At 74.7% G+C, this 57,003-nt stretch carries 52 protein-coding genes and 1 pseudogene; 30 read left to right on the top strand and 23 right to left on the bottom strand.

Annotated features, from left to right (window positions below; translation table 11 throughout):
• The first annotated feature begins 65 nt into the window (after positions 1 to 65).
• The gene (locus tag INN71_RS17055; RefSeq protein WP_277500020.1) at positions 66 to 521 is read left to right on the top strand and encodes a low molecular weight phosphatase family protein; all 456 of its coding nucleotides are present in this window, start codon (positions 66 to 68) and stop codon (positions 519 to 521) included.
• Positions 522 to 545: 24 nt separating this feature from the next.
• Here INN71_RS17055 and INN71_RS17050 read toward each other — a convergent pair whose 3' ends face one another.
• Entirely contained in the window at positions 546 to 1,340 is a 795-nt protein-coding gene (locus INN71_RS17050) for a hypothetical protein (RefSeq protein ID WP_277500021.1), read from the bottom strand.
• Positions 1,341 to 1,574: 234 nt separating this feature from the next.
• On the opposite strand from INN71_RS17050, the gene INN71_RS17045 reads away from it, so the two are divergent.
• Positions 1,575 to 3,293: an endo-1,4-beta-xylanase gene (locus INN71_RS17045; protein ID WP_277500022.1), complete on the top strand. Its 1,719-nt coding sequence runs from the start codon at positions 1,575 to 1,577 to the stop codon at positions 3,291 to 3,293.
• 43 nt (positions 3,294 to 3,336) lie between these two features.
• Here the strand turns inward: INN71_RS17045 and INN71_RS17040 are convergent, their stop codons facing one another.
• Positions 3,337 to 5,427, bottom strand: coding sequence for an MMPL family transporter (locus INN71_RS17040; protein ID WP_277500023.1), 2,091 nt, complete (start codon positions 5,425 to 5,427; stop codon positions 3,337 to 3,339).
• A 68-nt stretch (positions 5,428 to 5,495) separates the two neighbouring features.
• Here INN71_RS17040 and INN71_RS17035 point away from each other — a divergent pair, with 68 nt between their 5' ends.
• Positions 5,496 to 5,966, top strand: coding sequence for a MarR family winged helix-turn-helix transcriptional regulator (locus INN71_RS17035; protein ID WP_277500024.1), 471 nt, complete (start codon positions 5,496 to 5,498; stop codon positions 5,964 to 5,966).
• A 37-nt stretch (positions 5,967 to 6,003) separates the two neighbouring features.
• Here the strand turns inward: INN71_RS17035 and ppgK are convergent, their stop codons facing one another.
• The 4 genes from ppgK to INN71_RS17015 form a co-directional block, all read right to left on the bottom strand.
• Positions 6,004 to 6,768 carry a polyphosphate--glucose phosphotransferase gene (gene ppgK, locus INN71_RS17030; protein ID WP_277500025.1) on the bottom strand — a complete coding sequence of 255 codons (765 nt, stop codon included), beginning with the start codon at positions 6,766 to 6,768 and terminating at the stop codon, positions 6,004 to 6,006.
• A 9-nt stretch (positions 6,769 to 6,777) separates the two neighbouring features.
• Positions 6,778 to 7,713 (bottom strand): asparaginase domain-containing protein, encoded by a 936-nt coding sequence (locus INN71_RS17025; RefSeq protein ID WP_277500026.1) that lies wholly within the window; start codon positions 7,711 to 7,713, stop codon positions 6,778 to 6,780.
• A gap of 65 nt (positions 7,714 to 7,778) precedes the next feature.
• Positions 7,779 to 8,546 (bottom strand): crotonase/enoyl-CoA hydratase family protein, encoded by a 768-nt coding sequence (locus INN71_RS17020; protein WP_277500027.1) that lies wholly within the window; start codon positions 8,544 to 8,546, stop codon positions 7,779 to 7,781.
• The gene (locus tag INN71_RS17015; protein ID WP_277500028.1) at positions 8,543 to 10,177 is read right to left on the bottom strand and encodes an acyl-CoA dehydrogenase family protein; all 1,635 of its coding nucleotides are present in this window, start codon (positions 10,175 to 10,177) and stop codon (positions 8,543 to 8,545) included. The genes INN71_RS17020 and INN71_RS17015 overlap by 4 nt, the downstream gene beginning before the upstream one ends.
• A 128-nt stretch (positions 10,178 to 10,305) precedes the next feature.
• On the opposite strand from INN71_RS17015, the gene INN71_RS17010 reads away from it, so the two are divergent.
• The 8 genes from INN71_RS17010 to INN71_RS16975 all read left to right on the top strand — a co-directional run bounded on the left by INN71_RS17010 (position 10,306) and on the right by INN71_RS16975 (position 17,675).
• Positions 10,306 to 11,022, top strand: coding sequence for a PaaX family transcriptional regulator C-terminal domain-containing protein (locus tag INN71_RS17010; protein WP_277500029.1), 717 nt, complete (start codon positions 10,306 to 10,308; stop codon positions 11,020 to 11,022).
• A gap of 148 nt (positions 11,023 to 11,170) precedes the next feature.
• Positions 11,171 to 12,646, top strand: coding sequence for a fatty acid desaturase (locus INN71_RS17005; protein ID WP_277500030.1), 1,476 nt, complete (start codon positions 11,171 to 11,173; stop codon positions 12,644 to 12,646).
• A 74-nt stretch (positions 12,647 to 12,720) separates the two neighbouring features.
• Entirely contained in the window at positions 12,721 to 12,927 is a 207-nt protein-coding gene (locus INN71_RS17000; protein WP_277500031.1) for a ferredoxin, read from the top strand.
• Between the two features lie 30 nt (positions 12,928 to 12,957).
• The gene (locus INN71_RS16995; protein WP_277500032.1) at positions 12,958 to 14,247 is read left to right on the top strand and encodes an NAD(P)/FAD-dependent oxidoreductase; all 1,290 of its coding nucleotides are present in this window, start codon (positions 12,958 to 12,960) and stop codon (positions 14,245 to 14,247) included.
• A 1-nt stretch (position 14,248) separates the two neighbouring features.
• Entirely contained in the window at positions 14,249 to 14,986 is a 738-nt protein-coding gene (locus INN71_RS16990; RefSeq protein ID WP_277500033.1) for a DUF4184 family protein, read from the top strand.
• Positions 14,987 to 14,995: 9 nt separating this feature from the next.
• Positions 14,996 to 15,622, top strand: a complete 627-nt coding sequence (locus INN71_RS16985; protein WP_277500034.1) for a TetR/AcrR family transcriptional regulator — start codon at positions 14,996 to 14,998, stop codon at positions 15,620 to 15,622.
• A 20-nt stretch (positions 15,623 to 15,642) separates the two neighbouring features.
• Positions 15,643 to 16,335: a pyroglutamyl-peptidase I gene (locus INN71_RS16980; protein ID WP_277500035.1), complete on the top strand. Its 693-nt coding sequence runs from the start codon at positions 15,643 to 15,645 to the stop codon at positions 16,333 to 16,335.
• 74 nt (positions 16,336 to 16,409) lie between these two features.
• Positions 16,410 to 17,675, top strand: a complete 1,266-nt coding sequence (locus tag INN71_RS16975; protein ID WP_277500036.1) for a M15 family metallopeptidase — start codon at positions 16,410 to 16,412, stop codon at positions 17,673 to 17,675.
• Positions 17,676 to 17,703: 28 nt separating this feature from the next.
• On the opposite strand, the gene INN71_RS16970 is transcribed toward INN71_RS16975, so the two are convergent.
• Positions 17,704 to 18,681, bottom strand: a complete 978-nt coding sequence (locus INN71_RS16970; RefSeq protein WP_277500037.1) for a hypothetical protein — start codon at positions 18,679 to 18,681, stop codon at positions 17,704 to 17,706.
• Positions 18,682 to 18,725: 44 nt separating this feature from the next.
• On the opposite strand from INN71_RS16970, the gene INN71_RS16965 reads away from it, so the two are divergent.
• Together INN71_RS16965 and INN71_RS16960 are read left to right on the top strand one after the other, a co-directional pair.
• Positions 18,726 to 19,697 (top strand): NADPH:quinone oxidoreductase family protein, encoded by a 972-nt coding sequence (locus INN71_RS16965; protein WP_277500038.1) that lies wholly within the window; start codon positions 18,726 to 18,728, stop codon positions 19,695 to 19,697.
• Positions 19,698 to 19,740: 43 nt separating this feature from the next.
• Positions 19,741 to 21,723, top strand: a complete 1,983-nt coding sequence (locus INN71_RS16960) for a M13 family metallopeptidase (protein ID WP_277500061.1) — start codon at positions 19,741 to 19,743, stop codon at positions 21,721 to 21,723.
• 181 nt (positions 21,724 to 21,904) lie between these two features.
• Here the strand turns inward: INN71_RS16960 and INN71_RS16955 are convergent, their stop codons facing one another.
• Entirely contained in the window at positions 21,905 to 22,783 is an 879-nt protein-coding gene (locus tag INN71_RS16955) for an alpha/beta hydrolase (protein ID WP_277500039.1), read from the bottom strand.
• Positions 22,784 to 22,982: 199 nt separating this feature from the next.
• Between INN71_RS16955 and INN71_RS16950 the strand changes: the two genes are divergently transcribed.
• The 7 genes from INN71_RS16950 to INN71_RS16920 all read left to right on the top strand — a co-directional run bounded on the left by INN71_RS16950 (position 22,983) and on the right by INN71_RS16920 (position 28,867).
• Complete coding sequence (locus INN71_RS16950; protein WP_277500040.1) at positions 22,983 to 23,534, top strand: Dps family protein; 552 nt, start codon at positions 22,983 to 22,985, stop codon at positions 23,532 to 23,534.
• A gap of 7 nt (positions 23,535 to 23,541) precedes the next feature.
• On the top strand, positions 23,542 to 23,976 hold the full coding sequence (locus tag INN71_RS16945; protein ID WP_277500041.1) for an SRPBCC family protein: 435 nt from the start codon (positions 23,542 to 23,544) through the stop codon (positions 23,974 to 23,976).
• 212 nt (positions 23,977 to 24,188) lie between these two features.
• Complete coding sequence (locus INN71_RS16940) at positions 24,189 to 24,581, top strand: hypothetical protein (RefSeq protein WP_301801278.1); 393 nt, start codon at positions 24,189 to 24,191, stop codon at positions 24,579 to 24,581.
• 26 nt (positions 24,582 to 24,607) lie between these two features.
• Positions 24,608 to 24,946: a cupin domain-containing protein gene (locus tag INN71_RS16935; RefSeq protein ID WP_277500043.1), complete on the top strand. Its 339-nt coding sequence runs from the start codon at positions 24,608 to 24,610 to the stop codon at positions 24,944 to 24,946.
• Between the two features lie 89 nt (positions 24,947 to 25,035).
• Positions 25,036 to 26,583, top strand: coding sequence for a DUF4132 domain-containing protein (locus INN71_RS16930; protein WP_277500044.1), 1,548 nt, complete (start codon positions 25,036 to 25,038; stop codon positions 26,581 to 26,583).
• A gap of 155 nt (positions 26,584 to 26,738) precedes the next feature.
• Positions 26,739 to 27,695 carry a hypothetical protein gene (locus tag INN71_RS16925; protein ID WP_277500045.1) on the top strand — a complete coding sequence of 319 codons (957 nt, stop codon included), beginning with the start codon at positions 26,739 to 26,741 and terminating at the stop codon, positions 27,693 to 27,695.
• 191 nt (positions 27,696 to 27,886) lie between these two features.
• On the top strand, positions 27,887 to 28,867 hold the full coding sequence (locus tag INN71_RS16920; protein ID WP_277500046.1) for a hypothetical protein: 981 nt from the start codon (positions 27,887 to 27,889) through the stop codon (positions 28,865 to 28,867).
• On the opposite strand, the gene INN71_RS16915 is transcribed toward INN71_RS16920, so the two are convergent.
• From INN71_RS16915 to INN71_RS16895, 5 genes are all read right to left on the bottom strand, one after another.
• On the bottom strand, positions 28,819 to 30,885 hold the full coding sequence (locus INN71_RS16915) for a bifunctional copper resistance protein CopD/cytochrome c oxidase assembly protein (protein WP_277500047.1): 2,067 nt from the start codon (positions 30,883 to 30,885) through the stop codon (positions 28,819 to 28,821). The two genes, INN71_RS16920 and INN71_RS16915, sit on opposite strands and share 49 nt — an antisense overlap.
• Positions 30,882 to 31,469 (bottom strand): copper resistance CopC family protein, encoded by a 588-nt coding sequence (locus INN71_RS16910; RefSeq protein WP_277500048.1) that lies wholly within the window; start codon positions 31,467 to 31,469, stop codon positions 30,882 to 30,884. Before INN71_RS16910 ends, INN71_RS16915 begins: the two co-directional genes overlap by 4 nt.
• Positions 31,466 to 32,773, bottom strand: a complete 1,308-nt coding sequence (locus INN71_RS16905; protein WP_277500049.1) for a Dyp-type peroxidase — start codon at positions 32,771 to 32,773, stop codon at positions 31,466 to 31,468. The genes INN71_RS16910 and INN71_RS16905 overlap by 4 nt, the downstream gene beginning before the upstream one ends.
• The gene (locus INN71_RS16900) at positions 32,770 to 33,408 is read right to left on the bottom strand and encodes a copper chaperone PCu(A)C (protein ID WP_277500050.1); all 639 of its coding nucleotides are present in this window, start codon (positions 33,406 to 33,408) and stop codon (positions 32,770 to 32,772) included. The genes INN71_RS16905 and INN71_RS16900 overlap by 4 nt, the downstream gene beginning before the upstream one ends.
• Positions 33,409 to 33,477: 69 nt before the next feature.
• Positions 33,478 to 34,008: a hypothetical protein gene (locus INN71_RS16895; protein ID WP_277500051.1), complete on the bottom strand. Its 531-nt coding sequence runs from the start codon at positions 34,006 to 34,008 to the stop codon at positions 33,478 to 33,480.
• A gap of 80 nt (positions 34,009 to 34,088) precedes the next feature.
• Here INN71_RS16895 and INN71_RS16890 point away from each other — a divergent pair, with 80 nt between their 5' ends.
• Positions 34,089 to 34,559, top strand: a complete 471-nt coding sequence (locus tag INN71_RS16890; protein WP_277500052.1) for a hypothetical protein — start codon at positions 34,089 to 34,091, stop codon at positions 34,557 to 34,559.
• A 180-nt stretch (positions 34,560 to 34,739) separates the two neighbouring features.
• On the top strand, positions 34,740 to 36,884 hold the full coding sequence (locus INN71_RS16885; protein WP_277500053.1) for an ATP-dependent DNA helicase RecQ: 2,145 nt from the start codon (positions 34,740 to 34,742) through the stop codon (positions 36,882 to 36,884).
• 55 nt (positions 36,885 to 36,939) lie between these two features.
• On the opposite strand, the gene INN71_RS16880 is transcribed toward INN71_RS16885, so the two are convergent.
• The 4 genes from INN71_RS16880 to INN71_RS16865 all read right to left on the bottom strand — a co-directional run bounded on the left by INN71_RS16880 (position 36,940) and on the right by INN71_RS16865 (position 42,869).
• Positions 36,940 to 38,331 (bottom strand): acyltransferase, encoded by a 1,392-nt coding sequence (locus INN71_RS16880; protein WP_277500054.1) that lies wholly within the window; start codon positions 38,329 to 38,331, stop codon positions 36,940 to 36,942.
• Complete coding sequence (locus INN71_RS16875) at positions 38,328 to 40,301, bottom strand: glycosyltransferase family 2 protein (RefSeq protein WP_277500055.1); 1,974 nt, start codon at positions 40,299 to 40,301, stop codon at positions 38,328 to 38,330. Before INN71_RS16875 ends, INN71_RS16880 begins: the two co-directional genes overlap by 4 nt.
• 376 nt (positions 40,302 to 40,677) lie before the next feature.
• A complete protein-coding gene (locus tag INN71_RS16870) occupies positions 40,678 to 42,267 on the bottom strand; it encodes a DHA2 family efflux MFS transporter permease subunit (protein WP_277500056.1) in 1,590 nt (529 codons plus the stop codon).
• Between the two features lie 95 nt (positions 42,268 to 42,362).
• A complete protein-coding gene (locus INN71_RS16865; protein WP_277500057.1) occupies positions 42,363 to 42,869 on the bottom strand; it encodes a glutathione peroxidase in 507 nt (168 codons plus the stop codon).
• Positions 42,870 to 42,951: 82 nt separating this feature from the next.
• Here INN71_RS16865 and INN71_RS16860 point away from each other — a divergent pair, with 82 nt between their 5' ends.
• The gene (locus tag INN71_RS16860; RefSeq protein WP_301801275.1) at positions 42,952 to 45,792 is read left to right on the top strand and encodes a DEAD/DEAH box helicase; all 2,841 of its coding nucleotides are present in this window, start codon (positions 42,952 to 42,954) and stop codon (positions 45,790 to 45,792) included.
• Positions 45,789 to 46,484 (top strand): SWIM zinc finger family protein, encoded by a 696-nt coding sequence (locus tag INN71_RS16855; protein WP_301801273.1) that lies wholly within the window; start codon positions 45,789 to 45,791, stop codon positions 46,482 to 46,484. The genes INN71_RS16860 and INN71_RS16855 overlap by 4 nt, the downstream gene beginning before the upstream one ends.
• A gap of 55 nt (positions 46,485 to 46,539) precedes the next feature.
• Here INN71_RS16855 and INN71_RS16850 read toward each other — a convergent pair whose 3' ends face one another.
• The 3 genes from INN71_RS16850 to INN71_RS16840 all read right to left on the bottom strand — a co-directional run bounded on the left by INN71_RS16850 (position 46,540) and on the right by INN71_RS16840 (position 48,703).
• Positions 46,540 to 47,190, bottom strand: coding sequence for a LysE family translocator (locus INN71_RS16850; protein ID WP_277500060.1), 651 nt, complete (start codon positions 47,188 to 47,190; stop codon positions 46,540 to 46,542).
• A 134-nt stretch (positions 47,191 to 47,324) separates the two neighbouring features.
• The gene (locus INN71_RS16845; RefSeq protein ID WP_277501563.1) at positions 47,325 to 47,894 is read right to left on the bottom strand and encodes a TetR/AcrR family transcriptional regulator; all 570 of its coding nucleotides are present in this window, start codon (positions 47,892 to 47,894) and stop codon (positions 47,325 to 47,327) included.
• Between the two features lie 110 nt (positions 47,895 to 48,004).
• Positions 48,005 to 48,703 (bottom strand): EcsC family protein, encoded by a 699-nt coding sequence (locus tag INN71_RS16840; protein ID WP_277501562.1) that lies wholly within the window; start codon positions 48,701 to 48,703, stop codon positions 48,005 to 48,007.
• 33 nt (positions 48,704 to 48,736) lie between these two features.
• Between INN71_RS16840 and aat the strand changes: the two genes are divergently transcribed.
• The 3 genes from aat (at position 48,737) to INN71_RS16825 (ending at position 50,589) form a co-directional block, all read left to right on the top strand.
• A complete protein-coding gene (gene aat / locus INN71_RS16835) occupies positions 48,737 to 49,411 on the top strand; it encodes a leucyl/phenylalanyl-tRNA--protein transferase (protein WP_277501561.1) in 675 nt (224 codons plus the stop codon).
• A gap of 177 nt (positions 49,412 to 49,588) precedes the next feature.
• Positions 49,589 to 49,987, top strand: coding sequence for a hypothetical protein (locus tag INN71_RS16830; protein WP_277501560.1), 399 nt, complete (start codon positions 49,589 to 49,591; stop codon positions 49,985 to 49,987).
• A 92-nt stretch (positions 49,988 to 50,079) separates the two neighbouring features.
• Positions 50,080 to 50,589, top strand: coding sequence for a hypothetical protein (locus INN71_RS16825; RefSeq protein ID WP_277501559.1), 510 nt, complete (start codon positions 50,080 to 50,082; stop codon positions 50,587 to 50,589).
• 13 nt (positions 50,590 to 50,602) lie between these two features.
• On the opposite strand, the gene INN71_RS16820 is transcribed toward INN71_RS16825, so the two are convergent.
• Entirely contained in the window at positions 50,603 to 51,460 is an 858-nt protein-coding gene (locus INN71_RS16820; RefSeq protein WP_277501558.1) for an SDR family oxidoreductase, read from the bottom strand.
• A gap of 102 nt (positions 51,461 to 51,562) precedes the next feature.
• Positions 51,563 to 52,594, bottom strand: coding sequence for an AraC family transcriptional regulator (locus INN71_RS16815; protein WP_277501557.1), 1,032 nt, complete (start codon positions 52,592 to 52,594; stop codon positions 51,563 to 51,565).
• Between the two features lie 108 nt (positions 52,595 to 52,702).
• Between INN71_RS16815 and INN71_RS16810 the strand changes: the two genes are divergently transcribed.
• Positions 52,703 to 54,244 (top strand): NAD(P)/FAD-dependent oxidoreductase, encoded by a 1,542-nt coding sequence (locus INN71_RS16810; RefSeq protein WP_301801265.1) that lies wholly within the window; start codon positions 52,703 to 52,705, stop codon positions 54,242 to 54,244.
• Entirely contained in the window at positions 54,241 to 55,242 is a 1,002-nt protein-coding gene (locus tag INN71_RS16805; protein ID WP_277501555.1) for an alpha/beta hydrolase, read from the top strand. Before INN71_RS16810 ends, INN71_RS16805 begins: the two co-directional genes overlap by 4 nt.
• Positions 55,243 to 55,374: 132 nt before the next feature.
• Here INN71_RS16805 and INN71_RS16800 read toward each other — a convergent pair whose 3' ends face one another.
• Complete coding sequence (locus tag INN71_RS16800) at positions 55,375 to 56,649, bottom strand: HNH endonuclease signature motif containing protein (RefSeq protein ID WP_301801263.1); 1,275 nt, start codon at positions 56,647 to 56,649, stop codon at positions 55,375 to 55,377.
• Positions 56,650 to 56,901: 252 nt separating this feature from the next.
• Between INN71_RS16800 and INN71_RS16795 the strand changes: the two are divergent.
• Positions 56,902 to 57,003: pseudogene (locus INN71_RS16795) on the top strand (IS481 family transposase); the annotation flags it as partial.

Genomic DNA, 57,003 nt, shown 5'->3' with positions numbered 1-57,003 from the left:
GGCCGCCCTGCGCCGGGCCGGCAGCGTCCCCCTCACCTCGACCCCACATCTAGGAGCCCCTCCGCATGACCGCATCGACGTCCGACTCGACCGTGCCCACCGTGGTGTTCGCCTGCCGCGCCAACGGCGGCCGTTCGGTCGCCTCCCGCCTGCTGACGGAGCACTACGCCGGGGGCCGCGTGGTCGCGATCTCCGCCGGCACCGAGCCCGGTGAGCACGTCCACCCCGAGGTCGCCCGCGTGCTGGAGTCCCTCGGACTGGACACGTCACGGGAGTCCCCGAAGCTGCTGACCACCGAGATGATCGCCGGGAGCGACCTGGCCATCACGCAGGGCTGCGGCGAGAACTGCCCCTACGTCCCCGGCGCCCGCTACCGCGACTGGCCCCTCGACGACCCCAAGGGGCAGGACGAGACCGAGGTACGACGGATCATCGCCGACATCGACGGCCGCGTCCGTGAGCTCCTCGTCGAGCTCGTGTCGGACATCGACCTCCCGCCGAGCCTCCTCGCCACCGACTGAGGATCCCGGCTCGAGCGGGCCTGGTCAGCGCGTGGCGGCCCTCAGCTCCTCCACCAGCACCTGGTAGCTCCCGGGGGTCCCGGGGGTGGTCGCGTCGCTCCCGGCGAGCTCGGCGGCGTGCCGGGCCCAGTGCTCGAGGTCCGCGACCTCGACCACCATCGAGTCGAACCCGCCGCTCGTCGTCTCGACGAGGAAGCCCTGGAGGGCGGGCCTGACCAGGGGCGCTCCGGCGGGCGGACCGGAACCGGGGCACGGACCTGCGTCGGCCGGTGGGGTGGGCTCGGGCACTGCGTCGTCGGGGGGACTGCCGATGACCAGCACGCGGGCACCGGCGGGGGTGGCGCGCTCGTACTCCTCGACCGTGGGCACGGGCGTCGGCGTGGAACGGCCGGTGTGCTGGACGGGCGCCCCGTCTGCGTCCACCGGCTCCATGCCCCGCTCGACCACCACGTGGGCGACCTCGCGCTGCGTGGGGTCGAGCGTCTTGGTCGCGTGCTCGACGTCGACGGTCAGGACGGCGAAGTAGCGGCGGTAGCGGCCGTGGCGGACCGACCCGCCGTCCGACCAGCCCCGCACGCGGCCGCTGACGGCGACGTCGTGCTCCTCGACCGCGGCGGTCAGGGTGGGGAAGGGTTCGTAGTCGTAGCCCGCGAGGCCGCGGACGACGGACGCGTCCACCTCGGGCGGTCGGCTCGGGACCGGAGCGCTCACCGGGGGGCAGGGGTCCGCGGACCGCGCGGGCTCCTCGTCCGCGGTGCAGCCGCCGAGCACCAGCCCGACAGCCGCGACGACGACGGTCACCGACCTCCACCCGGCCATGGCGGGCACCTCCCTCGGAACGCGAGCCGACAGGTGGTCGGACGCGGTGGTGCTCCGATCGGTTCCCGGTCCCCGTCGCTCGCGCGGCGGCTCGCCCACCTCGTGCGTCCACCCGCGCCATCTCCCAGGTTCCTCGTCGCCCACCCGCCGAACCTGGCCGCACCCGAGGACGCGACAGCACGATTCGCGGCGCCAGGTCGGACGAAGGCCCCACCACACGGGAGGATGCGAGCCGTGGCAGCACCGAGAACCCATCCCGTGGAGCCCTGGCTGGTGGGCGTGACCGTCGGACTCCTCCTCGCCCTCGCGGGCTGCACATCGACCGACGCGCCGACCGAGCGGGGCACCGTCGTCGACCTGCTGCAGCAGGACTGGGGGCACGTGCCCGGGGTCGTGCCGGAGGGTGGTGCGGACGGTGGCGCACTGCGGGTGTCCGCCACGGGGAGGAGCATCGTCGAGCAGGACGGCGGGGGAGGCCAGCCGGACCCGCCGGTCAACCTCGCGGGAACGCACCTGGTGGCCGCGGACGACTTCTCCCTCAGCGCGTCGTTCACGGACGTGACCGCCGACGCCACCCTGGCTGTCCACGACAGCCCGCCGGTGATCGCCGACGAGTTCCGCATCGAGCCGGCAGGTCTGCAGCTCACGCTCGACGGGGAGGACCTCCGGATCGCCGTCTTCGACGGCTCCCCCCAGCAGGACGTGACCGACCCGCAGCCGGCGTACGACGAGCACGTGACGGTCCCCGACCCCGAGGCGGAGCTCTCCGTGCACCGTTCCGGCGACGACCTCGCCGTCGCGAGCGGCAGCGAGACGCTGTCGTCGGTGCCCCTCGGCGACGTGTTCGGCTCGGGCGAGCTCTGGCTGGGGTTGTCGAGCGAGGAAGGGTCCTTCTCGGTCAGGTCGTTCACCGCCGCTGCGCCGGGTGGTGCGCATCTGGCGACCGCCGGTCCCGCCGCGACGGACGCCGGGTCGTCGCCGCGCGGTCTGCAGGCTCTCGCCGCCCGCTCGCGCCCGGACTTCCTGGTGGGGGCGGCGGTGGCCCTCGGCCCGCTCGTCTCGGACGCGGACTACGCGGACAGCTTCGTGGGCGAGTTCGGCGCCCTCACCCCGGAGAACGCGATGAAGCCGCAGGCCCTCTCCCCGCGGCCGGGCGAGTACACCTTCGAGGAGGCCGACGCCCTCCTGGACCTCGCGGAGAGCGGGGGGATCGCCGTGCACGGCCACACCATCGCGTTCTCCGAGGCCATGCCCCGCTGGATGCGGGAGCTCCCCGCCGACTCCGCGGAGGAGCGCCGGGCCAGCGCCGCGGTCCTGCTCGACTACGTGACCACCGTCGTCACCCACTTCCGGGGCCGTCTCGACTCGCTCGACGTCGTCAACGAACCGTTCGACGTCGACCAGGGCACCACCCTGCAGGAGAACGTCTGGCACCGTGTCTTCGGGCCGACGTACCCGGTCGTGGTCTCGCAGGCGGTCCACGACGCCGACCCGGCCGTCCGGCAGTTCATCAACGAGAACGGCGCCGACGTTCCGGGGCCCCGTCAGGACGCCCTGCTCCGGCTCGCTCTCGACACGAACGAGCAGGGTGGCCACATCGACGGCGTGGGCCTGCAGTCGCACGTCTACGACCTCGACACCGACGCCATCTCGGCCGACGACCTCGCGACGACGCTCGACGCCGTCGAGGACGTCGGGCTGGTCGCCCGGATCTCCGAGAACGACGTCACGGACGCCGAGGGCCGGGACGCACAGGCGGAGCAGTACGCCACCGTCCTCGCGACCTGCCTCCGCTCGCAGGCGTGCGTCTCCTGGACGACGTGGGGGGTGGACGACCGGTATGACTGGTTCGTCGACGACGACGGCGGCCTGCAGCAGGGCCACGACTTCCTGTTCTCCGACGGGAGGCCGACGCCGGCGTACGCCGCGCTGCGGGAGGTGCTCGCGGACTGACCGGCGCGTGCCTGCGGGGCTCCCGATCGCGAGGCGGCCCGTCTCAGGCGTGGACCTTCCGCGGCCACCAGAACCGCTCGCCGAGCACGAGCGCGATGGCGGGCACGACGACGGTGCGCACGAGCAGCGTGTCGAGCAGCACACCGAGGCAGATGACGACGCCGAGCTGCGCCAGCACCACGAGCGGGAGCACGCCGAGCACCGCGAAGACGGCCGCGAGCAGGATGCCGGCGCTCGTGATGACCCCACCGGTCGCCCCGAGCGCACGCAGCACGCCCTCGCGGGTGCCGTGCTCCGCCGCCTCCTCGCGGGCGCGGGTGACGAGGAAGATGTTGTAGTCCACGCCCAGCGCCACGAGGAACAGGAACGCGAAGAGCGGCACGTTGCCCGCCAGGTTGTCGAAGCCCAGCAGCCCGGTGAACACCCACCACGACGCGCCGAGCGCCGCGACGCACGTCGCCAGGACCGTGGCGACGAGCACCACCGGCGCGACGAGCGAGCGCAGCAGCACCACCAGCACGCCGAGCACCAGCAGCAGGATGAGCGGCAGGATGACGAGCCGGTCGCGGGCGTTGCCCTCGGCCTCGTCGAGGGAGTCGGCGGACGCGCCGCCGACGTGGGTGTCGTCGTACGACGCGAGCGCCGATCGCAGGTCGCGCACGGTCTGCTCCGCCTCGTCGCCGCCGGGGGTGGCGGCGAGCGTGACGTCGAGCTGGGTGATGCCGTCGCCCTGCGCCGACGGCACGACCTGCACCACGCCGTCGACCCCCTCGACCGCGGCGAGCACCTCGGCGGCGTCGGCCCGCGTGACGACCTGGGTGGGCTCGGCGGCGCCGGCGGGGAACGACTCGGCCAGGCGCTCGCTCGCCGTGATCGCCTCGGGCTGGTCGAGGAACTGCTCGGCCGTGTCGAGGCCGGTCGAGATGCGGAACGTGCCGACGGCCATGAGGGCGAGCACGGCGGTGGCGCCGGCGACGTACACCAGCGGGCGGCGGGCCACCGCGTCCCCGACGCGCCGCCAGGTCGAGCGGGTCTCGGCGAGCACGCGGTCGCCGTGGCGCGGCACCTGCGGCCAGAACACCCAGCGGCCGAAGCAGACGAGGGCCGCGGGCAGCACGAGCAGCACGAACCCGGCCGCCACCGCGATGCCGACCGCGCACGCGAGCCCGAGGCCGCGGGTGGTCGGGGTGAGCGACAGCAGCAGGGTCAGGACGCCCGCGACGACGGTGAACGCGCTGGTCAGCACGGCCTCGGCAGTACGGCGCAGCGCGAGCGCCATGGCCTCGCGGCGGTCCTCGTGGGTGCGCAGCTCGTCGCGGTAGCGGGAGATGAGCAGCAGCGCGTAGTTGGTGCCGGCCCCGAACACGAGCACCGACAGGATGCCGACCGTCGACTCGTCCCACGCGACGTCGAGGACCGCCATGACCTGGGTGGCGAGGATCGCGGCGAGCCGGTCGGCCGCGCCGACGACGACCAGCGGCACGATCCACAGCACGGGGCTGCGGTAGGTCGCGACGAGCAGCACCGCGACCACCAGGGCCGTGACGAGCAGCAGGCGCGTGTCGGCCCCGGCGAAGACCGCGGCCAGGTCGGCCTGGATGCCCGCCGGCCCGGTCACCTGGGCCTCCACGCCGTCGGGCACGAGCTCGTCGAGGTCGGCGCGCAGGTCCTCCACCGCGTCGGCCACCTCGGTCGAGGTCGACGCGTCGAGCGGCACGATGCCGATCGCCGCCGTGCCGTCCTCGGCGGGCACGACACCGGGACCACCGCCCCCGCCCTGCTCCTGGCCGCCCTGCTCCTGGCCGCCGCTCCCGCCGTACGTCGCGACCAGCTCACCCACCGCGGCCTCGAGGTCGGGCAGGTACGGCGCGAGGTCGGCGTCGGAGCCCGCCTCGCCTGCCGTGAACACGACGATGGCGGTCGACCCGTCCTGCTCCGGGAGCTCCTCGGCGAGCTCGAGCGCGGCGGTGCTGTCCGCCCCGGCTGGTACGGCGTCGAGCGGCGTCCGCTCGCGCTCGCCCTCGCCGACGAGACCGATCACGGTCCCGGCGAGGAGCAGCGGCAGGAGGGCGACGACCCACGCCGTGCGGCGGCCGACGATGAGGGTCCGGAGGCGCTCGAGGGTGGTGGACAAGGAACACTCCTGTGCCAAGATCGGGGGACGAACGTTCGTCACCTTAACCATTAAGCAGGTGAAACAAAATGAGCGAGTCCGGGCCGGAGCTGCGGCAGGGGTGGGCGGAGACCGAGACGCTCCTGCTCCTGCGTCGCCTCCTCGACCGGGGGGCGGCGGTGCACCGCCTGGTCTCGCGGAACGCGGGCCTGGGGGACCACGAGATGTCGGCGCTGGAGGCCATCTCCCGCACGCCGATGGGTCCGGCCGAGCTGGCCCGGCGCCTCGACGTCACGGCGCCGGCCGCGACCGGCATCGTCGACCGGCTCGTCGCCCGCGGCCACGCCGAGCGGCGCCCGCACGCGGCCGACCGCCGGCGTACCGAGGTGCACGTGACCGACTCCGGGCGCGCCGAGGTGCGGGCCCACCTGCTGCCGATGTTCCTCACCCTCGCCCGGGTGGACGGCGAGTTCGACGACGCCGAGCGGGCCGTCGTCGCGCGCTACCTGCGGGGCGCGGTCGAGGCGTTCGAGGCCGTCGCGGGCCCGGCGCCGCACTGAGCAGGGCCAGGAGCGAGGCCGGGGAGCGCGCGGGCGCTCAGGCCCGGCTGGCCGCCAGGGCGGCGCCGACGATGCCGGCGGAGTTGCGCAGCGTCGCCGGCACGAGCGGGGTGTCGACGTCGACGTGCGACAGGAACTTGTCGGCCTTCTTGCTGACGCCGCCGCCGACCACGAACAGGTCGGGGGAGAAGAGCCGCTCGAGGGTGCGGTAGAAGACGGTGAGCCGCCCGGCCCACTCCTCCCACGACAGGTCCTCGCGCTCGCGGGCGCTGTTGGCGGTCCACGACTCGGCGTGCACGGCGCGCGGGTCGGAGCCCTCGCCGAGGTCGATCCACAGGTGGCCCAGCTCGGCGTTGGGCACCAGCACGCCGTCGTGCACGATCGCGGCGCCGATCCCGGTGCCGAGCGTCGTCACGAGCACGACGCCGTCGTGGCCCTTTGCCGCGCCGTACCGGACCTCGGCGAGGCCCGCCGCGTCCGCGTCGTTGAGCACGTGGACGGGACGGCCCAGCGCGTCCCCGAAGACCGCTGCGGCGTCGGTGCCGATCCAGCTCTGGTCGATGTTGGCCGCCGAGCCGATGACGCCGTGCCGCACGATGCCCGGCACCGTCACTCCGACGGGCGCGTCGCTCGCGGGGAAGGACTCGGCGAGCTGCTCCAGCACCGCGGTGACGTTCGCGGGGGTCGACGCCTCCGGGGTGGGGATGCGCACGCGCTCGGCGGCGAACTCGCCGGAGTCGAGGTCGACCGGGGCCGCCTTGATGCCGCTGCCGCCGAAGTCGATGCCCAGGGGGAGGTCCATGCGCCGATCCTAGGAGCCGGGCGGGCCGAACGCCGCCCGCACCTGCGCGTCCGGGGCGCCCGCGGCGATCAGCGCCGCCAGCAGCACGCGGGCCTGGCCGGGCCGCAGCACGTGCGCGTGCACGGCGCCGGCCGCGACGAGGTCGTGCCCGCCGCCCCCGCCGCCGTACCCCGGGGACAGGGGGCCCGTGGGCACGCGGGTGGAGACCGCGACGGGTACGCCGCGGGCGGTGCAGCGCGCGACGCCCGCCACGATCGCCGGTGTCGCGTTGCCCGACCCGAGCCCGGCGAGCACGACGCCGTGCGCGCCGGCCGCGAGGCTCGCGTCGAGGTGGGTGGCGTCGCCGCCGGGGTGCACCGCGACGAGGTCGACGCGCACGCCGGAGACGGGCGCGGTCAGGTGGGGCAGCGGCGCGCCGCCGGGCTCGTGGGCGAAGCCGTCGACGGCGACGGTGCTGCGCTTCGTCGTGCCGGCGGCCGGGAGCACGCGCCCGCCCATGGTGACGAGCACGCCGGGGGCGTCGGGGCGGCCATGGGTCCCCGCCGCGAGCGCGAGGGCGGTGCGGAGGTTGGCGGGCCCGTCGGCGTCGGGGTCGTCGGCGGTGCGCTGGGCCCCGGTGACGACGACGGGGCGCGGGTCGCGGTGCTGCAGGTCCAGCAGCAGCGCGGTCTCCTCCATCGCGTCGGTGCCGTGCACGACCACCACGCCGACCGTGTCGGGGCGCGCCAGCTCGGCGCCCACCGCGTCGCTGACGGCCTGCATGTCGGCGAGCGTCAGCACGGAGGAGTCCGCCGCCAGCAGGTCGACGACGCGCACCTCGGTGCCGGCGGGCACCGCGACCCCGGCCAGCAGCTCGGCGGCGGCGAGCGCCGGCGCGCTCGTGCCGTCGGCGTCCCGCACGCTCGCGATCGTGCCGCCCGTCGTGACCACCGCGACCGTGCCCACGGCCTGCTCCCTCCGTCGTACCTGCCCGTCATCCCACCACGGCCGACGGCGGGGAGCCGCCTCGTCTAGAAGGCGCCGTGGCGCCCGGCGCCGTCCCGGAAGCGCGTGGCACCCTCGAGGGCCTCGAGGAGCGCCTCGGTCCCGTGGTCCCACTCCGACCGGAGGGCGCGGTCGAGGGGCAGGCCGTGCTGGTCGTACACCGACAGCCGGTCCTGCTGCAGGCACACCTGCGGGAACCCGGCGATCTGCTCGGCCAGCTCGACGGCCTCGGCCAGCGCCTCGCCCGGGGCCGAGACGCGGTTGGCCAGGCCCATCTGCAGCGCTTCGTCGGCACCGACCGGACGTCCGGTCAGGATCAGGTCGAGGGCACGCGAGCGCCCGATGAGTGCCGGTAGCCGGATCGTGCCTCCGTCGATGAGCGGCACGCCCCACCGCCGGCAGAAGACGCCGAAGGTCGCCGCGGGGTCCGCGACGCGGAGGTCGCACCACAGCGCGAGCTCCAGGCCGCCGGCGACGGCGTACCCCTCGACCGCGGCGATCACCGGCTTGGAGAGCTGCAGTCGCGACGGGCCCATCGGCCCGATGTCGTCGGCAGCACCGGTCGGCGGCGCGATCTTCATGCGGGAGGCGCTGACCGCCTTCAGGTCGGCGCCCGCACAGAAGGTCCCGCCGGCGCCGGTGAGGACCGCCACCGACTGCGCGGGATCGGCGTCGAAGGCGACGAACGCCGCGTGCAGCGCCCGTGCCGTGGGGGTGTCGACGGCGTTGCGCACCTCGGGACGGTCGATGGTCACGACCGTGACGGGCCCGCGGCTCTCGACGTGGACGGTCATCCCGGGAAGTCCGTCGTCGTGCGCGCCAGGACCGGGCCGAGGTCGAGCCCGGGCGGCAGCGTGCCGAGGGCGCCGCCCCAGTCGCGGTCGAGCCGCGAGGCGCAGAACGCGTCGGCCACGGCCGCCGGCGCGTGGCGGACCAGCTGAGACCCCTGGAACACCAGGGCCATCTGCTCCACGATGCGCCGCGCGCGGAGCTGGACGTCGTCGAAGGAGGTGAGCTCCTTCCGCAGCCGGTCGACGGCCGCGTCGTAGCGGCGGTCGGCCCCGAGCGCCAGGTCGGCCTCGCCGAGGAAGGCGTCGAGCGTGTGCGGCTCCTTCGCCAGGGCCCGCAGCGCGTCGAGCGCAGCGACGTTGCCCGACCCCTCCCAGATCGAGAGGAGCGGCATCTCGCGGTAGGTCCTGGCCAGGTCGAAGTCCTCGATGTAACCGTTGCCGCCGAGACACTCGAGCGCCTCGCCGACCGCCATCGGCGCACGCTTGCAGACGTAGTACTTGGTGACGGCCAGCGCGATCCGGCGCAGGGACTGCTCACCCTCGTCCCCGCGGATCGCGCGGTCGTTGGCGCCCGCGAGGCGCGTCATGGCGCTCGTGGCCGCCTCGGACTCGACGTGCAGGTCCGCCAGGACGTTGGCCATCGCCGGCTGGTCGACGAGGAGCTCGCCGAACGCCGAGCGGTGCCGGGCGTGGTGGGCCGCCGCGGTGACGGCGGTGCGCATGCCGGCCGAGGACCCGATCACGCAGTCGAGCCGGGTCATGTTGACCATCTCGACGATGGTGCGCACGCCCCGGCCCTCCTCGCCGACGAGCCAGCCGGTCGCCGCGTCGTACTCGATCTCGGACGAGGCGTTCGACCGGTTGCCGAGCTTCTCCTTCAGGCGCATGAAGCGCATCGCGTTGCGCTCGCCGCCGGGCAGCACCCGCGGGACCAGGAAGCAGGAGACGCCCGCCGGCGTCTGCGCGAGAGTGAGGAAGAGGTCGCTCATCGGCGCGCTCGTGAACCACTTGTGGCCGCGCAGCTCCCAGGTGCCGTCGGCCTGCGGCACCGCGGTCGTGGTGTTGGCGCGCACGTCGGAGCCGCCCTGCTTCTCCGTCATCGACATCCCCGCGATCAGGCCACGCTTCGACTCCGGGTCGCGCAGCCCGGGGTCGTACTCGCGGTTGGTGAGGAGGGGCTCGAAGCGAGCGGCGAGCTCGGGGTTCGCGCGGAGGGCGGGCACGACGGCGTACGTCATCGAGATCGGGCAACCGTGGCCCGCGTCGACCTGCCACGCGTAGAACTTCGCGGCGCGCGCGACGTGGGCGCCGGGCCGGTCGTCGGCCCACGGCGCGCCGTGCAGCCCGTGCGTGACGGCCGTGCGCATCAGCTGGTGGTACGCCGGGACGTACTCCACCTCGTCGACACGGTTCCCGTAGCGGTCGTGCGTGTGCAGGCGCGGCGGCACCCGCTCGGCGAGGCGCCCCCAGTCCTGCGCCTCCGCGGTGCCGGCGAGCCGACCGAGCTCGTCGATCTCGGGGAGCGCCCAGGCGGCGCCCTCGCGCTCGACGCCCTCGCGGAGCGCCGGGTCCGCGGCGGTGTTGTGGCCCACCAGTGGCGGGGCCTGGTTGAACACCTCGTGGGTCGTGGTCATCGTGGTCGTCCCTTGTCCGTCGAAGGTCGGGGGTCGTGCGCCGCGGCACCGCGCCTGCGGACCACCGACGACATTACAGATCGAACGTCGAGTGTGTCTACGAGCGTAAGACTGGGAGGATCTCGGTCGTGGACCTCGACCTCAAGCCGCTCCCCGCCAGGTCGGTCGTGCTCTCCCTCATGCTCGGCTCGCAGCCCCTGCGCTGGACCCCGGCCGTCCTGGTGCGCGCCGGCGAGCACTTCGGCATCCCGGCGCCGACCCTGCGGGTCGCCCTCACCCGGGCGGTCGCGGCCGGCGACGTACGTCGAGAGGACGGCGACTACGTGCTCGGCGACCGCCTGGTGCGGCGGCAACGTCGCCAGGACGAGGCGGTCCTGGACGCCGAGACGCCGTGGGACGGCACCTGGGAGATGGCCGCGGTCGTGGTCGCCGGGCGCAGCGCCCCCGAGCGCGCCGCGCTGCGCGAGACCCTCACGGCCCACCGGCTGGCCGAGCTCCGCGAGGGGCTGTGGGTGCGCCCGGCCAACCTCCGCCGCCCACGGCGCTACGCCGATGACCCCGTGCTCGTCACGTTCACCGGCCGGCCCGACGACGGGCGGGCCTCGGTGGCGGCGCGCCTGTGGGACCTGACCGGCTGGGCGGCCGAGGGACGCCGCCTGGTGGACCAGCTGCAGCGCACGCACGAACCCGCGCTGCGCCTCGCGGCGGCCGCGCACCTGGTCCGCCACCTCGCCGCCGACCCCCTGCTCCCGGCTGCCCTGCTGCCGGCCGACTGGCCGGGCGCGGCGCTGCGATCGACGTACGCCGCGTACCAGGCGGAGCTGCGCCACCTCGCCTCGGTCTGAACCGCGAGCACGGGGCCGTGGCGCGTCCCCGGCCGGCTTTACATCCGGCCGCCTCTTGTCAATTGCTTTACATCTGTCCTAGGTTTGTCAACCGTCGGATGTGAGCGCGGCCACACCGACGCCACGAACCAGCGTGAGGAGCGGCCAGATGACCGACGTCGGCAGGGTGAGCGGGACCGTCCCGGAGGGCTCGACGGAGCAGTGGAGGGACCGGAAGCGGTACCTGTGGCTGATCGGCCTCGTGGTGCCGTCGCTGGCGTTCGTCGCCATCGCGGCGTGGTTGCTGACGGGCTGGGGCGTGTGGCTGTGGCTCGGGCCCGTCGTCATCCTCGTGATCGTCCCGGCGATCGACCTGATGACCGGCCTCGACCGCTCGAACCCGCCCGACGACGTGATCGAGCAGCTGGAGCAGGACCGCTACTACCGCTGGATCACCTACCTCTTCCTCCCGATCCAGTACGCCGGGTTCGTGGCGGCGATGTGGCTGGTCGCCGGCGGGGAGCTGCTCGGGGAGACGCTGAGCACCTGGGACAAGGTGGGCATCGCCGTCTCGATCGGCTGCATCGGCGGGATCGGCATCAACACCGCCCACGAGCTCGGCCACAAGAAGGAGGCCAACGAGCGCTGGCTCAGCAAGATCGCGCTGGCGCAGAGCTTCTACGGCCACTTCTACATCGAGCACAACCGCGGCCACCACGTGCGCGTCGCGACGCCGGAGGACCCGGCGAGCTCGCGGATGGGCGAGAGCTTCTACCGGTTCTGGCCGCGCACCGTGATCGGGTCGCTCCGCAGCGCCTGGGAGGTCGAGGCGAAGCGCTACCGCCGCAAGGGCACGCACCCGTTCCACCTCGGCAACGACGTGCTCAACGCGTGGCTCATGTCGCTCGCGCTCTGGGGCGCCCTGGTGGCCTGGCTGGGTGTCGAGATCCTGCCCTACCTCGTGCTGCAGGCCGTGATCGGCTTCTCGCTGCTGGAGGTCGTCAACTACCTCGAGCACTACGGGATGCTGCGGGCGAAGGTCGGCAAGGCCGGCAAGCAGCGCTACGAGCGCGTGCTGCCCCAGCACTCGTGGAACTCCAACAACATCGCGACCAACGTGCTGCTCTACCACCTGCAGCGCCACAGCGACCACCACGCGAACCCGACGCGGCGCTACCAGACGCTGCGCGACTTCGAGGAGTCCCCGGTGCTCCCGACGGGGTACGCCGGGATGATCGTGCTCGCCGCCGTGCCCCCGCTGTGGCGCCGCGTGATGGACGAGCGGGTGCTGGTCCACGTCGGCGGCGACCTCGACAAGATCAACATCCAGCCCGGCAGGCGGGCCGCGATCGAGCGTCGGTACGGCGCCCGCGCCGCCGCGATCCGTCAGGCCGAGGCCGACGCGGTCGCCGAGGCCGAGCGGATCCTCGAGGACACCTCGCGGGTCGACCTCGCGGGCGTCGACGAGGTGCTGGCCGCCCGCTGCCCCGGCTGCGGCTACACCTACGAGGTCGCGGCCGGCGAGGAGCGCGAGGGCTTCGCGGCCGGCACGGCCTGGAACGACATCCCCGACGACTGGACCTGCCCCGACTGCGGCGTGCGCGACAAGGTCGACTTCGTGCCACTCGGCGCCGAGGCGGTCTGAGCGAGCCCCGTCCCACCCCCGTTCGTGGGTGGCAGCGCCGTGGGATGCCTGGCGCTGCCACCACGGATCCCCCGATGGAGGAGAAGAGCATGAAGATCGTCGCGGACCTGGCGAAGTGCGAAGGCCTGGGCATGTGCGAGGCCATGGCCCCGGACTTCTTCGAGGTCGACGAGGAGGGCGTCGTCGAGGTGCTCGACGACGCGCCCGGCGAGGAGCACCGGGGCGACCTGACGGCCGCCGTCGACGCCTGCCCCGTCCTGGCGCTGAGCCTCCAGGGCTGAGCGAGCCGGCCCGGCTGCCAGACTGACCCGGTGAGCACCCCCACCCCGGTACGCCGTCTCGTCGTCGTCGGCGCCTCGCTGGCCGGTCTCCGCGCGGTGGAGGCAGCCCGCCGTACCGGCTTCGACGGTGAGGTCGTGCTCGTCGGTGACGAGGTGCACCCGCCGTACGACCGCCCGCCGCTCTCGAAGGCGTTCCTGGGCGTCGAGGGCGAGCGCGGCGCCGGCGAGGCGGCGCACTTCCGCACCGAGGAGGTGCTGCGCGACGAGCTGGGCGTCGACCTGCGCCTGGGCGTGCGCGCGACCGGCCTCGACACGGCGACCCGCGAGGTGCTGCTCGACGGCGGCGAGCGGGTGGCGTACGACGCGCTCGTCATCGCCACGGGCTCGCGCCCGCGCTGGCTGCCCGGCACCGACCCGGCCGTCGACGGCCCCGTCGAGGGCGTCACCCAGCTGCGCACCCTCGACGATGCCCGCACGGTGCGCGACGCCCTCGAGGCGGGCGCCCGGGTGGTCGTCGTGGGCGCCGGGTTCATCGGTTCCGAGGTCGCCTCGGCCGCCCGCAAGCGCGACCTGCCCGTGACGGTCGTCGAAGCGCTCGACCTCCCGCTCACCCGCTCCATCGGCCCCGACGTCGGCGCCGCGTGCGCCGAGATCCACCGCGCGGCCGGCACCGACCTGCGCCTCGGCACCGGCGTCGCCGGGCTCGCGACCGAGGAGCACGACGGGCGGCGGCGGGTGACCGGCGTACGGCTCGACGACGGCGAGGTGCTGCCCGCCGACCTCGTGGTGCTCGGCATCGGCGTGCGGCCGGCGACCGAGTGGCTCGAGGGCAGCGGCGTCGCGCTGCACGAGGCCGACGGCGGCGTCGTGGTCGACGCGACGATGGCGACGAACGTGCCCGGCGTCTGGGCGGCCGGCGACGTGGCGCACGTGGCCAACCCGCTGTACGACGGGGAGCACCACCGCCTCGAGCACTGGACCAACGCGGCCGACCACGGCGCGGCCGCCGCGCGCCACGCGCTCGACCCCGCGTCGGCGCAGGAGGTCGTGACCGTCCCTTACTTCTGGTCGGACTGGTACGACCACCGCCTCCAGTTCGTCGGCACCCCCCGCGCCGACGAGGTGCGGGTCGTCGTCGACGACCTGGCGCACGGCGGCGGGCTCGTCGCGCTCTACCGGCGCGGCGACGTCGTCGCGGGCGCCTTCGTCATCGACCTCCCGCGCCAGGTGATGAAGCTGCGCAAGCGCATCGCCGCCCGGGGCCCGTGGGACGAGGCGGTCGAGTTCGCGGTCACCACGGCTGCGGCCGCCCGCTCCTGACGTGCCGTTCACCCTCGCCCACCCGGCGGCCGTGCTGCCGCTGCTGCGGCCCCCGTTCGTCGCCGCCGCGCTGGTCGCCGGGACGATCGCCCCCGACGTGCCCTACTTCGTCCGCGCGAGCGGCGTCGGGGTCTCGGCCCAGTCCTGGTACGAGCCGCTGACCAACGCCACCACGACGCACGACGTGCGGGGCGCCGTGGTGGTCGCGCTGCCCGTGGCGCTCCTGCTCTGGGTGGGCTGGCTCGTCGCCCGCCCGGCCCTCGCGTGGGCGACCGGGGCCGGGACCGGCTCCGGGGGCCCGCGGCGCCGGTCCCGCGTGACGACCGCCGGTTGGGTCGTCGTCTCCGCCGCGCTCGGCGTCGCCACCCACCTGGCGTGGGACGCGCTGACCGACCTCGCCCGCTGGCTCCAGCACGTCAGCACGGTCGTCGGCCTGCTCGCCGTCCTCGGGTACGTCGTGCTGCGACGCCCGCGCGCGGCCCTCGCTCCGCCGTACCGCCGACGGGTGCTGACCGCGCTCGGCCTCCTCGTCACCGCCGCGCTCGTTGGCGCAGCGCTCGCCGTCCGTGCGCTCGACGGCGGGGTCGACGGCGGGACCGGTGGCCCCGAGGCGCTGCTGACCGCGGCGGTGAAGGGTGGCGGCGCGGCTGCGGCGGGCGCGCTCGTGCTGCTGGTCGCGGGGTGGTGGCTGGCCCGGGCGACCCCCGCCGGACGTGGCCGCCCGGCCCCCGGCGCCTAGGATCGACCCATGGCCGTCGCACCCAGCTGGGAGTCCCCGGGCACCGGTGCGGGCGGGCCGTCGCTGCGCGACCGGATCCTCGCGGCCGCCGCCCACCTGACGAGCACCGACGGGTGGGCGAAGGTGACGATGGCGCGGCTCGCGGCCGCCGTCGGCGTCAGCCGCCAGACCGTCTACAACGAGGTGGGCGGCAAGCCCGACCTCGCCGAGGCGATGGTGCTCAACGAGCTGGCCCGCTTCCTCGCCGAGGTCGACCGGGCGTTCGAGGAGCACCCCGACGACCTGCTCGCGGCGGTCGGCGAGGCCTGCCGAGGGATCCTCGAGCTGGCGCAGGACAACGAGCTGCTGCACGCCGTCGTCTCGGCCACCCACGGCGCGGAGACCGAGCTGCTGCCGCTGCTCACCACGCACGCGGAGTCGCTGCTCACGACGGCCAAGACGATGCTGGGCGACCGGATCGCGCCGTACGACCTCGACCTGACGCCGCGCCAGCGCGAGGTGGTCGTCGACGTCGTCGTGCGCTCGATGCTGAGCCACGTCATGCAGCCCAGCGGCACCCCGGCCGAGACCGCCGCCGACGTCGTGTGGGTGGCCTCGCGGGTGCTCGCGATCGACCCGGCCCCCGCCGCCCCGTGACCCACCCGGCGACCCCGCCCGTGGCGACCGTGCTCCTCACGGGCTTCGAGCCGTTCGCCGACGAGCCCGTCAACCCGTCGGGCGACGTGCTGCCGTTGGTCGCGCAGGACTGGGACCGCCCCGAGCGGCTCGTCACCGCCGTGCTGCCGGTGGAGTACGCCGGGTCGCGCACCGCCCTCGAGGCGCTGCTCGCCGAGCACCGGCCCGACGTCGTCGTCGCCCTCGGTCTCGCGCTGGGCCGCGACGCCGTGACGCCCGAGACCACGGCGGTCAACGAGCAGAGCGCCCGCATCCCCGACAACGCGGGCGACCAGCCCCAAGGCGAGCCGGTCGTGCCCGGCGCCGCCGCGACCGAGCCCTCGTCGCTGCCGCTCGCCGCCGTGCACGCGGCGCTGCGGGCGGCCGGCGTGCCCGAGGCGCCCTCCCACGACGCGGGCCGCTTCGTCTGCAACCACGTCTTCTTCCTGCTGCAGCACGCGCACGGTCGCCTCGACGACCCGTCCGCCGCACGCACCGGGTTCGTCCACGTGCCATCGTACGACGTGGTGTCCCGCCCCGAGCTCGCCCGCGCCGTCCGGGTCGTGCTCGACGCGGCGCTCGACACCGAGGAGCGGGGCGGCCCGGCGGCCGCGGCCCCAGGGACGCCCGACCCGCAGCCGTCCGCCCGGCACCTGCCCGCCCCGGGCGCGGACGCCGCGCCGCCCCTGCCCTGACCGTTCCGGGCCTCGGTGAACCGGGTGTGACGCGCGTTACCGGACGGTACTCTCGAGGGTCGGGAGGGAAGCCGATGACGACGTCACGCCACGAGCGGTCGCGCCGGGTCGCCGCGGGTGCGGCGGTGCTGGCGCTGAGCCTCGTGCTCGCGGGCTGTGCGGGCGGCTCTGGGGGCTCGGAGGGCTCCGAGGCCGACCCCGACACCGAGGCGGTCGCCGGCACCCCGACCGGCGACGCGACCGGTTCCGCGGCCCCGTCGGCCGGCGGCGCCGGTCCGGATCCGCGGCTCGCGACGATGGCCGAGCACGCCGTCGACCCGCCGGGCCCGCTCGCCGACAGCCTGCTCGGTGCCGACGTGCTCGTCTCGACGCAGGGCGCGATCGACGAGGAGACGCTCGAGGAGATCCGTGCCCTGCCCGGGGTCGAGGCCGCCGAGCCCATCGGCCTGGCCCAGGTGCCGGTCGAGGACCAGGTGCTGACCGTCGCGGCGGTCGACCCCGCGTCGTACCGACGGTTCACCCCCGCCGAGAGCGCCCAGCTCGAGACCATCTGGACGCGCGTGGCGGCGGGCGAGGTCGCGCTGCAGGCCGACGTCGGCGAGCAGCTGAGCGACGAGGAGGGCTTCGTCCGCCTGGGCAACGAGGACGACGCGCCCGACCTGCACGTCGGCGCGCTGGCGCCGCAGGTCACCCGCGTGCAAGCCGTGGTCAACAAGCGGTGGGGCGAGACGCTGGGCATCCCCGACGACAACGCCGTGCTCGTCGCGACGGGCCTGACGTCGCCGCAGGAGGTGCGCCCCGCGCTGCAGGAGGCGGCCGGCGACGGCGCGTCGGTGCAGGTGCTCGGCCCCGACCTCGACGTGTCGGTGCAGCAGACCGCGGTGCTGACCGGCGGCTCGGTCGCGGCGGCCGTCGGAACGTTCAACTACCGCGTGCTCGACGGTGGCCGCCTCGCCCCGGACCCGGCGTGGGTGGCGGAGAACATCCGCACCGCCCAGGTGCCGATCCTCGGCAGCGTCACCTGCCACCGCGTCATGCTGCCGCAGCTCGAGGCCGCGCTCCGCGAGGTCGTCGAGCGGGGACTCGCCGACGAGATCGACCCGGGCGAGTACGCCGGCTGCTACTACCCGCGCTTCATCGCGGGTTCCACCCAGCCGTCGTTGCACTCCTTCGGCATCGCCGTCGACCTCAACGTGTCGGGCAACCAGCGCGGCACCGTCGGCGACATCGACCGCTCCGTCGTGCAGATCTTCAAGAAGTGGGGCTTCGCCTGGGGCGGCGACTGGGGCTACACCGACCCCATGCACTTCGAGCTCGCGCAGCTCGTCGAGGCGCGCTGATCAGCCGCTGAGCCCCGCTGGCGCCAGGTCACTCCACGCAGATCGTGGCGCCCGGCTCGCCGTCGACGCCGGGGCAGGCGGCGCGGACGAACCGCGCGGGCGTGAGGACGGGCGCGTCGACCAGCGCGGCGATCAGCGTGTCGCGCTCGACGTCCTCGCTGCTCGCGACGAGCAGGGCGCCGTCGCGTGACAGGGCCACGTCGACCGTCCCACGCTCGTCGACCACGACGCTGTCGTCGGGACCGTCGGTGCAGTCCTCCGGGAGCGAGGTCAACGCGGAGCAGGCATCTTGCTCCGAGGGCCGCAGGTCGATCGAGACGTAGGTCGGCGACGGCAAGGGCCCGCTGCCCTCCTCCTCACTGCGGTAGGTCAACGCGACCTGCGTCGTCCCGTCCCCTCCGGCCGTCGGCGTGCGGACGTCGAGGTCGACGACGTCGTACCCCTCGATCTCCGGCAGGTACGGCGTGATCCCCGCCGCCTCCACCTGCCCGGCGAGCACCCCGCGGTGGTCGGCCGCGCGCTGCTGGCCGAGCAGCAGGGGGCTCCAGGCCGCGACGAGGACCGCGGCGACGCCCACCCACGCGACGCAGCCGACGAAGCCCGATCCGTCGGGCACCACCACGAGGGTGCGCACGCCGAGCGCCGCGACGAGCGCGGCCAGCACGGCGACCGGCCCGGCGGCGGCGAGGGCCGCCGTACCGGGGCCGACGGAGGTGAGGGCGACCGTGAGGCCGACGGCGAGCGCCAGGAGCGGCACGGCGACGGCGAGGGCGAACCCGGCCGACGTCGCCCCGCCCGGCACCTCGAGGCGGCCGAGCAGGAAGCCCGCCGCCAGCGTGACCAGGGCGACGGTGACGCCGGTCAGGACGACGCCGCTCCAGCCGCCCGGCGCGCCGACGAGCACGACGAGGGGGAGGGCGGCGGCACCCGCGAGCCCGGCGAGCACCTGCGCGGCGGTGGTCCCGGTGCTGGTGTCCGCGACCGGGAGGTGGAGGTCCGTCGACATGGACCCCTCCCTGCCCACCCTGACCCGTGGGTAACCTCCGACACATGCGCGCTGCCATCGTGACCTCGCCCACCGGACCCGACGACGTCACCACGGGCGAGCTGCCCGACCCGACCCCCGGCCCCGACGACGTGCTGATCGCCGTGCACGCCGCCGGCATCGCGTTCCCCGACCTGCTGATGAGCCGGGGGGAGTACCAGGTGCGCCCCGAGCCGCCGTTCGCGCTGGGCACGGACGTGGCCGGCACGGTCGTCAGCGCCCCCGAGGGCTCCGGTCTCGCCGAGGGCCAGCGGGTCGTCGCCGTCGCCGGGCACGGTGCGGCCGCGGAGCTCTTCGTCGCCCCGGCCCCGTTCGTGATGGCGCTGCCCGACGAGCTGTCGTTCGAGGAGGGCGCGGCGCTGCCGATGAACTACCTGACGGCCCACTTCGCGCTGCTGCGCCGCGGCGGTCTGCAGGCGGGCGACACGGTGCTGGTGCACGGCGCCGCCGGCGGGGTCGGTACGGCGAGCATCCAGGTCGCGCGCGCCTTCGGGGCCCGGCCGATCGCCGTCGTCTCGACGGAGGCGAAGGGCGAGGTGGCCCGCGCCGCGGGCGCGGAGGACGTCGTGCTGCTCGACGGCTTCAAGGACGCGGTGAAGGAGCTGACCGGCGGTCGCGGGGTCGACCTCGTCGTCGACGTCGTCGGCGGCGACGCCTTCCTCGACTCCGTCCGCTCGCTGGCGCCCGAGGGCCGCCTGCTCGTCATCGGGTTCGCGGCCGGCCAGGGCATCCCCGAGATCAAGGTCAACCGGCTGCTGCTGGGCAACACCGACGTGCGCGGCGTGGGCTGGGGCGCGTTCGTGATGTTCCACCCGGCGTACGTCGCCGAGCAGTGGGCCGACCTCCTGCCGCACCTGCGCAGCGGCGCGCTGAAGCCGCCGGTGGGCGCGTCGTACCCGCTCGACGAGGCGGCGCAGGCCCTGCGCGACCTCGACGAGCGGCGCGCCACCGGCAAGGTCGTGGTCCGCGTGCGCTGACCCCGTGCGCTGAGCCCGCGTGGCTAGGGTGGCCCCCGTGACGATGCTCGACGCCGCCCGTGCAGGCATGGACCCCGCCGTCCGACCGACCGACGACCTCTTCGGTCACGTCAACGGCCGGTGGCTCGCGGAGAGCGAGATCCCGGAGGACCGCTCGAGCTGGGGGCCGTTCGTCGCGCTCGCCGACACGGCGGAAGAGCAGGTGTGGGCGATCGTGGAGGAGTACGCCGACGCCGACCCCGCGACGCTCGACCCGGACGCGGCCAAGATCGGCGCGGCGTACCGCTCGTTCATGGACACGGACACCGTCGAGGCGAAGGGCTTCGACCCGGTCCAGCCCTACCTGCACGCCGTCGCCGGGCTGCGCGACCTGCGCGAGCTGGCGGCGCTCGTCGGCGAGTTGGAGCGGGTGGGCGGCACGGGCTTCTTCGGCGCCTACGTCAGCACCGACGCGAAGGACTCGGACCGCTACCTCTTCCACGTCTACCAGGGCGGGCTGGGGCTGCCGGACGAGTCCTACTACCGCGACGAGAAGTTCGCGCCGCAGGTCGAGGCCTACCTCGCCTACCTCACCCGCGTGCTCACCCTCGTCGGCCACGAGGCCCCCGAGGAGGCGGCCGAGACCGTCCTGGCGCTCGACCGGCGCCTGGCGCAGGGCCACTGGGAGCGCGCCGAGACCCGCGACATCCAGAAGACCTACAACCGGCTGACGTTCGCCGAGCTGACCGAGCTGTGCCCGGCCTTCGACTGGGAGGTCTACGCGCGCAACCTCTCCGGCGCGGCGAGCGGCGCCGACGAGCTGCTCGCCGAGACGGTCGTCAAGCAGCCGTCGTACCTCGCGCACCTGTCCGAGGTGCTCGAGGCCGTGCCGATCGAGAGCTGGCGCACCTGGCTGACGACGCGGGTGCTGCGGGCGTTCGGCGCCTACCTGCACGACGAGATGGTGCGCACCAACTTCGACTTCTACGGCCGCACCCTGTCCGGTACGCCGGAGCTGCGGGCCCGCTGGAAGCGCGGCGTCTCCTTCACCGAGAGCGCGCTGGGCGAGGCCGTCGGCCGTGAGTACGTCGCGCGCCACTTCCCGCCGGTGGCGAAGGAGGCGATGGACGAGCTGGTCGCGAACCTCGTCGAGGCCTACCGCCGCTCGATCCGCACCCTCGACTGGATGACGGACGGCACGAAGCAGCGGGCGCTGGAGAAGCTGGACAAGTTCGTCCCGAAGATCGGCTACCCGGTGCGCTGGCGCGACTACGCCAACCTGGTCGTGGTGGCGGACGACCTCGTCGACAACGTCGCCGCCGCCGCCGCGTTCGAGACCGACCGGGAGCTGGCGAAGATCGGCGCCCCCGTCGACCGCGACGAGTGGTTCATGCTCCCGCAGACCGTGAACGCCTACTACAACCCCGGCACCAACGAGATCTGCTTCCCGGCCGCGATCCTGCAGCCGCCGTTCTTCTCGCCCGACGCGCACCCGGCGGAGAACTACGGCGGGATCGGCGCGGTCATCGGCCACGAGATCGGCCACGGCTTCGACGACCAGGGCTCGCAGTACGACGGCGACGGCAACCTCGAGGACTGGTGGACCGCGGACGACCGCGCGGCGTTCGAGGTGAAGAGCCGGGCGCTGATCGCGCAGTACGACGGGTTCAGCCCCCGCAACCTGCCCGAGGAGCACGTCAACGGCTCGCTGACCGTCGGCGAGAACATCGGCGACCTCGGCGGTCTGACGATCGCGCACAAGGCGTACCTGATCTCGCTGGGCCTCGACCCGGAGGGCGGCCCGGCGACCGAGCGCGACGAGGACGGGCTCACCGGCTCCCAGCGCCTGTTCCTCAGCTGGGCCCACGTGTGGCGCACCAAGCGCCGCGAGGCCCAGGAGCGGCAGTTCCTCACGATCGACCCGCACAGCCCGCCGGAGTTCCGGGCCAACATCGTGCGGAACCTCGACGAGTTCCACGCCTCGTTCGGCACGCAGCCGGGCGACGGTCTGTGGCTCGAGCCGTCGGAGCGCGTGCGGATCTGGTGAGCGGGGTACGGCGGCGAGGGCGGTCGCGCCGCGGCGTGTAACGCGGTGTCCGGGCGACTGCACACGTGGTGGACGGCGTGCGCAGACGCTCCAGCACCGCACCTGACACCAGCACCGCGATAGACGTCAGCCGCACCCGACGTACGGCGGGCGCCGAGCCGCTCCGTACCCCGTCGCTGCCTCAGGCCGCGCAGTGCCGGGCGATCTCGGCCGCGGTGCGCGCCATCGTGACCCGGGCGCGCGCCGGGTCCTCGGTGAGGAAGTAGTGGTCGACGCCGGGCGTCGTGTCGTGCCAGGCGAGCAGACCCTCGGCGGCCAGGCGAGCGGCGTACCGGTCGCCCTCCTCGCGCAGCGTGTCGCGCTCGGCCGTCAGCACGACGGCGGGCGGCAGGCCCGCCAGCGTGGTCGCGCGCAGCGGTGAGGCGTAGGGCTCCACCCGTCGGGCGGCGTCGGGGAAGTAGACCCGCCGCACGAGGGCCCGCAGCTCCGGGCTGATCATGCCGGGGCGGTGGGCCGGCTCGGCCGCGATGTCGAGCGCGGGCACGCCGAGCACCTGCAGCGCTGGCGCGAACGATCCGAGGTCGCGCGCCTGCAGGCACACCGACGCGGCCAGCCCGCCGCCCGAGCTGAACCCGCCGACCGCGACCCGCGTGGGGTCGGTGCCGAGCACGGCAGCGCCCTCACCGGCGACCCAGGCCGCGACGTCGTGGCACTGCTCCTGCGCGACGGGGTACGTCGCCCGCGGCGCCACCGCGAAGTCGACCGCCACGGTCACGACCTCGGCCGTCGCGGCGACGTAGCGGCACCACCAGTCGTCCATCCGCACGTGCCTCATGAGGAACGCCCCGCCGTGGAGGTGGACGTAGGCCCCGGCGCCCGTCGCCGGCGCCGCGGGGGGACGGTGGACGAGCACCGGCACGGCACCGTGCCGCGTCGGCACCCGCAGCCGTCGCGGCCGGGGCAGGTCGGTTCCTGCGAACCGCAGCGGCTCGCCGTACCGGACGGTCAGCGGGGCCAGCGCGCGACCGAGACGCACGTGGAGCCAGTCGGAGGGGCGCACGGGTGGTCGTTCGGCACGGGCCCGGCGCCGGATGGGTCGGGGGTGGTCCGCCGCGTCGCGGGTACCGGGCCGCGAACCCCTCCTCCCCAGCTTGTTGAGATTCCTGTGGAGATCTTGGGCCCTCGTGGCACGGTGGAGGAGAGCAACGGAACCCCCCGCGCCGTCGGACGACGGCGCGGCCTCAGCGAGAGGAACGCGCATGAACGTGAAGTACACCGTCCCCGGCCTGTCCACCGACCAGGTCAACGACCTCGTCGCCTCGCTCCAGGCCCGCCTGTCGGCCTACAACGACCTGCACCTGACGCTGAAGCACGTCCACTGGAACGTCGTGGGCCCGCACTTCATCGCCGTGCACGAGATGATCGACCCGCAGGTCGAGCTCGTCCGCGGGTACGCCGACGAGGTCGCCGAGCGCATCGCGACCCTCGGTGGCTCGCCGAAGGGCACGCCGGGCTCGGTCATCGCGGACCGCACGTGGGACGACTACTCCGTCGGCCGCGACACCGCGCTCGCGCACCTCGGTGCCCTCGACCTCGTCTACAACGGCGTCGTGGAGGACAACCGCAAGGCCATCGCGCTCGCGGGCGACCTCGACCCCATCACCGAGGACCTCCTCATCGGCCAGACGGCCGAGCTCGAGAAGTTCCAGTGGTTCGTGCGGGCGCACCTGGAGGACATCGGCGGCCGCCTCTCCACCGCGGGCGCCACGTCGGAGCACGACGCCACCGACGCCGCGCGCACGGACGGCTGACGCCCCGGTGGAGGTCAGCCGGACGTTCGACGTGTCCGCACCCCGCGAGGTGGTGCGGACCTATCTCGCCGACTTCTCCAACACGGTCGAGTGGGACCCGCCGACGGTGAAGTGCGTACGGCGCGACGCCGGCGAGCCGCGGGTCGGGTCCACGTGGGACAACACCACCAAGATGGGCCGGAGCACGACCGAGCTGGTCTACGAGCTGACCGAGCTGACCGACACCGGTCTCGTCTTCCGGGGCGAGAACGGGTCGGTCGTCGCGGAGGACCACATCACCTTCGTCGAGACCGGCCCGGGCCGCACCCGCATCACCTACCACGCGACCCTGTCGTTCAAGGGGTTCCGCAAGCTCGCGGACCCCATCGCCAAGCTGGGCTTCACCCGGCTGGCCAAGGACGTCGTCGCGAACATCACCCGCGAGGTCGAGAAGCGGGCCTGAGGCCCGCCGTACCCCGCACGCTCGATCCACGACGCCGGCCGCACACGCTGCGGCCGGCGTCGTCGTGCGCGGCGCGACACCCTCATGCGGGGCCTCGCCGGATCGAGTGACGGCGCGGGGCGAGGTTTGGAGGCGCCCACGGGCCGGGCACACGGATCCACCGTGCCGAGTTCCGCGACCCCGACGTCAAGCTCCTCGTCGTCGACCAGCTCTTGCACGACGGCCGCGTCGTCGCGCCCCACCCGAGCGCCCACGCCTGGCTGCAGGCCTCCCGCGGCATCGAGTGGGACGCGGCGGAGGGGCTGATCTACGGCGAGTACGCCTACCAGAGGATCCCGGAGATCGAGCAGTGGGCGCGCGACCTGGTGCTCGACGAGGCCGACGTCGCCTCGGTGCGGCGGTTGGTCTTCGACGGCGGCAACGCGATCTTCGGGCTGATGGCGCCCAGCTGGGACGGTGAGGACGACCTGTTCGACCCCACGACGTGGGCCGACGTCACGCCCGAGCGGTTCCCGCTGCTGGAGCTGGTGGTCTACGTCGAGCCGTTCGAGGACCACGTCCGCCGATCGCTCGAGGGCGCCGGCGTGGAGCTGCGGCACCTCTAGGCGGTGGCGCGGCTAGGTTCACGGACATGGCCTTCTCCGTCGTCAACGCGTCGTCGCTCGCCCCGGGTCGCGGCCCCCACCCCGCGGCGAGCGCGTACGACAAGCGCATCACCGACCACCTCGGCGTCACCGGGTTCGCGGTCTACCAGGTCGAGGTGCCTCCCGGCGAGCGGACGGAGCCGCACGACCACCTCGAGGACGGGGTCGAGGACGTGTACGCGGTCGTGCGCGGGTCGGGCTGGGTCGTGGTCGACGACGAGACCACGCCGATCGGCGTCGGCGACTTCGTCGGCGTGTCGAAGGAGGCCACGCGCTACGTGCTCGCCGGCGACGAGGGCTGCGACCTCATCGCCGTGTGCGGCTGAGCTACGCGGTGATCGCTCGACCGGTGTTCTCGTTCCGCCAGGGCGGTGCCTGGGCGTGCGAAAGACGCGTCCTGGGTAGGGACGGATCCATGCATGCCGACCTCGTGGCGCTCGAACGCGCCGTGATCCCTGATCTCGGCCCCGTGGCTGGTGTGGCCCTCGCGGAGATCGTCGACGACACGGTGGGGCTGGGCACTGACCTCGCGGCCCACCACCGGGCGCTGGGGGACGACCCCGCGTTCGCGGCGTACGCGCCTCGGGTGGTGCGAGCCGCGGCCGCCCGGGCCCGGGCGGTGCACACGGGCGAGGTGCCGTACGTCGCGGAGAAGGCGTTCACGGCGGCCGAGGCCCTCGTCGTCGAGCGCGCGCTGGCCGCCGGCCTGTGGCGGGACGAGGCGTGGGTCGACGCCGGGTTCGACCTGCTCGCCGACGTCGTCGTGGCTCCGGACCCCGCAGCCCGCTCGGTGCCCTCGCAGGCGATGTGCTTCGCAGTGGCTCGCGCGCTGCGGGACGCGCCGACCCCCGAGGGGGTCGCCGCCCTCGACGCGGCGACGCGGGAGACCCGGCACGCCGGCATCCGCAAGAAGTTCGCCCGGTACGTGCGCGACGCCCGTCGCGACCTCGCCGCACGATCCGCCGTGGCGCTGCGGCTGGTGCAGGAGCCGTCGCGGCGCGACGTCACCGCCTGGACGCGCACCCTGCAGGACGGGTGGGCGCTCGAGCCGCGCTGGACGGGCGCGGCCTGGCGCGCGCTGGCCCACCGCTGGGAGCCCGTGTCACGGGTCGCGGCCGCTCTCGTGTGGACGGCGCCGGGTGTCGGTTCCTTCCGGGGCACTCCCGGGGCGTACGTCGATGCCGACGACCGCGCTGTCGAGGTGCCCGACGATGCCGAGGTCCGGCTCTGGCACCCCGCGGCCGCGGGACGGGACGAGCGCGAGGCGTGGCGCCGGCACGTCGTGCGCCACCGGCTCGACCAGCCCTTCGCCCAGGCGTTCCGCGAGCACTACGCGCAGGAGGACGCCGAGGGCTTCTCGGGGCACGTGGTGGACCTGCGCCAGCTCGGCGGCGTGGCCCGGGCCGAGGGGTGGCGAGACGCCGACGACGGCATGGAGAGGGAGCTCGCCGGAGTGCGCGCCGAGGTGGCCGTCGGCGGCTTCTACCCCGGGGCCTCTGGGACGTCCGAGACGGGCCCGGTCCGGCTGGTCCCGGCGAGGGCGTCGAACGAGTCGACGCCGCTGCCCGTCGTACCCGTCTCGGAGCTCCTGCGCTCCGTCGACCTCGTGGTCAGCACGTCGGCGGTCGCGCTGGCCCCGTCCGACGCGGGGCCCGGCGGGTCGGGCGGTCGGTCGGCCGGAGCGCCGGCGGGAGTGCTCGCCCTACGACGCACGCTGCTCGGCCACGTCCTCGCCGAGCTGGCCCCGGAGCAGGCCGCCCGGGTCCAGACGGCCTCACGGCACCTGGTGGTCGACGGCCGGTCCCGCGTGCACCTGACGACGGGGCGCGTCACCCGCGACGGTGACGCCGTCGAGGTCGAGCCCCGGAAGAAGCCCGGTCTGTGGACGCCGAGCGCCGACCCGCTGCTCGCCCGGATCATCGGGCTCATCGCGGCCCTGCTCGAGCCGTCCGTGGCGGACTAGGCGTGGTGCGCGGCAGAGGCCTCGGATCCCTCACGGGCAGCATCGCTGCAGCTGAGGGGACGCAGGCGACGACCGAGGGAACCGGACCGGCAGCAGGGTCGTCGTACCGGTCGAGGGGCCGGCTCCGCAGGGTCCGGGGGCGACGAGGGGGAGCGATGCGAGGGTCGACGCGGCGGGCGTTCCGCAGCAACGCGGTGGCGGCTGCGGGTGTGCTGGCCGTGGGCGCCGCCGGGTACGGCGTGTGGCAGCTGCTGGACGGACCCGACCCCCAGGTCATTGCCAGTGGTGACGCCGTCGCCGGTGACTTCACCTGTGCCGAGGCGAGCAGCGCGCCCGCCGACTTCCCGGACGGGCTCCTGCCGGAGGGGGCGATCGCGGCGCGGCTGTGCGCCCACGGCACGGAGACGGTCACCGCCGATGTCGTTCCCCTCGACGCGCTGACCTCACGCGCCGCCGACCTGGTCGAGCTGGTCAACGGAGCACGCCGGGTGGGGAACGGCGAACGCTCGTGCAACGCCGACGCGGGGCCGCGGTGGACGATGGCGCTGCAGTACCCCGACGGGAGCGTCCGGTCCCTCGCCGGGGAGGCGTACGGATGCCAGGACGTGACCCTCGGTGACGCCCAGGTGCAGGGCGTGGGCAGGACCGTCGTCGAGCTGTTCGTCGATCGCCTGACAGCCCAGCGCCAGGGTGAGACGCCGCCGGCCGACGTACCGGCGGACCCCGTCGCGTGCGACGCGATCGACGCGGGCGCCGCCGTCATGCCGTGGACGGACCGGTCGCACCTGGCCGCCGTGGCCCTGTGCTGGAGCACCACGCCAGGGGCGCCGTTCGCCTCGGTCCCGCTCACGCCCGAGCAGACGGAGGGCGTGCTCGCCGACCTCACGGCCAACCTGCGGGACCTCCCGCTGCGCACCCGCGACTACACGTGCCCGTCGTGGTCCCAGGTCAGGATCACCGGCCGCAACGCCTGGGGCGACCCCGTCACGGTCGGGAGCGACTGCCGCGAGTTCTCGGTGGACGACGTGGAGCACTGGGTGCCCTCGGCTCCCACCCTCGAGCTGCTGCTGGACCTGTCCGGCCAGCGGATGCTGCCGCCGCCGACGCCCTGAGCGGGCGCGTCAGGTCACGTCGCCCCTCTCCCCGTACGACGGGAGCTGACTCACGAGCCGCCGAACCCGCGGAAGATGCCGTCCACTCCCACCGCGTCGGTCGCACCTGTCGACGACGTACCTCGTGCTGGCCGGCAACCGTCGAGGGGGGCTAGCGCGTCTTGCAGTACGTGGCCGACGAAGGGACCCCCGTGCACCCGAACCACGACCAGCTCGACGACCGGACCGCCACCACCGCGGTGGCCCGCCCACGCGGCGACGGTCGGCGCGGCCGTCGCCGTCCCGCCCTGCTGAGCGCCGCGGTCGCTGCTGCGACGGGTCTGGCACTCGCCGTGCCGCTGACCGTCGTCTCGCAGCTCCAGGGAGACCGGATCGCCGGCAGCGCGACGAGCGGGCAGGTGGCCCCCGCGGAGGCGGTGCAGACGGCGTACGCCGCCCTCGACGCCGGGCTCCGCGACCCCGCGTGGCTATGGGTCGTGGTCGAGGCCGACGCGGAGACCGACGAGCTCATCTTCTCCGTCACCCGGAACTGGTCCGAGGAGGGCGAGGCCATCACCATCGCCGAGGACGCCGCGGCGTCGGTCGGCTACACCGCGCGGTTCCGCGACCTGAGCTGGGCCGGCGGTGACGACATCGGCGAGACGCTGACCGTCGAGATGGAGGGCGCCCGCGCCGAGCTCGAGGCCCTCTACCGTGGCGCGTCGTCGACGGGATTCGCGCTGGCCGCGACGTACCGCCTCACGACCGACCCGGACGAGCGTGTCGTGATCTGGCGCTCGGGGGTGGACGAGGACATCGACCGACGGGCGCGCGAGATCGCCGAGCGCTACTCCGTCGACCTGGTGCTGCACGTCGCCCGCCAGTCGGAGCAGGACATGTCCCGCCTCGCCAGGGAGCTCGAGGCAGCAGCAGGTGACCTCGGCCAGCGCGGCTTCTCCGTCGGGTGGGTCACCGCGACCCCGTCCGGCGCCATCGTGTGGGTCAGGGGCGACGTCGCGGCAGCCGAGAAGGCGCTCCCGGCGTACGAGGGCGTCCTGGTGGTCCGATCAGCCGACGAGTACACGGACGGCGAGCAGAGCGCGATCCTGACCATCCCGTACGACGAGGCGCGCGGCACCGAGCCTCAGCGCGACCCGTCGTGCTCCCGGATCTGCGCGAGGCGCTCGTTGTAGGCCTTCAGCTCGGCGTCGTCGCTGCTCGCCTCGCGGCGGTCGTGCCGCTTCGACTCGACCCGGTCGTGGCGGAACCACTGGCCCAGCACGATCAGCACCACCATGAGGATGGGGATCTCCCCGATGGCCCACGAGAGCGAGCCGCCCAGCTCCTGGTCGGCGACGAGGTCGGTCGCGTAGGGCCGTTCGAGCCGGGCGTAGAAGTCGCCGCCGACGGGGGTGCTGCTCGACATGAGCGCGATCGAGAAGAAGGCGTGGAACGGGGCGACCAGCAGCAGCATCCCGAGCCGCCCGAGGTAGGGCAGGCGGTGCGGGACGGGCGCGATCCCGACGAGCGACTCGTAGAAGAGGTAGCCCGTGATGAGGAAGTGCAGCTCCATCCACGCGTGCCCGAGGTGGTTGTCCATCATCCAGCCGAACAGGCCGGTGAAGTAGACGCCGTACAGGCTGCCGACGAACAGCAGCGCCGTCACGACGGGGTGCGAGAGCACGCGCGCGGGCCGGCTCTGCAGGACGGCCGCGAGGATCTGCCGCGGGCCCTGCCCGCCGCGCACGTCGCTGCCGGGCAGCGCCTGCAGGGCGAGGTTCACCGGCGCGCCGGCGACGAGCAGGATCGGCGCCACCATCGACAGCAGCATGTGGCTGACCATGTGCGCGCTGAAGAGCACGTGGCTGTAGGTGCCGAGCCCGCCGAGGGTCGCGTAGGCGACGACGAGCATGCCGGCCACGAACGCGACGGTGCGCAGCACCGGCCAGGCGTCGCCGCGCCGGTGCAGGGTGCGCAGCCCCACGCCGTACGCCACGAGACCGCCGACGACCACGAGCAGCCCCACGCCGGAGGCGTTGAACCCCCACAGCAGGTTCGCAGCGTCGGGAGCGGGCGGCAGCGGTCCGCCGAGGAGCGCCTCGGCGCCGGAGGCGTAGGGCTCGCCCACGGGCGGCGGCGTGCGCGAGAGCGCGACGCCGAGGCCGAACGCGACACTCATCCAGAGCAGCTCGACGCCGGTGAGCAGGGAGAAGGTACGGCGGCCCGCGGCGTCGTCGTCGATGCCCGCCACCACGCGGCGCCGGGCGACCCACGCCACGACACCGAGCACGACGAGGACGGCGATCTTGGCCAGGGCGCCACGGCCGTAGCCGCTGTCGAGGAACGCCCCGTCGACGCGCACCCAGGCGTTGACGACGCCGGAGGCCGCGGTGGCGCCGAAGCACCAAGCCGCGATCGCGGAGAAGCGTCGCGCCGCGCGGCCGCGCACCTTGGGGGCGTCGGCGAGGTGCCACCACAGGGCCACCACGCCGCCCACCCAGACCACGGCCGCCAGCACGTGCGCGACCATCGAGACGATGGCGAGGTCGTGAGAGCCCGACGACGCCGAGTGCCCGGTGAGCACGGGCGGCACGAGCGCGAGCAGGGACAGCCCCAGGAGGCCGCCCACCTCCCGCGCCGTCGCGACCCAGCGGGACAGCACGACGAGCACCAGCAGCATGACCGCCTGCGTGGCGGCGGCCTGGCCCTGGCTGACCTGGGTGTACCAGCTGCGGACCGCGTCGAACGACAGGTCACCGACGGGATCGGCGAAGAGGTCGGAGACGGTGAAGACGCCCTGCACGAGACCCGCGACGAGCCAGACCAGGCCGGCCCACGTGGCCGCCCGCGTGGCGCGGTGGCCGACGCGGCCGAGCTCGTCGCCCAGCCGCTTCGCCACCAGCAGCGGCACCAGGAAGCAGGAGACGACCGCGACCGCGGCCACGTGACCGACCAGCTCGAGCGCCGGGATGGCCCAGCCCGTGAGGGCGCCGGGGTCGGGGATGCCCGCGGGCGGCGCCTGCGGGGCGCCACCGGCCAGCTCGAGCAGCAGCCACATCGCCGCGGCGCCCACGACGAGCGCGCCGAGCGCGGCCGGGAGCAGTCCGCGGCGCTCGCGCGGCGGCGTACCAGGGGTGCCGGGGCCGGGGGTGCCGGAAGCCCCGGCGCCCGTGGGGCGCTCGGTGCGGGGCCCGGCCTGGTCGGTGCTCACGTCTGCTCCCTCCGCAGGGCCACCGCCAGCAGGGCGGCGGCGACCACGAGCAGGCCGCCGAAGACCCACACGTGCTCGCCGTGGCGCTGCCACCAGCCCTCGTCGTCGCCGGCGGACAGGTCGGCGGTGACCGTCTGGGTGGCGTCGGCCCCCGGCTCCGCGGCGTCGCCGGCGCCCGCCGGGTCCTGGGCGGCCGGGCCACCCGTGCCGACCTGGTAGGTCAGCTGCCCCGAGATGGGGTGGCCGTCCTCGGAGACGACGCGGTAGGCGATCGTGTAGCCGCCCTCGATCCCGTCGCCGAGCGGCTGGGTGACGGTGTCGCCGTCGATGACGGGGTCGCCGTCGACGACGTCACCGGCGGGACCGGTCACCACGACGTACGCCGGGGCGCGGACCTCGCCGCTGAACTGCAGCGCCACCTCGGTGGGCGCGCCCTCGAGCGTCGCGCCGTCCTCGGGCGTCGACGCCACGAGCGAGGCGTGGGCCTGCGCCGGGGCGGCGAGCCCCAGCGGCGCGAGCAGCAGCAGCGCGATGGCCAGCGCGGCGGCGAGCAGTCGCAGGACGACGGTGCGGGAGCCGGTCATGCGTCACCTTCCTCTCCCTGTCCAGTGTCCGCCCCGCTCCCCGAGGAGGTGCCCGCGGGGGGCCGGGCGGCGGTGGTGGCGGTGGGGGACGCCAGTCCGAGCATCTCCCGGCCGACGAAGTCGCCCTCCGCGCAGGCGGGGGGCACGGCGTACACGGCGGAGCCGATCGTGGTCACCCACTCGTTGAGCAGGTCGAGCTCGTCCATCCGCTGCTGCACGGGCACGAACTGCTTCTCCACGTCGGCCGCGAAGGCGAGGAAGACGAGGCCGGCCCCGCCGTCGGGCGTCGTGTAGTTGTAGGCCCGGCGCAGGAACCGCTGGTCGGTGTCGGCGCTGCGCATGCGGGCGACGTGGCTGGCCGGGTCGATGACCGGGAACCCGGTCGCGTCGGTGGCCGCGAAGTCGGGCTCGTCGTGCTCCGCCGCGCCCGTGAGCGGGGCCCCGTCGGAGAGCCGGCGGCCGACGGTGAACTCGCGGGCGACGCGGTCGGTGCGGTCCCAGCCGGTCATGTCCATCGCGATGCGGCGCACCACGAGGAACGTGCCGCCGTCGAACCCCGACGCGGCGCCCGTGCTCCACAGCAGGCGACCGTGGTCGCCGGCCGGCAGGTTCACCGTGCCGTCGACCTGGCCCATGAGGTTGCGCATCGTCGTGCCCTCGGCCTCGGTGCCGCGGGCGCGACGGAAGCCCTCCTGCACCCAGCGCGTGGTCGCGAACGGCGCCGCGTCCTTGAGCAGCATGCGGCGGGCGTGCACGAGCGTCACCGGGTCGTCGGAGCAGACCTGCACCACGACGTCGGTCTGGCCCCACGCCGGGTCGAGCTCGTCGCGGGAGAAGGCGGGCAGGTCGACCAGGCCGGGGTCGTACGCCGGCTGCAGCATCCGCAGCACGCGGGGCCCGAACCCGAACGTGACGGTGAGCCGGGACGGCTCGGTCGCCAGCTCGGGCTCGGTGTCGGCCAGCGCGCCCGAGCCCGACGACAGCCGGGCGGCGTCGTCGCTGAGCAGGCGCATCATGCGCCCCAGGTGCGCGGTGCCGAGCCCCTCGAGCAGGTCGAGGCCGACGAGGCTCAGGTGGGCCTGGGCGGGCGTGGTGATGCCCGCCTGGTGCACGCCGTGGAAGTCGACGGTCTCCCCGCCGCTCGGGCGCCCGGTCGGCCCCGACGCCTCCATGACGTCGGCGGACGTGCCCGACCGGGGCCCGCCGGTGTCCTCACGGACACCGCGCGAGCCCCAGCCGACCGCGGTGCCGCCGAGAGCGGCGGCACCGGTCGCCAGCAGGCGGCGTCGGTCGAAGCGGGTCACTGGTCTCCCGCGTCGCCGTGGTCGTGGTCGGAGTGGTCGTCGTGGCCGGCGTCGTCGCCGTGCTCGGCGTGGTCGCCGCCGGCGTACTCCTCGTCGGCGCCCGTGTAGGGCTTCACGACCGCGGTGATGGTCTCCGTCGCGCCGTCGGCCAGCTCGAGGTCGATGGTCACGTCCTGACCGGCCTCGAGGGGGCCGGTCAGCTCCATCAGCATGATGTGGTCGCCGCCCGCGGTGAGCTCGTGCGTGCCGCCGGCGGGGACCGTGAAGCCGCCCTCCTTGGGCTGCATGACCATGGCGCCGCCGTCGCCGGCGACGACCTCGTGCAGCTCGACGAGGCCCGCCACGTCGGACGAGGCGCCCACGACGGTGATGTCGGCGCCGGTGTCGTTGACGAACGTGCCGAAGGCGGCGGTCATGCCCTCGTCGGTGGCCTTGACCCAGGGGTCGGTGATGGTCAGGCCGGTCGCCGAGCCGTCGTCGCCGGCCGCGGAGCTGCTGCTCGCGGCGTCGGCCGAGGTGTCCTCGGCGGCGGAGGCCGAGCTGCCGTCGTTGCCGCAGCCGGCGAGCAGCAGGACCGCGGCGGCGGCCACGCCGGCGCGGGTCAGGTGGGTGCGGGTGGTGGTGGATCGCTTCACGTGCGTTGCTCCTGGTGAGGGGGCGCGTCGAGGACGCGCGGAGGGGCGGCCTGCCGCCCCTGCAGGGGCTCAGGCCGTGGGAACGGGTACGGCGGCCCGCGGCGGCCCGCGCGTGAGGTGCGGGTCGCGGCGGGGAGCGGTCGCCGGGGTCGTGCCCACGGCGACGGGGAGGGGCGCGGGGTGCGCGGGCACGCCGTACCGCTGCGGGAGCGGGGGGAGCAGGCGCAGCAGGGCCGCGCGGACGAGGCGCCACCAGGCGCGCTCGGCGCCGAGCGCGGCGGCGACGGTGAGCGCGCCGGCCGCGCCGTGGGCGAGCGCCATGGTGAGCGGGTCGTGGGCGGGCGCCGGGCCGGTGAGACCCAGGGCGAGGTGGAGGCCCGCCTGGGTGAGCAGCGCCGTACCGGCGAGACCGGCGACGTCGAGGCGCCGGCGCGTCAGCGGGAGCGCCGTCGCGACGCCGACGAGCACGGCGAGGGCGGCCAGCCAGACCGGGGGAGCCGCGCCGCCGGCAAGCACGTGCGCGGTGACCGCACCGGCGCCGCACAGCACGCCCGCGCTCAGCGCGCGGGGGGTGCGGAGGGGCGTGGCGGTCACGGGCATGACGCGCTGATTCTAGGCGGTCGGGGGCGTCGACCCCGCATCGCTGTTTGGCGCCGACCGGTCGGGGCAGGACGGCCGCCATGGGATTCAACCTGCACCTCGTCGTGCTCGAGCACTCCTCCGTCGACCGGCTCGCGGTCGCGGGCTGGTTGCCCACCGGCGCGACCGTCAGCGCGGAGGAGGCGTCGCACTCCTGGTACGACGGGATCGCCGCCTACGAGTCCGCCGGCCACGTCGTGCTCCTCGACCCCACCCTGCGGCTGGCCGGGCGGACCGGCGACCTCGCGACGTCGCTCGGCACCACGGTGGTCTCCGCGACCTTCGGCAGCACGGCGGAGGTGCACGCCTACCAGGTCGACGGCCCCGACGTCTCCCGCCTAGTCGTGCTGCAGGAGGGCGAGGTGGTCGAGGACCAGGGCGGGGCCCTGCCCGAGGAGGCCGGGGTACGGCGCGACGACGGCGGCGAGAACTGGCTGTTCGACCTCCTGGCAGCCCGGGGCCACCGGCTCGACCTCGACGTGCCCGGCGCGGTGGTGCTGACGCACGGGTGATCCACGACCGGGACGGCGGCACGGGTGGTCGTACCGGATGTCACCACTCCCCCGGGCGACACCCCGCTGCGACGGGCCCCGGCCGGGAGGAGTGGTGACATCCGGGCGGCCGCGACCCGGCATCCACACCCGGCCCCCGGCGACCCCGCGACCGTCGGCGCCCCCTGCTAGGAAGAACCCATGACGTCCCCCTCCGGTGCACCGACCGTCGACCGCGCCGCCGCCCGCGAGGAGGCGGAGCGCCACCTGCAGGCGCTCGTCGGCCGCGACGACGCGCGGCTGCGCGACGACCAGTGGACCGCCATCGAGGCACTCGCCGTCGACCGGCGCCGCGCGCTCGTCGTGCAGCGCACGGGCTGGGGCAAGTCGGCGGTCTACTTCGTCGCCACGCTGCTGCTGCGGGCCCAGGGCGCGGGGCCGACGGTGATCGTCTCCCCGCTGCTCGCGCTGATGCGCAACCAGATCGCGGCGGCGCAGCGGGCCGGCGTACGGGCGGTGACGATCAACTCGACCAACCCGGAGGACTGGGAGCAGATCCACACCGGCGTCGCCGCAGGCGAGGTCGACGTGCTCCTCGTGTCGCCCGAGCGGCTCAACAACCCGACGTTCCGCGACGAGGTGCTGCCGCGTCTCTCGGCCAGCGCCGGGCTCCTGGTGGTCGACGAGGCCCACTGCATCTCCGACTGGGGCCACGACTTCCGGCCCGACTACCGCCGCATCCGCACGCTGCTCGCCGAGCTGCCCGACGGCGTGCCGGTGCTGGCGACGACGGCCACCGCGAACGCCCGCGTGACGCGCGACGTCGCCGAGCAGCTCGAGGCCGGCGGCGCGCCCGTCCTCGTGCTCCGCGGCTCGCTCGACCGCGAGTCGCTCCACCTCGGCGTCGTGCGGTTCCCCACGAGCGAGCAGCGGCTCGCCTGGCTCACCGACCACCTCCGCACCCTGCCGGGCTCGGGGATCATCTACTGCCTCACCGTCGCCGCCACCCAGGAGGTCGCGCAGCACCTGCGGGAGCAGGGGCACCACGTGGCGGCGTACTCCGGGCAGACCGACCCCACCGAGCGCGCCTCGCTGGAGGCCGCCCTCGCCGCGGGCGAGGTGAAGGCGCTCGTCGCCACCAGCGCGCTCGGCATGGGCTTCGACGCCACCCTCGGGTTCGTCGTCAACCTGGGGGCGCCGAGCTCCCCGGTCAGCTACTACCAGCAGGTCGGCCGCGCCGGCCGCGGCACCGAGCAGGCCGAGGTCGTGCTGCTGCCCGGCCGCGAGGACCGCGACATCTGGGCCTACTTCGGCTCCCTGGCGTTCCCGCCCGAGCGGCTCGTGCGCCAGACCATCGACGCCCTCGACGCCGCCGGCCGGCCCCTGTCGACCGCCGTGCTCGAAACCGAGGTCGAGCTGGGCCGCAACCGGCTGGAGACGATGCTCAAGGTGCTCGACGTCGACGGGGCGGTACGCCGCACGAAGGGCGGGTGGGAGTCCACCGGTCAGCCGTGGACGTACGACGCGGAGCGGTACGCCCGGGTCGCCGAGAGCCGCGAGCGGGAGCAGTCGGCGATGCTCGCCTACCTCGAGACCGACGTGTGCCGCATGCGGTTCCTGCGCTCCCAGCTCGACGACCCGGTGCCCGACGGCCCCGAGGGCGACTGCGGCCGCTGCGACAACTGCGGCGGCCTCACCCTCGACGCCGGCCTGGACGAGGCGGCCGTCGAGCAGGCCCGCGCCCGCCTCGACCGCCCCGGCGTCGTCATCGAGCCCCGCAAGATGTGGCCGAGCGGTCTCGACCGGCTCGGGGTCGAGCTCAAGGGCCGCATCAAGAACCCCGCCGAGGAGGGGCGCGCCGTCGCCCGCCTCACCGACCTCGGCCACGGCCAGGCGCTGCGGGACCTGTTCCGCGAGGGCCCCGAGGGGGCGTACGACGGGCCCGTCCCCGTGCCGCTCGTGCAGGCGGTCGTCGAGGTGCTCGGCGAGTGGCGCCCCCAGGTCGACCAGATCGTCGTCGTCGACTCGATGACCCACGGCGCGCTGGTGCGTGACCTCGCGTCCGGGCTGTCGCGCTACCTCGGCGTGCCGGTCGTCGGCAGCTGGTCCATCGCCGACCCGTCGATCCCGACCGGGGCGGGCGCCGCGAACTCCGCGCAGCGGGTCGCCGCCGTGCGCCGCCGCTCCCGGCTCGACCTCGACCTCGCCGACGACGGGCGCCTCGGCCGGGTGCTGCTCGTCGACGACCGCGTCGTCACCGGCTGGACCCTCACGCTCGCCGCCGCCGCGCTGCTCGAGGCGGGCGCGAGCGCTGTCGTACCGCTCGTGCTGGCGACCCAGTCCTGAGCGACCCAGTCGTGAGCGACCCGGTCCTGAGCCCGCGGGCCTCGACGGGCCCGGCTCAGCGCTGGTGCGCCAGCGACTGCCGCGCGAGCGCGGCGGCCGGGGAGGTGCGCGGCCGCGGCTTCACCACGGCGGGCACCTTGGCGCGTCGCGGCGCGGGCGGCTCGGCCGGGAGGTGCGGGTAGTAGTTGCGCGGCCGGCCGTTCTTGTCGACGGTCGCCAGCAGCTGCACGCCGATGAGCTCGACGGTGTGGGCGCTCAGCCACGACACGAGGATCGTCGGGATCGCGACGACCACCGCGGTCAGCAGGAACGTGTAGCCCGGGGCCCGGTCCGGCAGCAGGCCCATGCTCCCCACCCACCGCATGACGGGCTCGTGGGTCAGGTAGATCGCGTAGCCCAGGCCGCCGACCCACGCCAGCGGACCCCACGACAGCACCCGCGGCCACGGCCCCTCGTGGAGCACGATCGACGCCATGAAGACGGCCACGCCGAGCGCGTACGCCGGGTGCCACCACTCCTGCTGGAGCGTGTCGATCGGGCGGGCGACGACGAGCGCCAGCACGAACGCGGAGCCGAGGATGGCGCAGGCGGCGCGCACCGGGCGGCTCAGGCGGATGCCGGCCACCGTGAACACCGCGAGCAGCATGCCGATGCCGAAGTCGGTGGCCTTGCCGACGGGGGAGAACACGAGCGACCAGTCGGTGACCTCGGGCCGGCGGACCTGGGTCAGCCACGCGATGTAGAGCAGACCGACCACGATCATCAGCAGCGGTACGCCGAGCGCGAGCGCCAGCCGGTCGTCCTTCGTCCGCGTCCGCGTCACCGCGCGGTGGATCAGCGGCGTCAGCAGCGCGACCAGCACGTAGAAGTGGAACTCCACCGCCAGCGTCCAGGCCGGGCCGTTGGTCCAGAAGATGTACTCGTCGCTGTAGACGTGGGTGAAGGTCAGGTGGAGGACGAGGTCCTTCCAGTGGCCCGGCAGGTTCGGGTTGCTCCACGACCACACGATGATCGTCAGCACCCAGTAGAGCGGCACGACGCGGGCCAGGCGCTTCGCCAGCGTCAGGGCCCCGGAGCGGCCGGGGCGCCCCGACAGTGCCGCCGCCGCCAGCGGCAGCCACATGACGAAGCCCGACAGCACGAAGAACATGTCGACGAACATGTCGACGCCGTACATCAGCTGGTGCCCGAGCCCGTCGAGCGGCCACGCCTGCGTGGGTCCGGTCCGGTTCCACATGTAGGCGTGCACCAGCACCACGGCGAGGGCGGCGACGCCGCGCAGCCAGCCGAGGGGGTACATGGCGCGCCCACCGCCGCTCGTGCCGCGGGTCCTGCCGATGCCGGCGGAGGCGTCGGCCTTCTCGAAGCCGGTCTGCGTCGGGCTGGCCAGCCCCTGGGTGCCCGGCAGGGACGAGGTGCCCGGCCCGGCCGGGGTCTGCGTGCTCATGCGGCGCTCCGGTCGTGGGTGAGCGTGCGGGTCGCGTCGGTCGCGGCGCTGCGGGCCGTGACGACCCAGACGCGCTCGCCGCGGATCTGCTTGAGGTGGGCGACGCGGTTCACCAGGTTCTTCGCGCCCGTGTAGATCACGACGTTGAGCAGCGCGGCCCGCACGAACCACCAGCCGTGCCGGCGTACCTCGGGCACGGAGACGCGCCACGCCACCATCGTCTGCACCGCGCCGGAGCTGACGATGTAGAGCGAGAGGAAGAAGAAGATGGGCGAGGTGAGGTCGATGCCCTGGTCGCGCCAGGCGAGGAACACCATCAGCGGCCACACCAGCTGCACGAGCCACGGGTACGCCTCGCGCCACGCCAGCAGGAACAGCACGCCGAGGCGGCGACGCACCCCGAGCTCGCGGCTCGTCAGCAGCGGCCACAGGTGGCGCAGCGACACCTGGAACCAGCCCTGCGCCCAGCGCAGCCGCTGGCGCCACCAGCCGGTGACGGTCGCCGGGGCGAGCTCGCGGCTCACGAGGCCCGGGTCGTTGACGATCTTGCCGCCGGCCAGCAGCAGCCGCATCGACGACTCGATGTCCTCGGTGAGGTAGGACCCGCGGAGCCGGACCTGCTCGAGGGTGTCGCGGCGCCAGTAGCCGTTCGACCCGCCGAAGATGCCGAACCCGTGCAGGATCGTGCGGCCCGGGTGGGCGACGGCGTACAGCTGCTCGAACTCGACCGCCACGGTCTGCGCGAGCAGCGTGTCGGCCTCGCGGATGACGCAGTGGCCCTGCACGACGTCGGCGCCGTTCGCGATCCAGTGCCACGCGCGGGCGAACGCGCCGGGCATCGGGTGGTGGTCGGCGTCGAAGATCCCGACGAACTCGCCGGTCGCGAAGCGCAGCGCGGCGTTGACGTTCTGCGCCTTCGAGGTGCTGTCGTGCACCCGCAGCACCGTCAGGTCCGGGTGCTGATCGTCGAGCGTGGCCAGCACGTCCTCGACCGCCAGGTCCTCGGGGGTGTTGTAGGCCAGGATCACCTGCAGGCCGCCGGCGTAGGACTGGTCGAGGAACGTGTCGAGGGTGTCGAGGATCGTGTCGGCCTCGTTCGGCAGGTACGCCGCGATGATCGCCGTCGCGGGCGGGGGCGTCAGGTCGCGCAGCTCCTCGGGCAGCTCGGGGAGCATCGGTGGGTCGAGGGCGGTGAAGCACTCCGCCCAGATGGCCGTCGCGGTGATGGTCAGCGCGCCGACGACGACCCAGTAGACGGCACCGGAGATGTCGAGGCCGAGGCCGTAGGTGAGGAAGAGCAGCGCGAGCGGCAGCAGGAAGGCGCCGACGGTCGCGATGAGGATCTGGGTCGCGAACGTGCGCCGCGAGATGACGGGCTCGCGCTCGTCGGCGTGCCGGCGCACCGGCTGGAAGTCGCGCTGGCGCACCGAGTGGCGGGCGCCCTCGGTGGCCATCCGCACCGCCCGGTCCTCGGGGGAGCGGGCCGTGATGGGGGCCCAGCCGACGCCGAGCTCGATGCGCCGCGTGCTGTGGCCGAGCCGGTTCAGCGCCTCGAGGGTGTGGTAGGCCATCTCCTGCAGTCGCACCGGGCGGGCGCCGTGCCCCGTGTGGTGCAGGCGCAGCACGAGCAGGCCGTCGGGGGTCGCCTCGACGCGCTCGCCGTCGAGGAGGTGCACCACCAGCTGCGCGGCCACGTCCTCCATCACGTCCTGGGTGGCGTGGAGCGACGCGGACGTGGTGCCGGGGGCGACCCACACGGGGTCGATGACGGCCACCAGGGACTCGCCGGCGCGGCGCCAGGGGATGCCCGGCACGCGGTCGAGCCAGCGCGGCGCGGCGGCGGGCCGCGGCTCCGGCTGCTCGCCGTGGACGGTGTCGGCGTCGACCGGGACCAGCCTGCCGCTCAGCACCTGCAGGTGCTGGCGCAGCCGGTCCTCGGCGATGGCCGAGGTGTCGACGTCGTTCGACATCGTCGTGACCTCCCAGTCGTGGCGATCTGCGGACCACCCGGGCGCACCGGCGGATCACGCGCGGTCCATCCCGGCCCTGCTCCCTAGGGACCCGCAGCGTCGCGGGCGCGGCACACGGCCACCAGGGGGTTCAACGGAGCAGTTGCGCGGAGGTCGGGTCCGCAGAGGAATTTCTTCGTCTCGTCTAGACCAATTCTTGAGGACGACGGTAACGGCCGGCCCCGGGCCGGGCCGAGCCCTGCGGTCCGATGGTGACGAGGGACACGTGCTCCGCCCGGGTCGCGGGCCTCCGGACCGGTGCGGGGTCCCCGCACGCGACGAGGGCCGCACCACCGGTCGGTGCGGCCCTCGAGGCGGCTGCGGGAGCGCGAGCGGGTCAGTGACCGACCATCGCGGCCGGGTCGACCTTGCGCTCCGACGGCTTGCGCGGCAGGAAGAACGCCGGCACGAGGCAGACCCCGACCAGCACCGCGGCCACCACGAACGTGTCCGCGAAGACGGCCGCCATGTCCGGGAGGACGTCGCCCAGCGTGCTGGGGTCGACGCCCAGGCGACCGGCGACCTCGGCGACCGCCGCGGCCTGGCCCGGGTCGGACGGGTCGACGCCGGCCTCGGACAGGGCCGTGCCGAGGCGGACCGACGGCATGTCCCGCAGCCCGTTCGTCAGCAGCACCGAGAAGACGGCAGTGCCGATGGAGGCGCCGACCTGCTGCACGATGTTGAGCAGCGTCGAGCCCCGCGCGACGGTGTGGTCGCTGAGGGTGCGCAGCGCGGCGGTCATCAGCGGCATCATCGTGCCGCCCATGCCGAGGCCCATCACGAAGAGCGCGCCGAGCACGTACAGGTACGACGTCTCGTGGTCGATCTGCGTCAGCAGCGCGAAGGCGCCCGTGATGACCGTGAGGCCGACGAGCACGATGCGGCCCGGACCGATCTTGTCGACCAGCACGCCGGCCAGCGGCATCGTCACCATGGCGCCGATGCCCTGCGGAGCCAGGAGCACCCCCGCGCTGAGCGTGGACTCGTCGCGCACCTGGATGAAGTAGAGCGGGAACAGCAGGCTGGCGCCGAAGAAGGCGACGCCGAACAGCGTCAGCGACAGCACCGCCACGGTGAGGTCGCGGTTGCCGAACAGCCGCAGGTCGACCAGCGGGTGGGCGTTGGCGGGGCGCAGCGCCCACGGCACGAACGCCACGATGAGCAGCAGGCCGATGATGGCGGGCGCGAGCACCTGGGCGTCCGCGACCGTGCCGGTCTCGGGGATCGAGCTGATGCCGTAGAGGAACGCGGCCAGGCCCGGGGAGAGCAGCAGCATCCCGACGAGGTCGAAGGTCTCCGACGGCTCGACGTCGTCGGCCGGCAGCACCCTGGCCGCGTACACCAGCGCGGCGATGCCGATGGGCAGGTTGATGAGGAAGATCCAGTGCCACGACGCGATCTCGATGAGCCAGCCGCCGAGGATGGGCCCGAAGATCGGGCCGAGCAGCATGGGGATGCCCAGCACGGCCATGACGCGCCCCACCCGCTCGGGACCGGCCGCCCGCGTCAGGATCGTCATGCCGAGCGGCATGAGCATGCCGCCGCCCAGGCCCTGCAGGACGCGGAAGGCGACGAGCATCTCCAAGGACGTCGCCATCGCGCACAGCACGGAGCCGAGCGTGAAGAGCACCACGGCGAGCAGGTAGAGCCGCTTCGTGCCGAAGCGGTCCGCCGCCCAACCGGTGAGCGGGATGACGCTGGCGAGGGCGAGCGTGTAGCCCGTCATCGTCCACGCCACCTGCGCGGACGTGGCGTCGAACTCCGACTGGAAGGTGTCGAGCGCCACCGAGACGACGGTGATGTCGAGGATGGACATGATGGCGCCGAGCACCACGACGCCGGCCACGACGAGCACGCCCCGGTCGAGCTTGTCGTCGGACGCGCCGTCGGGGCGCAGCTCCCCGGTGGCGGGGTCGAGACAGGTCATGGGTGGCAATGTAGGGACGCCCGCCGACGTCCGGCACCCGACTTTCGTCCAGCAGTTCCCGGGCGGGGCGTGAGGTCGCTCACGCCCCGCCTGCGTCAGCCGACGAGACCGTCGACGGCAGCCAGCACCGCCGGGTCGTCGGGGGTCGTGGTCGGCGCGAACCGGGCGACGACGGAGCCGTCCGCGTCGACGAGGAACTTCTCGAAGTTCCACTGCACGTCGCCCGGCTCGGGGCTCTCCTTGAACCCGCCGGCGTCGGCGTACGGCGTGCCCACCAGCGCGTCGTACACGGCGTGGCGGCCCGCGCCGTTGACCTCGACCTTCTCCGTGAGGGGGAACGAGACGCCGTAGGTCGCGGAGCAGAACTCGGCGATCTCCTCGTTCGTGCCCGGCTCCTGCCCGCCGAACTGGTTGCAGGGCAGGCCCACGACGGCGAGGCGGTCGGCGTACGTCTCCGCGAGCTGCTCGAGCGCCGAGTACTGCGGCGTGAGGCCGCACTTGCTGGCCACGTTGACGAGCAGGGCGGGGCGACCGCCGGTGAGCTCGCCGAGGGTCGCGGGGGTGCCGTCCAGGCGGGCGATCGGGGTGTCGAGGAGGCTCATGCCGCGCAGCGTACGCCGCGCCTGTCGGCGGCCCCCGCTAGGTTCGACGGGCCCTGCACCCGCGATCGTCCGAGGTCCTGCGTTGAGCTTCGTCCCCCTGTCCGGCCCGGCGACGTTCCGCGCCGCCGAGCCCCCGCGCGCGAGCGCGGTGGTGTTCACCGGGCGCGGGCGCGAGGTGGAGCTGCCGCTGCGCGCCGCGCTGCCGGTGCTGACGCGCGGGCAGTCCGCCCCCGCGGCCCACCCGAGCGTGGGCCTGCTGGCGGGGGCGGCGCTGCTGGCGGTGCGGATGGTCGCGGCCGGCCGGTTCACCCCCGACGAGCGCACCGACGCGTGGCGCGCGGACCCCGACGCCGACGACCACGACCGGCTCGTCATGCTCGCCCGCTCCCGGGCCCACGACGACCTGGCGCCCGAGGACGCGCTCGCGCTGGCGCGCTCCGTGCTCGACGCCGTCACCGACACGCTGCCGCGCACCCCGCCGAGCGGCGCGTCGGGCCGGGTGGGCGGCCCGGGGTCCCCGGGCCTGCGCTCGCCGGGCCTGCGCTCGCCGGGCCCACGCTCCCCGGGAGTGGGCACGCCGACGACGACACCCGGCCCGCCGCCGCGACGCAGCGAGTTCTCCGAGCGCCTGCGGGCCCGCATCGCGGAGGCCCGCTCGGCGCGGGCGGAGGACACGTCGCTCGCCCAGCTCGTCACCCTGTCGCTGCGCGTCGAGGCCGACGAGGAGGAGCTGGTCGCCGGGGCGGTCCGCCTCGTGCTGCAGGTGCACGACGAGCGCGACCCCCTGCGGTTCTGCGACGCCGCGCTGCTCTGGGCGGGGGAGGGCGGCGAGCACGGGTTCGGCTCCCGGGCCCGCACCCACGCGACGATCGCGCTGCGCGACGCGGCGACCGCCTGGCCGGTGCTGGAGCGGTTCGCGCAGCTGGCGGTCCCCGACGAGATCACCCTCGACGCCGACGAGATCGCCGGCCTCCTGGAGGACGGCGTGGGCGCGCTGCGGGAGCGCGGCGTCGACGTGCTGTGGCCCCGCAGCCTCGGCACCGACCTGACGACGCGGGCGGTGCTCGACCACCGCCCCCGCTCGACCGGCCCGCGGGAGGACCTGCTCCACGACGGCCTCTTCGGGCCCGACGCGCTCTTCGCCTTCTCCTGGCAGGTCGCGCTCCACGGCGAGGCGCTGACCCACGAGGAGATGGACGAGCTGGCGCGCGCCGCGTCGCCGATCATCCGGCTGCGGGGGGCGTGGACGGTGGTCGACCCGACGGTGGCGCGCCGCGCGCGCAAGCGCCTGGTGCGCACCGTCAAGCCCGCCCAGGCGCTCGCGGCGGCGCTCACCGGTGTGGTCGAGGTCGACGACGCGCCCGCCGAGGTGGTCGTCGGCGCCACCCTGCTGAAGGTGCGGGAGCGGCTGCTCGAGGCCGCGACCCGCGAGCCCGTCGACCCGCCCGCCGGGCTGCGGGCCACGCTGCGCGACTACCAGCGTCACGGCCTCACCTGGCTGGCCGAGCTGACGGGTCTCGGCCTGGGCGCCTGCCTCGCCGACGACATGGGGCTGGGCAAGACCCTCACCCTCATCGCGCTGCACCTGCACCGCGTCGAGGAGGGCCTGGCCACCGGTCCCACGCTCGTCGTCTGCCCCACCTCCCTGCTCGGCAACTGGGAGGCGGAGATCCGCCGCTTCGCCCCCGACGTGCCGGTCCGCCGCTTCCACGGCTCCGCGCGCTCGCTCGAGGCCGGGCTCGGCGACGACCCGGGGTTCGTGCTCACGACGTACGGCACGCTGCGCAGCGACGTCACCGGCCCGACGCGGGCGCTGGCGGCACAGCGCTGGGGGCTCGTCGTCGCCGACGAGGCGCAGCACGTGAAGAACCCCGCGTCGGGCACGGCCCGCGCGCTGCGCCAGCTCACCAGCGACGCCCGGGTCGCCCTCACCGGCACCCCGGTCGAGAACGACCTCACCGAGCTGTGGGCGATCCTCGACTGGGCGACGCCCGGCCTGCTCGGCAGCCGCAACGCCTTCCGCAAGGTGTGGGCGGCGCCCATCGAGTCCGGCGCCGAGCCGAGCAAGGCCCGCCAGTTCGCCGACCTCATCGGCCCGTTCCTCCTGCGCCGGCGCAAGTCCGACCCGGGCATCGCGCCCGAGCTGCCGCCCAAGACCGAGACCGACCACCTGCTCGACCTCACCCGGGAGCAGGTCGTGCTCTACGAGGCCTACGTGCGCGACTGCATGGAGCGCATCGAGCGCTCCGACGTCGAGGCCCGCCGCGGCCTCGTGCTCGCGATGCTCACCGGGCTCAAGCAGATCTGCAACCACCCGGCGCACTTCCTCAAGCAGTCGAACGGCCGCATCGCGGGCCGCTCGGAGAAGCTCGAGCTGCTCGACGAGCTCGTCGCCACGATCGTGGCCGAGGGCTCCTCCGTGCTGGTCTTCACGCAGTACGTCGCGATGGCCCGCCTCGTCGAGCAGCACCTCGCCGCGACCGGCGTGCCCCACCAGCTGCTCCACGGCGGCACCCCGGTGAAGGAGCGCGAGCGGATGGTCGCCGACTTCCAGGCCGGTCCGGAGGCGGGCGGCCCGCCGGTGTTCCTGCTCTCGCTGAAGGCCGGCGGCACGGGGCTGAACCTCACCCGCGCCGACCACGTCGTGCACCTCGACCGGTGGTGGAACCCGGCGGTGGAGGACCAGGCGACCGACCGGGCCTACCGCATCGGGCAGACCCGGCCGGTGCAGGTGCACCGCCTCGTCACCCGCGGCACGGTCGAGGAGCGGGTCGCCGAGCTGCTCACCCGCAAGCGCGCGCTCGCCGACGCCGTGCTCGCCCGCGGCGAGGCCGCGTTCACCGAGCTCGACGACGCCGACCTGCGCGACCTCGTCACGCTGCGGCGTACCCCCTCCACGGGCGCGGCGGGGGACCCGGGGTGACCACCACCCGCACGACCCACCCCCGGCTGGCGCCGCGCCGCGCCGGCGGTCGCCAGCCGTGGTGGGCGAAGGCGTGGACGCGGGCGGTGGAGGAGGCGGCGTTCGCCGAGCGCGACCTGCGGGCCGGGCAGCGCCTCGCGCGCGCCGGGCAGGTCGGGGGCATCACCGTCGGCGCCGGCTCGGTGCTCGCCGCCGTCCGGGAGGACGACGACGCCTGGACGGTCACCGTCGAGGTGCCCGTGCTCGCCGACGCGGACCGCGACGCGCTGGTCGACGTCGTCGCCGCCGAGTCGGGCCGCGTCGCGGCGCTGCTCGCCGGGGACCTGCCGCACCGGCTCGTGGAGGACGCGGAGGAGCTGGGCGTCGAGCTGCTCCCGTACGGCGGGGAGTTCGCCGCGACCTGCACGTGCCCGCACGCCCTCGACCCCTGCGCCCACGCCCTCGCCGTGCTCGTCCAGGTCGGGTGGCTCGTGGCCGACGACCCCCTCGTGCTGCTGGCCCTGCGCGGTCTCGACCGCGAGACCCTGCTGGCCCGGCTGCACGCGCGCACGGGTGGCGCGGGCGACGGGCCCGGCGGCGACGCGCCGGCCGGGGAGGACCCCGACGCGCTCGACGTGGCGGCCGACGCGGCCCTGCGCGCCGCGCGGCTGCTGCGCGAGATCGAGGCGGGGCGGGTGCCGGAGAGCTGGTGACCCGGCGGGCCGGTGACCCGGCGAGCGAGCGGGCGCGCGGGCGCGCGGCCCGGGCTCAGCGCTCGGCGACGAGCATCGACGTGCCCAGCCCCACCATCAGCGCTCCGCCGGCGGCGCCCAGCCCGTCGAGCCGCTCGGGCCGGCGGGCGAACCACGCCCGCGCCTGCGAGGCGACGAGCACCCACAGGGAGTCCGACGCCGCGGCGAGCACGCAGAAGACGAGCCCGAGCAGCGCCACCTGCGGTCCGGCCGGCCCCGTGCCGGTGAACTGCGGCAGGAACGCGACGAAGAAGACGAGGGTCTTGGGGTTGGTCGCGCCGACGACGACCCCGATGCGCAGCGACCGGAGCGCCGGGGTCCGGGCCGGCACCGCGGTCGCCCCACCGCCGGCGCCCGGCTCGAGGGCCCGGCGTGCGTCCGCGCGGTGCCGCACGGCCTGCACGCCCAGCCACACGACGTACCCCGCCCCGGCCACCTTGACCACCGTGTAGGCGGTGGCGCTCGCGGCCACGACCGCCCCGAGACCGACGGCGACGAGCAGCACCTGCGCGAGCACGCCCACGCCGTTGCCGAGCGCGGAGAGCAGGGCGTCGCGGCGGCCCACGGTCAGGGCGCGCCCGATCGTGAAGAGCAGGCTGGGGCCGGGGACCTGGATGAAGAGCAGGGACGCGACGAGGAACGCGACCCACTGGTGCTGCGACGGCATGCCCGCAGTGTGCGCCGTCGCGAGGCCGCGCGCGAGCCGGTTCCGGACGGCGGTCGGTGCCGGGCGCTCGGGCCGCGCTCGGGCCGCGCTCGGGCCGCGCTCGGGCCGCGCTCGGGCCGCGCTCGGGCCCGGGCTCAGGCCGCCGCGGGCAGGCCGAGCGCCCGGTGGGCCATCGCCCGCAGCAGGGCGCGCATCGCCTCGTCGTCGAGCAGGCCGCTGTGGGGGGTGGAGTTGAGCAGGCCGAACGCGGCGTGGGCGGTGGCGCGGGCCGCGTCGCGGGTACGGCGGGGGTCGAGCTCGCGCAGGCGCGCGGCCCAGACGTCGACGTACGCGCGCTGCAGCGAGCGGACCCGCTCCCGGGCCTCGGGCGGCAGCGACGACCAGTCCCGGTCCTGCACGACGATGAGCGCCCGGTTGCCGAGCGCGAAGGCCAGGTGGTGCTCGACCAGGGCCGCGAGGGCGGTGGCGGCGTCGGGGGCGCCGTCGGAGCGGGCGCGGCCGTTGGCCAGCAGCTCCTCGCTGATGGAGACGAGCATCTCGGCGAGCACCGCGTCCTTCGAGGCGAAGTGCTTGTAGAGCGCGGGCCCCGAGACGCCGCAGGCGGCGCCGATGTCGGTGACCGAGACGCCGTGGAAGCCCCGCGCCGCGAACAGCTCGGCGGCCGTCGCCAGGATCTGCTCGCGACGGGTGGGGGCGGCGGTCACGGGCTCAGGTTAGTGCTCGTTCACCTCGGGACGCACCGGGGACGTGGAGCGGGCACGGTGACGGTCGCGAGCGCAGTCCCGGCCGGCGGCCGGCAGGGCTGGCTCTCGCTCTACGCCTTCTGGGCGGCGGCGCCGGTGTGCCGCGCCCGCAGCTCCTTGGCGGCGTAGCGGCCGATCTTCCACGTCGACATGCCGTCGGCGGTGAGGCCCACCGCTCCGCCCACGACCGGGACGCGCCGGCCGATGGTGACCGCGAGCCGCTTGCCGACCACGCGGGAGATGAGGTCGGTGGCGACCTCGTTCGAGATCTTCCGGTCGAGCTCGGGGTCGTGCTGCGGCGCGGTCGCGAGCGCCATCGGCGGGGCCGGCAGCTTCTTCTTCTTGAGCATGCGGTCGACTTCGGCCGGCCCCATGAGGCAGGCGAGGATCGCGTTGCGCACCCGCGGGTCGGCGAGGTCGTAGCCGCGGAGGTGCGCGAGCGTCGCGATCATCCGGCACTGGATGACCGCGAGGCCCGTGATGTTCGCCGGGATGGTCACGGCGACCGTCACGAGGCCACCGACGTTCGTGAGGAACCCCTGTGCGCCCGCGAGCCGCACGTGCTTCTCGATGACCGCCTTGACGGCGGCCTCGACGTCACCGTCGTGCTCGTCGAGCACCTGCTGCGCGGTCACGGCGGCGGGCTTGAGCGGCCCCACGCCGTCGATGGCTCGAGCCAGGGCCTGCCGGACGAAGTTGGCCGTGAGGTTGGGCGCCACGGCCGGCACCTGGGCCGCCGCCGCCGAACCGAGCTTCTGCTTGATCCCCATGGTCCGGATCCTACGGATGGCTAGGTTGGGCGGGTGCCCGTCGAACCGCCGCCCTCCTTCTGGGACTTCGGCGACCCCCGCACGGCGCCCGACGACGACCTCGTCGGGGCGGGGGCCGACCTCGAGCCGGGCACCCTGCTCGCGGCGTACCGCACCGGGCTGTTCCCGATGCCGCACGAGGACGACGTCTGGTGGTTCTCCCCGGTACGCCGCGGCGTGCTGCCCCTGGACGGGCTGCGGGTCAGCCGGTCGCTGCGCCGCTCGATGCGCGACTTCGAGGTGCGGGTCGACACGGCGTTCGCCGAGGTGGTGGAGGCGTGCGCCGACCCGCGTCGTACCGGCGCGTGGATCGACGAGCGCATCGCCGCGGCGTACCAGCGGCTCCACGAACTCGGCTGGGCCCACTCGGTCGAGGCGTGGCAGGACGGGGAGCTGGCGGGCGGGCTGTACGGCGTCGCGACCGGCGGGCTGTTCGCGGGGGAGTCGATGTTCCACCGGCGCCGCGACGCGTCGAAGGTCGCGCTGGCCGGGCTCGTCGAGCTGCTCGCGCGCGACGCCGACGAGCTGCCCGCCCCCCGTCTCCTGGACGTGCAGTGGCAGACGCCGCACCTCGCGAGCCTGGGGGTGGTCGAGGTCGACCGGCACGAGTACGCCGACCGCCTCGACGCCGCGCTCGCGCTGCCGCTGCCCGCGGCGTTCCGGGACTGACCGGGGCGCCGGCCCCACGCGCTGGACCGACTGCCGGCCCGGGCGCCACGCCCTTCTGAGAACGGCCTGAACCCGGGGGTTTCCGCCCGCAGGGCCGTGGGCAGGGTGGCCGCGGTTGCCGGGTCGAGGGCCTCGTCGAGGACGTCCGGCGCCACCCGAGACCCGAGGAGTTCCTTGATGAAGCGAGTTCTTTCCATCGCCGCGCTGGTCCTGGCCGGCGGCACGCTGTCCGCGTGTGGCGGTGGCGCTCCGACCGACGCGAGCGAGGAGGACTTCTGCTCGTCCTTCGAGTCCGCGCTCACGACGCTGGGTGAGCAGGCCGAGGCCGAGCCCGACACCGAGGTCGACCTCGGCGACGCGATCGACGAGCTCGAGAGCACCGGCACGCCGGAGAACATCCCCGACGACGCCCGCGAGGGCTACGAGAGCCTCCTCGAGGCGCTCAACGACGCCGACGGCAAGACCGTCGAGGAGGTCGAGGACGACGTCGAGGACCCGTTCGGCGAGGGTGACGACGCCGACGCCGGCGAGGCGCTGGGCACGTACTACGCCGACACCTGCGCTGCGACTTCCTGACGCACGCCTCCACGAGGGCGGCGGTGGCTCCGGCCACCGTCGCCCTCGTGCGCGTCCGGGGGCGGTTGCCCGCCCGTGCGAGGATCCGGACCGTGACCTCCCCCCGACGCCGTGCCCGCCCCGGCCGCCTGCTGCCCGTCGTGGCGCTCGTGGCCGCCGTGGCGCTGGCGGGCTGCGGCGGGGGCGACGAGGCGGACCCGACGGCCGGCGCGACGTCGTCGGTCCCTGCGCCCGGCAGCACGGGGGCCACGGACGGCTCCGGCTCGACCGAGGGGGCGAGCCCCGGGCCCGAGCAGGTGCTCGAGGAGTTCTGCCTGGCCGCCGGGCTCGTGAAGTTCATGGAGACCGGCGACGACCTGCGCGTGTGGGCCCGCACGATCGGCGAGCGCCCCCAGCCCGAGGACCTGACGGGCGACGCGGCGGCGGGGCTGCAGCTGCTGCGCGAGTACGCCGCGTCCGTGCCGCCCGACGCGGTGGCCGCCGAGCTGGAGCAGCCGGCGTACTCCGCGGAGCAGGTCGCCCAGCTCGAGGCCTACTCCACCTACCTGGAGCGGTGCCCCCAGCTCACCGACCCGCCGACCACCCTGGAGCCGCTCGGCTGAGCGGCCGTGCGTCTCAGGACGCCGTGCCGCGGCGCTTCGCGGCGCCCGGGCGGAGGCGGTCCATGACCGCGACGTAGCCCGTCGGCGTGACGCGGGCCAGCAGGTCCGGCACCTTCGCCGACAGGCCGATGAGCACGCGGACGCGGCGTCGCTCGACCCCGTCGAGGATCTGCCGCGCGGCCACGTCGGCCGGGAAGGTCAGCAGCTTCGCGAACGACTCCTTGCCGCGGCGGGCCTGATCGGGCGAGGCGGAGGCGGCCACCAGCGCGGTCTCGGCGATGCGGGTGCGGATGCCGCCGGGGTGCACGGTCGTGACGCCCACCTGCTGGGGCGCGAGCTCGGCGCGCAGCACCTCGCTGAAGCCGCGCAGCGCGAACTTGCTGGCCGAGTACGCCGACTGGCCCGGCAGCGCGATGAGGCCGAAGAGGCTCGAGACGTTGACGACGTGGCTGCCCGGCGTGCCGAGCAGCGCCGGCAGCAGGGCGCGGGTGAGGGCGACGGGGGCGCGGAAGTTGATGGCCATCACCGTGTCGAACTCGGCCGCCGACAGGTCCGTGAAGCGGCCGCCGGCGGCGATGCCCGCGTTGTTGACGAGCAGGGTGGGCCGCGGCTGCACGGCGAGGACGCGCTCGGCGAGCGCCGGGATCGCGTCGACGTCGGCGAGGTCCGCGACCTCCGTGTGCACGGCGACGCCGGGGTGGCCCGCGCGGATCCGGCCGGCCACGTCCGCGAGGCGCTCGGCGTCGCGGTCGACGAGCACGAGGTCCGCGCCTCGCTCGGCGAGCTGCAGCGCCATGTGCTCGCCCATCCCGCTGGCGGCTCCGGTCAGCACGACGGCGGCGCCGGTGAACGGGAAGCGGGGCAGGGACATGCGGGGACTCCTCGGGTCGGGCGGACGGTACGGCGAGTCTGCCGCCCGGCGCGTCCGCCGACTTGCCCGGGCACGACGACTTCTTGCCCGAGCGCGACAGCCCTAGGCGGGCCGCGCGCCCGGGTCGTCGCGGGCGCCCCGGCGTACCGCCCGGGGAGAGCTGTCCCACCAGCGGCGGGCGGCGCGCGAGAGCGCCGACTGCTCGGCGAAGCCGACGAGGTGCGCGACCTGGCCGATGGACAGGTCGGTGGTCGTCAGCAGCCGGCGCGTGGTGTGGCGCCGCACGTCGTCGACCACCGCGCCGAACGTCGTGCCCTCCGCCTCGAGCCGCCGCTGCAGGGTGCGGGGGTGCAGGGCGAGGAGGGCGGCCACGGCCGGCACCTCGACGGGTCGGGTGCCGAGCGACTCCTGCACGGCGGCGCGCACGCGGGGCGTGACGGCGGAGACCACCGTCGGCGCCTGCTCGGCCAGGAAGGCCAGGGCGAGCTGGCGCAGGTTCTCGTTCACCGCGCCCATCTCGTGGTGCATGAGGTGGCGGGGCACGCGGAGCACCGCGGCGGGCACGTCCCGGCTCGCGCGGACCGGGGCGCCGTAGAAGGCCTCGTGCACGGTGAGGGGGGCGGCCGGGCGGTAGGGCAGCTCGACGCTGCGCAGCCCGTAGGGACCGCCGGCGAGGTAGGTGATGGTGCGGTGGAGGAACGCCAGGCCGCTGTCGGTGCCCTGCACGGGCCCGGACGCGTCCGCGGGGCCGTAGAGCAGCGCGGCCACGCCCCGCTCGCCGAGGGGGTCGGGCCCCACGGTCAGCGACAGGGAGCGGCTGTGCACGAACAGGTAGCGCGAGGTGCACTCCAGCGCGTCGCCCAGCGTCGGGGAGTGCTGGATCGCGACGGCCAGCGACCCCAGCATCGTGATGTCCTGCCGCGAGGCGACCCGCAGCCCCAGGTCGGGGCAGCGCAGCGAGGACGCCGCCAGCTCCAGCACCGTGGCGGCCGCCCGCTCGGTGATGAGCACGTCGTCGCTGTCGAGGGCCTCGACCGGTACGCCGGCACTGCGGGCCAGCGTCTCCGCGTCGCCGCCGAGCTCGGCGACGGTGGCGCGCAGCCCCCGCAGGCTGGCGGAGCGGATGTGACCCACGGCGGCGACCTCCCGGCGTACTCGTGGCGCGCGGGCGGTGTCGCGCAGGGGCAAGACTATGTCGCGCCCGGTCAAGAACCCGGCCGTCGCCCCCGTCATCATCGGAGGATGAGCACTTCCCCCACCGCCCCCGCGGACCCCGTGACCGAGCACGTCGACGTGGTCGTCGTCGGCGCCGGACTCTCCGGCGTGGGCGCGGCGTACCGCCTGCAGACCGAGCGCCCCGAGCTGTCGTACGTCGTGCTCGAGGGCCGCGAGCGGATGGGGGGCACGTGGGACCTGTTCCGCTACCCCGGCGTGCGGTCCGACTCGGACATGTACACGCTCGGCTACTCCTTCAAGCCGTGGCGCGACGGGCGCTCGCTGGCCGACGGGGCGTCGATCCTCGACTACATCCGGGAGACCGCGGACGAGTTCGGGATCGCCGAGCGTGTGCGCTACTCGAGCAAGGTCGTGGGCGCGGACTTCGACACCGCCGCCGGGCTGTGGACGCTGACGGTCGAGGACCCGCGGAGCGGGGAGCGTCGCACGACGACCTGCCGCTTCCTCTACTCGTGCGCCGGCTACTACGACTACGACGACCCGCACTCGCCGGAGTTCGTCGGCCAGGAGGACTTCGCCGGGCAGGTCGTGCACCCGCAGTTCTGGCCCGAGGACTTCGACCACGCCGGCAAGCGCGTGGTGGTCATCGGCTCCGGCGCCACCGCCGTGACCCTCGTGCCGTCGATGCTGAAGGGCGACGGCGCGGCCGCGCACGTCACCATGCTGCAGCGCACGCCGACGTGGATCAGCGCCGTGCCGAGCCGGGACAAGAAGGCGGAGCGCATCAAGGCGCTGCTGCCCGAGGGCCCCGCGCACCACGTCGTGCGGGCCAAGAACATCGCGTTCAGCACGGCGTTCTACCAGTTCTGCCGCCGGCGCCCCGCGACCGCGCGGAAGCTCTTGACCGGCCTGGCCACCAAGGTGCTGGGCGACCCGCAGCTGGTCGCCGACCACTTCACCCCGCCGTACGACCCGTGGGACCAGCGCCTGTGCGCCATCCCGTCGGGCGACCTGTTCCGGGCGATCAAGGCGGGCGACGCCGACGTCGTGACCGACCACGTCGAGCGGTTCGTGCCCGAGGGCGTGCTGCTGCGCTCGGGCGAGGTGCTGGAGGCGGACGTCATCGTGACCGCGACGGGCCTGCGCCTGCTGGCGTTCGGCGGCATCGAGCCGCACGTCGACGGCGAGCGGGTCGAGCTGTCGGAGCAGTTCGTGTGGAACGGCGCGATGATCACGGGCGTGCCGAACTTCGCGGTGTGCATCGGCTACACCAACGCCTCGTGGACGCTGCGCGCCGACCTCACCCACCGCCTCGTGTGCAAGGTGCTGGGCTGGATGGACCGCCGCGGCCATGCCGCCGTGGCGCCGCGCCCCAACGGCGACCTGGAGCCGCAGCCGCTGCTCGACCTGGCCGCGGGCTACGTGCAGCGCTCGATCGGCGCGTTCCCCCGGCAGGGCGACCGCCGGCCGTGGCAGGTGCGGCAGAACTACGTGCTCGACTCGCTGACGACGCTGCGCACGGACCTCGACAAGACCCTCGCGCCGGTCACCGGGGCCACCGACGCCGGCGACCGCCGTCACGGCGAGCTCGTGGAGGTCGGGGCGTGAGCGCGGTGACGTGGGAGCCGGACCTCCTGGGCGACGGCTACGAGCGCCACACCATCGAGCTGGGCACCGACCCCGACGGCGAGGGCGACATCGCCGCCGTCGTCGTGCGACGGGTGGTGCGGCCCGAGGAGCAGGTCACCGGCGCCGTGATCTACGTGCACGGCTTCGCGGACTACTTCTTCCAGACCGAGCTGGCCGACTTCTTCGCCGAGCGCGGCCTGGCCTTCTACGGCCTCGACCTGCGCAAGTGCGGCCGCTCGCGCCGCCCGGGGCAGACGGCCCACTACGCCTCCACCCTCGAGCAGTACGACGTGGAGCTCGACCGCACGCTCGAGATCGTGGCGCAGGCCCACCCGGAGCTCCCGGTGGTGGTGCTCGCGCACTCGACCGGCGGGCTCATCACGCCGCTGTGGCTCGACCGGCGGCGCCGCGCGGGTCGCCTCGACCCCGTGGCCGGGCTGGTGCTCAACAGCCCGTGGTTCGACCTGCAGGGCAAGCCGCGGATGCGGGGGCCCGTCACGTGGGCGCTGCGGGCGGTCGCGCAGGTGCGTCCCTTCCGGGCGCTGGACCTGCCCGGCAGCGTCTACGGCTCGACGCTCCACACCACCGGCACGGGCGAGTGGGACTTCGACCTCGAGCTCAAGCCGATCGACGCCTTCCCCATCACCGTGGGGTGGCTCAACGCAGTACGCCGCGGCCACGCGCGCCTCCACCGTGGCCTCGACGTCGGGGTGCCCTCGCTGGTGCTGCGCTCGGACAAGACGCACTACTCACGGCGCTACACCGACGCGAGCGACCGCGCCGACACCGTGCTCGACGTGCGCCAGATCGCCCGCTGGGCCGGCTGCCTCGGCAACGAGACGACCGTGGTGCCGATCCCCGACGCCCGCCACGACATCTTCCTGTCGCTGGAGGAGCCCCGCCGCGCGGCCTACGACCGCGTCGACGCGTGGCTGCGCCGCCACGGCCTCGGTACGGCGGCCCGCACCCCCGCCTGAGTCGGCGCGCGGGACGGGTGGGGCGACTCGGTCGCCAGTCATCTCCGATGGTTGAGGTGGCCGCGTCAGTCCGGTGGTGGAGGTGGCCGCGCCAGCGGCCCTCGAAACCACGGTGCGGCTGAGGGGGGCTGCTCAGTTCCGCCGGGTGAACCGCAGCTTGCCGGTGCCGAGGGTCTCGGTGAGGTACGTCGGGTCGTGGGCGACGCGGTGGTGGCGCCAGCAGAGCAGCCGGCCGCGTTCGACGGAGGTGCGTCCGCCACGTGACCACGGGTCGTCGTGGTGCGCTTCGCACCAGTGGGGCGGGGCATCGCATCCGTCGGCGGTGCAACCCCCGTCCCGGAGCATCATCGCGATGCGCTGGGGCTTGCTGTGCAACCGGGCGGTGCGGCCGAGGTCGAGGACCTCGCTCTTCGTGCCGAGCACCGCCGGCACGAGGTCCGCGCTGCAGGCGAGGCGGCGTGCTTCGCCGGGTGAGATGCGGTGGCCGGTGTCGAGCGACGCCGCTGCGAGTCCGCCGGTGAGGGTGTCGACCTGCATGGTGATCACGACGGTGGCGCCGGCTCCGGCGGCGTCGGGGAGGTCGGCGTCGCGCATGCGCTCGATGAGCTCGACGAACGCTTGGCCGCGGCGTTCCCAGGCGGGCCGAGCGTCGACCGTGTCGTCGGCGGTGTCGTCGGCGGCGCCATGAGCCGCGTCGTTCCGGAGATGGCTACGTCGCGGCGAGGCGATGGCGTCGAGCATCTTGGCGAACATCGCGCCGTGCATCTCCGGCATCGTGAACTTCCCGTGGACGCAGCCGTGGCCGTCCTCGCGCATCGTCAACCGCACCTTCGCGGCGGCCCCCCGCTCCTCCCGGGCCAGGAGCTCGGCCTCGTGGGCCTCCCCGACGGCCGGGGCGACGATGTCGAGGATCCGCCGGCCCAGGACACGGAGGTCCTTCGCGTCGTGTTCCGCGGCGAACCCGACCAGCGCGCGCTCGGCGTCCACCCTGACGGCTGACTCCACCTCGTCGCCGAGATCCCCGAGGGCCCGCACGATGACCTCGGCCTGCCCGGGTGACACGGCGCCGGAGGTGCCTGCGGCGGCGAGGGCGTCGTACCGCTCCTCGGTGGCGACGGCGGTGCGGACCCGGCGGTGGGCCTCGGCGCGCGTGACGCGGGTGGCGTTCGCGAACCACACCTCGGTCGACGGCGCACCCGTCGTGTCCTCCACGCGCACCGCCGCCGCGTGGGCCAGCAGCCGCGACTGCAGAGCAGCCAGACGGTTCGCGGCCCGCTCGAGCTCGACGATCGCGGCGCCCGTCTCGGCTGGGCCCAGCGTGAGCAGACCGAGCTCGAAGCCGTCGTCGAGGTCTCCGTGGACGCGCGCGACGACCCCGGCCAGGGGGTGCAGCGCGGTCTCGTTCATGGACCCATCACACCAGGAAGCACCGACAGTTCTGGCCGTGCGGCGCACTACTCCACAGGGCGAGTTTTCGCAGGTCAGACCGTCTGTGCTGGCTCGTCATGACGCGGCGTACCCGGCGTGGTTTCGAGGGCCGCTAGCTGTGATGTCCAGGGAGGTTGTCCCGCTACCTGGCGGTGAGCCTGTCTGACAGGCGAAGGCCTCCGGTTGTGAAGTGGAGCTGTCGAGGAACCGCTTCACCCACCGGAGGCCTTCATGTCCCACGCTAACGCCGCACTGACCCCACGCGCTCGTCTACGTCTTGCCCGCCTGATCGTGGAAACCGGCTGGACCCACACCGCTGCCGCGAAGATGTTC

Origin of the sequence: Nocardioides sp. ChNu-153, assembly GCF_030466625.1 — a bacterium.
Taxonomy (GTDB): Bacteria; Actinomycetota; Actinomycetes; order Propionibacteriales; family Nocardioidaceae; genus Nocardioides.
The sequence above is the reverse complement of the archived record's forward strand: the minus strand, read 5'-3'. Positions and strand labels throughout refer to the sequence as shown.

Coding starts and splice junctions, on each gene's coding strand:
- INN71_RS16830 (WP_277501560.1), top strand. CDS start 49,589: ATGAAGCGAGTTCTTTCCATCGCCGCGCTGGTCCTGGCCGGCGGCACG.
- INN71_RS16910 (WP_277500048.1), bottom strand. CDS start 31,469: ATGACCGGCTCCCGCACCGTCGTCCTGCGACTGCTCGCCGCCGCGCTG.
- INN71_RS16930 (WP_277500044.1), top strand. CDS start 25,036: ATGCATGCCGACCTCGTGGCGCTCGAACGCGCCGTGATCCCTGATCTC.
- INN71_RS17055 (WP_277500020.1), top strand. CDS start 66: ATGACCGCATCGACGTCCGACTCGACCGTGCCCACCGTGGTGTTCGCC.
- INN71_RS17050 (WP_277500021.1), bottom strand. CDS start 1,340: ATGGCCGGGTGGAGGTCGGTGACCGTCGTCGTCGCGGCTGTCGGGCTG.
- INN71_RS16950 (WP_277500040.1), top strand. CDS start 22,983: ATGAACGTGAAGTACACCGTCCCCGGCCTGTCCACCGACCAGGTCAAC.
- INN71_RS16870 (WP_277500056.1), bottom strand. CDS start 42,267: ATGACCTGTCTCGACCCCGCCACCGGGGAGCTGCGCCCCGACGGCGCG.
- INN71_RS16965 (WP_277500038.1), top strand. CDS start 18,726: ATGCGCGCTGCCATCGTGACCTCGCCCACCGGACCCGACGACGTCACC.
- INN71_RS16895 (WP_277500051.1), bottom strand. CDS start 34,008: ATGCCCGTGACCGCCACGCCCCTCCGCACCCCCCGCGCGCTGAGCGCG.
- INN71_RS16890 (WP_277500052.1), top strand. CDS start 34,089: ATGGGATTCAACCTGCACCTCGTCGTGCTCGAGCACTCCTCCGTCGAC.
- INN71_RS16820 (WP_277501558.1), bottom strand. CDS start 51,460: ATGTCCCTGCCCCGCTTCCCGTTCACCGGCGCCGCCGTCGTGCTGACC.
- INN71_RS17015 (WP_277500028.1), bottom strand. CDS start 10,177: ATGACCACGACCCACGAGGTGTTCAACCAGGCCCCGCCACTGGTGGGC.
- INN71_RS17000 (WP_277500031.1), top strand. CDS start 12,721: ATGGAGGAGAAGAGCATGAAGATCGTCGCGGACCTGGCGAAGTGCGAA.
- INN71_RS16960 (WP_277500061.1), top strand. CDS start 19,741: ATGCTCGACGCCGCCCGTGCAGGCATGGACCCCGCCGTCCGACCGACC.
- INN71_RS16810 (WP_301801265.1), top strand. CDS start 52,703: ATGAGCACTTCCCCCACCGCCCCCGCGGACCCCGTGACCGAGCACGTC.
- INN71_RS16975 (WP_277500036.1), top strand. CDS start 16,410: ATGACGACGTCACGCCACGAGCGGTCGCGCCGGGTCGCCGCGGGTGCG.
- INN71_RS17020 (WP_277500027.1), bottom strand. CDS start 8,546: ATGACCGTCCACGTCGAGAGCCGCGGGCCCGTCACGGTCGTGACCATC.
- INN71_RS16925 (WP_277500045.1), top strand. CDS start 26,739: ATGCGAGGGTCGACGCGGCGGGCGTTCCGCAGCAACGCGGTGGCGGCT.
- INN71_RS16880 (WP_277500054.1), bottom strand. CDS start 38,331: ATGAGCACGCAGACCCCGGCCGGGCCGGGCACCTCGTCCCTGCCGGGC.
- INN71_RS17035 (WP_277500024.1), top strand. CDS start 5,496: ATGAGCGAGTCCGGGCCGGAGCTGCGGCAGGGGTGGGCGGAGACCGAG.
- INN71_RS16800 (WP_301801263.1), bottom strand. CDS start 56,649: ATGAACGAGACCGCGCTGCACCCCCTGGCCGGGGTCGTCGCGCGCGTC.
- INN71_RS16935 (WP_277500043.1), top strand. CDS start 24,608: ATGGCCTTCTCCGTCGTCAACGCGTCGTCGCTCGCCCCGGGTCGCGGC.
- INN71_RS16985 (WP_277500034.1), top strand. CDS start 14,996: ATGGCCGTCGCACCCAGCTGGGAGTCCCCGGGCACCGGTGCGGGCGGG.
- INN71_RS16875 (WP_277500055.1), bottom strand. CDS start 40,301: ATGTCGAACGACGTCGACACCTCGGCCATCGCCGAGGACCGGCTGCGC.
- INN71_RS16850 (WP_277500060.1), bottom strand. CDS start 47,190: ATGCCGTCGCAGCACCAGTGGGTCGCGTTCCTCGTCGCGTCCCTGCTC.
- INN71_RS16885 (WP_277500053.1), top strand. CDS start 34,740: ATGACGTCCCCCTCCGGTGCACCGACCGTCGACCGCGCCGCCGCCCGC.
- INN71_RS17005 (WP_277500030.1), top strand. CDS start 11,171: ATGACCGACGTCGGCAGGGTGAGCGGGACCGTCCCGGAGGGCTCGACG.
- INN71_RS16970 (WP_277500037.1), bottom strand. CDS start 18,681: ATGTCGACGGACCTCCACCTCCCGGTCGCGGACACCAGCACCGGGACC.
- INN71_RS16840 (WP_277501562.1), bottom strand. CDS start 48,703: ATGGGGATCAAGCAGAAGCTCGGTTCGGCGGCGGCGGCCCAGGTGCCG.
- INN71_RS16865 (WP_277500057.1), bottom strand. CDS start 42,869: ATGAGCCTCCTCGACACCCCGATCGCCCGCCTGGACGGCACCCCCGCG.
- ppgK (WP_277500025.1), bottom strand. CDS start 6,768: ATGGACCTCCCCCTGGGCATCGACTTCGGCGGCAGCGGCATCAAGGCG.